The sequence below is a fragment of the Paraburkholderia sp. FW306-2-2C-D06C genome, from assembly GCF_058781505.1.
Genome location: NZ_JBYSWU010000002.1, coordinates 195,319 through 252,989, shown reverse-complemented (window position 1 = coordinate 252,989; position 57,671 = coordinate 195,319). Strand labels below are relative to the sequence as shown.

General features: G+C 64.3%; 48 protein-coding genes (1 of these 48 running past the window's edge). 32 read left to right on the top strand and 16 right to left on the bottom strand.

Annotation, left to right across the window (positions count from 1 at the left end; genetic code table 11):
- A protein-coding gene (locus AC3WLT_RS02795) for a DEAD/DEAH box helicase (RefSeq protein ID WP_492590398.1) crosses the window boundary here: on the bottom strand, window positions 1–373 show its 5' portion. 1,241 nt of this gene lie to the left of the window's left edge; the window shows 373 of its 1,614 coding nt (coding positions 1–373); its start codon is at window positions 371–373; its stop codon lies off the left edge, out of view.
- A 417-nt stretch (window positions 374–790) separates the two neighbouring features.
- Window positions 791–1,060, bottom strand: a complete 270-nt coding sequence (locus tag AC3WLT_RS02790) for an acyl-CoA-binding protein (RefSeq protein ID WP_492590397.1) — start codon at window positions 1,058–1,060, stop codon at window positions 791–793.
- A 311-nt stretch (window positions 1,061–1,371) separates the two neighbouring features.
- Here AC3WLT_RS02790 and tsaB point away from each other — a divergent pair, with 311 nt between their 5' ends.
- Genes tsaB through AC3WLT_RS02770 form a run of 4 tightly spaced genes read left to right on the top strand, consistent with a single transcriptional unit; the run spans window position 1,372 to window position 4,823 of the window.
- Window positions 1,372–2,169, top strand: a complete 798-nt coding sequence (tsaB, locus tag AC3WLT_RS02785) for a tRNA (adenosine(37)-N6)-threonylcarbamoyltransferase complex dimerization subunit type 1 TsaB (protein WP_492590396.1) — start codon at window positions 1,372–1,374, stop codon at window positions 2,167–2,169.
- A complete protein-coding gene (rimI, locus tag AC3WLT_RS02780; RefSeq protein ID WP_492590395.1) occupies window positions 2,166–2,660 on the top strand; it encodes a ribosomal protein S18-alanine N-acetyltransferase in 495 nt (164 codons plus the stop codon). Before tsaB ends, rimI begins: the two co-directional genes overlap by 4 nt.
- Window positions 2,647–3,813, top strand: coding sequence for a uracil-DNA glycosylase (locus AC3WLT_RS02775; protein ID WP_492590394.1), 1,167 nt, complete (start codon window positions 2,647–2,649; stop codon window positions 3,811–3,813). The genes rimI and AC3WLT_RS02775 overlap by 14 nt, the downstream gene beginning before the upstream one ends.
- A complete protein-coding gene (locus tag AC3WLT_RS02770) occupies window positions 3,813–4,823 on the top strand; it encodes a DUF1853 family protein (RefSeq protein ID WP_492590393.1) in 1,011 nt (336 codons plus the stop codon). Before AC3WLT_RS02775 ends, AC3WLT_RS02770 begins: the two co-directional genes overlap by 1 nt.
- A gap of 117 nt (window positions 4,824–4,940) precedes the next feature.
- Here the strand turns inward: AC3WLT_RS02770 and thiD are convergent, their stop codons facing one another.
- Window positions 4,941–5,747 (bottom strand): bifunctional hydroxymethylpyrimidine kinase/phosphomethylpyrimidine kinase, encoded by an 807-nt coding sequence (thiD, locus tag AC3WLT_RS02765; protein ID WP_492590392.1) that lies wholly within the window; start codon window positions 5,745–5,747, stop codon window positions 4,941–4,943.
- A 55-nt stretch (window positions 5,748–5,802) separates the two neighbouring features.
- Window positions 5,803–7,110 carry a lysophospholipid transporter LplT gene (lplT, locus tag AC3WLT_RS02760; protein WP_492590391.1) on the bottom strand — a complete coding sequence of 436 codons (1,308 nt, stop codon included), beginning with the start codon at window positions 7,108–7,110 and terminating at the stop codon, window positions 5,803–5,805.
- A gap of 218 nt (window positions 7,111–7,328) precedes the next feature.
- On the opposite strand from lplT, the gene alr reads away from it, so the two are divergent.
- The 3 genes from alr to AC3WLT_RS02745 all read left to right on the top strand — a co-directional run bounded on the left by alr (window position 7,329) and on the right by AC3WLT_RS02745 (window position 10,293).
- Window positions 7,329–8,399, top strand: a complete 1,071-nt coding sequence (gene alr, locus AC3WLT_RS02755) for an alanine racemase (RefSeq protein WP_492590390.1) — start codon at window positions 7,329–7,331, stop codon at window positions 8,397–8,399.
- A gap of 96 nt (window positions 8,400–8,495) precedes the next feature.
- Complete coding sequence (gene radA / locus AC3WLT_RS02750) at window positions 8,496–9,872, top strand: DNA repair protein RadA (RefSeq protein ID WP_492590389.1); 1,377 nt, start codon at window positions 8,496–8,498, stop codon at window positions 9,870–9,872.
- A 142-nt stretch (window positions 9,873–10,014) separates the two neighbouring features.
- Window positions 10,015–10,293 carry a DUF2866 domain-containing protein gene (locus AC3WLT_RS02745; RefSeq protein WP_492590388.1) on the top strand — a complete coding sequence of 93 codons (279 nt, stop codon included), beginning with the start codon at window positions 10,015–10,017 and terminating at the stop codon, window positions 10,291–10,293.
- Window positions 10,294–10,317: 24 nt separating this feature from the next.
- Here the strand turns inward: AC3WLT_RS02745 and AC3WLT_RS02740 are convergent, their stop codons facing one another.
- Both AC3WLT_RS02740 and AC3WLT_RS02735 read right to left on the bottom strand, forming a co-directional pair.
- Window positions 10,318–11,391 (bottom strand): CaiB/BaiF CoA transferase family protein, encoded by a 1,074-nt coding sequence (locus AC3WLT_RS02740; protein ID WP_492590421.1) that lies wholly within the window; start codon window positions 11,389–11,391, stop codon window positions 10,318–10,320.
- Window positions 11,392–11,489: 98 nt separating this feature from the next.
- Window positions 11,490–13,424: an ATP-binding cassette domain-containing protein gene (locus tag AC3WLT_RS02735; protein ID WP_492590387.1), complete on the bottom strand. Its 1,935-nt coding sequence runs from the start codon at window positions 13,422–13,424 to the stop codon at window positions 11,490–11,492.
- A gap of 135 nt (window positions 13,425–13,559) precedes the next feature.
- Here AC3WLT_RS02735 and AC3WLT_RS02730 point away from each other — a divergent pair, with 135 nt between their 5' ends.
- Entirely contained in the window at window positions 13,560–14,039 is a 480-nt protein-coding gene (locus tag AC3WLT_RS02730; RefSeq protein WP_492590386.1) for a glutathione peroxidase, read from the top strand.
- A gap of 28 nt (window positions 14,040–14,067) precedes the next feature.
- Here the strand turns inward: AC3WLT_RS02730 and cls are convergent, their stop codons facing one another.
- The 6 genes from cls to dapC all read right to left on the bottom strand — a co-directional run bounded on the left by cls (window position 14,068) and on the right by dapC (window position 20,421).
- Window positions 14,068–15,507 (bottom strand): cardiolipin synthase, encoded by a 1,440-nt coding sequence (gene cls / locus AC3WLT_RS02725; RefSeq protein ID WP_492590385.1) that lies wholly within the window; start codon window positions 15,505–15,507, stop codon window positions 14,068–14,070.
- A 219-nt stretch (window positions 15,508–15,726) separates the two neighbouring features.
- Complete coding sequence (prmB, locus tag AC3WLT_RS02720; protein WP_492590384.1) at window positions 15,727–16,611, bottom strand: 50S ribosomal protein L3 N(5)-glutamine methyltransferase; 885 nt, start codon at window positions 16,609–16,611, stop codon at window positions 15,727–15,729.
- A 16-nt stretch (window positions 16,612–16,627) separates the two neighbouring features.
- Window positions 16,628–17,767, bottom strand: a complete 1,140-nt coding sequence (dapE, locus tag AC3WLT_RS02715; protein ID WP_492590383.1) for a succinyl-diaminopimelate desuccinylase — start codon at window positions 17,765–17,767, stop codon at window positions 16,628–16,630.
- A 166-nt stretch (window positions 17,768–17,933) separates the two neighbouring features.
- Window positions 17,934–18,299, bottom strand: coding sequence for an ArsC family reductase (locus tag AC3WLT_RS02710; RefSeq protein WP_492590382.1), 366 nt, complete (start codon window positions 18,297–18,299; stop codon window positions 17,934–17,936).
- On the bottom strand, window positions 18,299–19,126 hold the full coding sequence (dapD, locus tag AC3WLT_RS02705) for a 2,3,4,5-tetrahydropyridine-2,6-dicarboxylate N-succinyltransferase (protein WP_054041009.1): 828 nt from the start codon (window positions 19,124–19,126) through the stop codon (window positions 18,299–18,301). Before dapD ends, AC3WLT_RS02710 begins: the two co-directional genes overlap by 1 nt.
- A gap of 77 nt (window positions 19,127–19,203) precedes the next feature.
- Window positions 19,204–20,421, bottom strand: a complete 1,218-nt coding sequence (dapC, locus tag AC3WLT_RS02700; RefSeq protein ID WP_492590381.1) for a succinyldiaminopimelate transaminase — start codon at window positions 20,419–20,421, stop codon at window positions 19,204–19,206.
- A gap of 472 nt (window positions 20,422–20,893) precedes the next feature.
- Between dapC and AC3WLT_RS02695 the strand changes: the two genes are divergently transcribed.
- The 5 genes from AC3WLT_RS02695 (at window position 20,894) to def (ending at window position 29,771) form a co-directional block, all read left to right on the top strand.
- Window positions 20,894–21,940, top strand: coding sequence for a DMT family transporter (locus AC3WLT_RS02695; RefSeq protein WP_492590380.1), 1,047 nt, complete (start codon window positions 20,894–20,896; stop codon window positions 21,938–21,940).
- Window positions 21,941–22,089: 149 nt separating this feature from the next.
- Entirely contained in the window at window positions 22,090–25,608 is a 3,519-nt protein-coding gene (gene smc / locus AC3WLT_RS02690; RefSeq protein WP_492590379.1) for a chromosome segregation protein SMC, read from the top strand.
- 110 nt (window positions 25,609–25,718) lie between these two features.
- Window positions 25,719–26,987 (top strand): cell division protein ZipA C-terminal FtsZ-binding domain-containing protein, encoded by a 1,269-nt coding sequence (locus tag AC3WLT_RS02685; RefSeq protein ID WP_492590378.1) that lies wholly within the window; start codon window positions 25,719–25,721, stop codon window positions 26,985–26,987.
- A 187-nt stretch (window positions 26,988–27,174) separates the two neighbouring features.
- Window positions 27,175–29,241, top strand: coding sequence for an NAD-dependent DNA ligase LigA (gene ligA, locus AC3WLT_RS02680; RefSeq protein ID WP_492590377.1), 2,067 nt, complete (start codon window positions 27,175–27,177; stop codon window positions 29,239–29,241).
- Window positions 29,238–29,771, top strand: a complete 534-nt coding sequence (gene def, locus AC3WLT_RS02675; RefSeq protein ID WP_492590376.1) for a peptide deformylase — start codon at window positions 29,238–29,240, stop codon at window positions 29,769–29,771. Before ligA ends, def begins: the two co-directional genes overlap by 4 nt.
- 115 nt (window positions 29,772–29,886) lie before the next feature.
- On the opposite strand, the gene AC3WLT_RS02670 is transcribed toward def, so the two are convergent.
- Genes AC3WLT_RS02670 through map form a run of 3 tightly spaced genes read right to left on the bottom strand, consistent with a single transcriptional unit; the run spans window position 29,887 to window position 35,416 of the window.
- A complete protein-coding gene (locus tag AC3WLT_RS02670) occupies window positions 29,887–31,989 on the bottom strand; it encodes a pseudouridine synthase (RefSeq protein WP_492590375.1) in 2,103 nt (700 codons plus the stop codon).
- 6 nt (window positions 31,990–31,995) lie between these two features.
- A complete protein-coding gene (locus AC3WLT_RS02665) occupies window positions 31,996–34,575 on the bottom strand; it encodes a [protein-PII] uridylyltransferase (protein ID WP_492590374.1) in 2,580 nt (859 codons plus the stop codon).
- Window positions 34,576–34,606: 31 nt separating this feature from the next.
- Window positions 34,607–35,416 (bottom strand): type I methionyl aminopeptidase, encoded by an 810-nt coding sequence (gene map / locus AC3WLT_RS02660; protein WP_492590373.1) that lies wholly within the window; start codon window positions 35,414–35,416, stop codon window positions 34,607–34,609.
- A gap of 541 nt (window positions 35,417–35,957) precedes the next feature.
- On the opposite strand from map, the gene rpsB reads away from it, so the two are divergent.
- From rpsB to AC3WLT_RS02580, 16 genes are all read left to right on the top strand, one after another.
- On the top strand, window positions 35,958–36,710 hold the full coding sequence (gene rpsB, locus AC3WLT_RS02655; RefSeq protein ID WP_492590372.1) for a 30S ribosomal protein S2: 753 nt from the start codon (window positions 35,958–35,960) through the stop codon (window positions 36,708–36,710).
- 194 nt (window positions 36,711–36,904) lie between these two features.
- On the top strand, window positions 36,905–37,786 hold the full coding sequence (gene tsf, locus AC3WLT_RS02650; RefSeq protein WP_492590371.1) for a translation elongation factor Ts: 882 nt from the start codon (window positions 36,905–36,907) through the stop codon (window positions 37,784–37,786).
- Between the two features lie 221 nt (window positions 37,787–38,007).
- A complete protein-coding gene (gene pyrH / locus AC3WLT_RS02645; protein ID WP_492590370.1) occupies window positions 38,008–38,721 on the top strand; it encodes a UMP kinase in 714 nt (237 codons plus the stop codon).
- A 100-nt stretch (window positions 38,722–38,821) separates the two neighbouring features.
- A complete protein-coding gene (gene frr / locus AC3WLT_RS02640; RefSeq protein WP_012433445.1) occupies window positions 38,822–39,382 on the top strand; it encodes a ribosome recycling factor in 561 nt (186 codons plus the stop codon).
- Between the two features lie 169 nt (window positions 39,383–39,551).
- Window positions 39,552–40,334, top strand: a complete 783-nt coding sequence (gene uppS / locus AC3WLT_RS02635) for a polyprenyl diphosphate synthase (protein ID WP_492590369.1) — start codon at window positions 39,552–39,554, stop codon at window positions 40,332–40,334.
- Entirely contained in the window at window positions 40,328–41,149 is an 822-nt protein-coding gene (locus tag AC3WLT_RS02630) for a phosphatidate cytidylyltransferase (protein WP_492590368.1), read from the top strand. The genes uppS and AC3WLT_RS02630 overlap by 7 nt, the downstream gene beginning before the upstream one ends.
- Window positions 41,150–41,159: 10 nt before the next feature.
- A complete protein-coding gene (locus AC3WLT_RS02625; RefSeq protein WP_492590367.1) occupies window positions 41,160–42,365 on the top strand; it encodes a 1-deoxy-D-xylulose-5-phosphate reductoisomerase in 1,206 nt (401 codons plus the stop codon).
- Between the two features lie 7 nt (window positions 42,366–42,372).
- Window positions 42,373–43,782: an RIP metalloprotease RseP gene (rseP, locus tag AC3WLT_RS02620; RefSeq protein ID WP_492590366.1), complete on the top strand. Its 1,410-nt coding sequence runs from the start codon at window positions 42,373–42,375 to the stop codon at window positions 43,780–43,782.
- A gap of 67 nt (window positions 43,783–43,849) precedes the next feature.
- Window positions 43,850–46,153, top strand: a complete 2,304-nt coding sequence (gene bamA / locus AC3WLT_RS02615) for an outer membrane protein assembly factor BamA (protein ID WP_492590365.1) — start codon at window positions 43,850–43,852, stop codon at window positions 46,151–46,153.
- Window positions 46,154–46,224: 71 nt separating this feature from the next.
- Window positions 46,225–46,752, top strand: a complete 528-nt coding sequence (locus tag AC3WLT_RS02610; protein WP_410831303.1) for an OmpH/Skp family outer membrane protein — start codon at window positions 46,225–46,227, stop codon at window positions 46,750–46,752.
- A 73-nt stretch (window positions 46,753–46,825) separates the two neighbouring features.
- Complete coding sequence (lpxD, locus tag AC3WLT_RS02605; RefSeq protein WP_492590364.1) at window positions 46,826–47,929, top strand: UDP-3-O-(3-hydroxymyristoyl)glucosamine N-acyltransferase; 1,104 nt, start codon at window positions 46,826–46,828, stop codon at window positions 47,927–47,929.
- A gap of 184 nt (window positions 47,930–48,113) precedes the next feature.
- Window positions 48,114–48,578 carry a 3-hydroxyacyl-ACP dehydratase FabZ gene (fabZ, locus tag AC3WLT_RS02600; RefSeq protein WP_006048683.1) on the top strand — a complete coding sequence of 155 codons (465 nt, stop codon included), beginning with the start codon at window positions 48,114–48,116 and terminating at the stop codon, window positions 48,576–48,578.
- A gap of 93 nt (window positions 48,579–48,671) precedes the next feature.
- Window positions 48,672–49,460 carry an acyl-ACP--UDP-N-acetylglucosamine O-acyltransferase gene (lpxA, locus tag AC3WLT_RS02595; protein ID WP_492590363.1) on the top strand — a complete coding sequence of 263 codons (789 nt, stop codon included), beginning with the start codon at window positions 48,672–48,674 and terminating at the stop codon, window positions 49,458–49,460.
- 3 nt (window positions 49,461–49,463) lie between these two features.
- On the top strand, window positions 49,464–50,633 hold the full coding sequence (gene lpxB, locus AC3WLT_RS02590) for a lipid-A-disaccharide synthase (RefSeq protein ID WP_492590362.1): 1,170 nt from the start codon (window positions 49,464–49,466) through the stop codon (window positions 50,631–50,633).
- Window positions 50,630–51,391, top strand: coding sequence for a ribonuclease HII (gene rnhB, locus AC3WLT_RS02585; protein WP_492590361.1), 762 nt, complete (start codon window positions 50,630–50,632; stop codon window positions 51,389–51,391). The genes lpxB and rnhB overlap by 4 nt, the downstream gene beginning before the upstream one ends.
- A 59-nt stretch (window positions 51,392–51,450) precedes the next feature.
- A complete protein-coding gene (locus AC3WLT_RS02580; RefSeq protein ID WP_492590360.1) occupies window positions 51,451–52,236 on the top strand; it encodes a TrmH family RNA methyltransferase in 786 nt (261 codons plus the stop codon).
- 71 nt (window positions 52,237–52,307) lie between these two features.
- Here the strand turns inward: AC3WLT_RS02580 and ppsR are convergent, their stop codons facing one another.
- A complete protein-coding gene (gene ppsR, locus AC3WLT_RS02575) occupies window positions 52,308–53,123 on the bottom strand; it encodes a posphoenolpyruvate synthetase regulatory kinase/phosphorylase PpsR (protein ID WP_492590359.1) in 816 nt (271 codons plus the stop codon).
- Window positions 53,124–53,633: 510 nt separating this feature from the next.
- On the opposite strand from ppsR, the gene ppsA reads away from it, so the two are divergent.
- The 3 genes from ppsA to AC3WLT_RS02560 all read left to right on the top strand — a co-directional run bounded on the left by ppsA (window position 53,634) and on the right by AC3WLT_RS02560 (window position 57,667).
- Window positions 53,634–56,039 (top strand): phosphoenolpyruvate synthase, encoded by a 2,406-nt coding sequence (gene ppsA / locus AC3WLT_RS02570; RefSeq protein ID WP_492590358.1) that lies wholly within the window; start codon window positions 53,634–53,636, stop codon window positions 56,037–56,039.
- 155 nt (window positions 56,040–56,194) lie between these two features.
- Window positions 56,195–56,638, top strand: a complete 444-nt coding sequence (locus AC3WLT_RS02565) for an NfeD family protein (protein WP_492590357.1) — start codon at window positions 56,195–56,197, stop codon at window positions 56,636–56,638.
- A 96-nt stretch (window positions 56,639–56,734) separates the two neighbouring features.
- Window positions 56,735–57,667, top strand: a complete 933-nt coding sequence (locus AC3WLT_RS02560) for an SPFH domain-containing protein (protein ID WP_492590356.1) — start codon at window positions 56,735–56,737, stop codon at window positions 57,665–57,667.
- Window positions 57,668–57,671 lie beyond the last annotated feature (4 nt).

The window sequence follows — 57,671 nt, the reverse complement described above, 5'->3', positions numbered from 1 at the left end:
GGCCTCCGTCAGCCGGACGCGGCTCACGCGGCTGGCTGGCTTGCACTTTTTGCAGTTGCGAGAAACGCTCGATGGCGGGCAGCATGAACGCGGCGGTCTTGCCCGAACCGGTCGGGCTCGAGACCAGCAGATCGCGGCCGGCGATGCCGGCGGGGATGGCGCGTTGCTGAACCGGGGTCGGCGTTTGGTAACCAGCGGCGGTCAGCGCGGAGACGACATCCGCGGACAGACCGAGCGACGCGAACGACGGGCCGGCGGGCGCTGCGACAACGGCTTCCGGCGCGGCAGCGGCTGCTGCGGGTGCGTCGGCGAGACCGAGGGCTTGGTCGGCGATGGCGTTCAACGGGCTGCTGGGGGTATTGCTCGAAGTCATGAGAATCCTTGAAACGATCCTGGAGGATGCAGGGAATTAAAACGTCGGCGCCAATCGGCATACCCAAGTCGTCGGATTCAGCGAGCAAAGAAGCAGCGAGCAAATCGAAAAACGGGGGCAGCTCGCGACAATGAAGGCGAGCTTTTCGTTAGAAGCTGTATCGGATGCGACAAGCCAACACGGCGTGCCGCCAGCCTGGGACATGATCGCCCGTAGGGGGCTAGGCAGGAGGGGACAGGTTCTAAACTGGATTGGAGCTAAACGCTACGAGGCGCTGCGCCGCAAAGGCCGCTAGAGGAAAGCCGGGCAAAGCAGTGAAGCGCAGGCAGCATTGTATAGATATTTGTTGCACTGCGCCACTATTAGGACATTTCCTGGCGAAAAAGTTTTGACTGCCGATACCCTGGCGAGTCTGGGTCAGGCTGATGCGCCGCTTTTGAGGGATTCGACCAGGTCGATGTATTGCTGCTTCGCGGCGTCCGGTACGGTGCCCTTCAGGGCGGCCCATGCGTCGTATTTGTATTTGCCGACGATGTCGGTGAAGCCGGGTTTGTCGCCGTGAACGTCGCCGTCGGTGGCCTGCTTGAAAAGGGCGTAGAGACGCAGCAGGGTCAGGTTGCCTGGGCGCTCCGGCAATTGCCTGGCGTCTTCCTGGGCCTGGATGAATTGGGTGTTGATGTCCGTCATTGTGATTTTGCCCTCCGGGCGGGGGTGGGTTTGGCTGGTTTTCGCTGGGTTTCAGGCTTGGCCGGTGATCATAACAATTGGTTGCCGCCGCGGGGCTGAGGGGTTATTCCAAACGGTTTCGGGTTTTTGTTCGGGTTTTTGTTTTTGCCATGCGGCGTTATGGTCGGTAGGCCAAAGGCAAGCAGAACAAGGAACGTCCAACGCCGCGGACGGACAGACCAACGGCGGACCAACGGCGGACCAACGGCGCCTCGTCGGCAGAAAAAACCAAAACCCCATGCCCCCGTGCGGTGCCGATTACAATACGCCTCATGACTCAAACAGTGCTTCTTGCCCTCGATACATCGACCGAATTCTGCTCGGTAGCGCTTCTCGCCGCCGACGAATCATCGGTCCACACCGCTCCTGAACCCCGTATCTGGGTCCGTCACGAGCAAACCGGCGCGGTTTCCAGCACGCGCCTGCTGCCGGCGATTCGCGAACTCTTCGACGAGGCCGGTTTGAAACTGGCCGATTGCAATGCCATCGCCTTCGGCTCCGGGCCCGGTTCGTTCACGGGGCTTCGCACGGCAACCGGTGTCGCCCAGGGCCTCGCGTTCGGCCTGAACCTGCCGGTCGTGCCGGTCGGCACCTTGCTCGCGTGCGCGGAAAGCGCCCGTCTGCACGATCCATCGGCGCTTCGCGTGCTCGCCGCGCTCGACGCCCGCATGGACGAAATCTATTGGGCCGACTACGCGTGGGACGAGGCTCAAGGCGAGTGGCGCACGCTCCAGCCGGCTTCGCTCGATACCCCCGAGCGCCTCGTCTTGCCCGGCGTGCCGTTTACGCTGGCAGGCAACGCCGCTGCAGCCTTCGGCGCGCGCCTGCCCGCCGTCGCTGCGGCCCGGACGGTCGACGGCGAAGCGCTGCCGCATGCGTTGCCCATGGCTTACGCGGCGCTACGCGCATTCCGCGCTGGCCGCACGGTGCCCGCCGACCAGGCCGCGCCGGAATATGTGCGCGATAAAGTCGCCCAAACCACGGCGGAACGCGTCGCTGAAAAAGCCGCCAAGGCCGAACTGGCCGCGCAGGCGGCGCACGGCGCGCATCAGGGCGAGGGCCAGAGATGAGCGGGGTGTTGCTCGCGGACCGCTACATGTCGCCGATGACCGAAGGCGATCTGGACGAGGTTGCCGCAATCGAAAAGATCGCTTACGAATTTCCCTGGAGTCGCGGCAATTTCGGCGACTCGCTGCGCAATGGCTATTTCGGCGTTTGTCTGCGTCATGTGACGGGCACACTGATCGGCTATTGCGTATTGATGCCGGTCGTCGACGAAATGCATCTGCTCAATTTGTGCGTGACGCCCGCCGCGCAAGGCGCCGGTGCCGGGCTCGCGCTGTTGCGCGAAGCGGTGCGCATCACGCGCGCCGAAAAGCTCGACGGCCTGCTGCTCGAAGTGCGGCCGTCCAACCGTCGAGCGATCCGGCTTTACGAACGCTTCGGGTTTGCGTCGATCGGCCGGCGCAAAAACTATTATCCGGCGCGGCATCGCAGCCGGGAGGACGCCATCGTGATGCGTTATTCGTTTGCCAGGGAGGGCGCAGATGGCGCTGCATGAATCGGTACTGGAAGAGTTCGGACTCGCGCCGATGTGGGTGCGTCGCGGGATGGCGGTGGTCGCGTCCGCCGAGGCTGTCGAGCTTGCTTCAGGCACGCAGACCAGCCATGCGCAGCCGGGCGAGGCTGGCGCCGCGGACACCGGCGCGCGTCGCGAAGAGCCGCTGGCTGCGGACCCGGGAGTAACGGCGCCGTCAACGTCGCCGGCCGCCCGTGAGCAGCGCGACGATCGGCAACCAACCTCGCAGGAAGCAACGGCGCGTTCGCACGATGAGCAGCGCCCGGCGATGCGCGCAAGCGAGGCGCCGCAGTCCGGCCAAACACAGCCTGGCAGTGGGCAATCACCGTCGATGCGCGCGAGCGAACCGCGGCAGCCAGCACCCGCGCGCGAGCCGGACGAGCACCGTTCGCCTGCGCAACGTGGCGAGCCGGCACGGCAAACGCCGCCATCCTCGTTCGGCGAAGCACCACCCGACGACGATTTCGCGTGGTTTGACGATCTGCCGGCCGATGAGCCTGGCCACGCGAGCGCCGAACCGCGCCACGAGACGCCGGAAGCATTGCCGATCCATCTGCTCGACTGGGACGCGTTGAGCGATCGCGTCGCCGGCTGCGAACGCTGTCGTCTGTGCGAGAAACGCACGAATACGGTGTTCGGCGTGGGCGATCGCAACGCCGACTGGATGCTGATCGGCGAAGCGCCCGGCGAGAACGAAGATCGCCTGGGCGAGCCGTTCGTCGGCCAGGCCGGCAAGCTGCTCGACAACATGCTGCGTGCGCTGACCCTCGCGCGCGACACCAACGTCTATATCGCCAACGTGATCAAGTGTCGGCCGCCCGGCAACCGCAATCCCGAGCCCGATGAAGTCGCGCGTTGCGAGCCTTATCTGCAACGCCAGGTCGAACTGGTCAAGCCGAAGCTGATCGTCGCGCTCGGCCGCTTCGCCGCGCAGAGTCTGCTGAAGACCGACGCGAGCATTTCGTCGCTGCGCGGCCGCGTGCACGAATACGAAGGGGTGCCGGTCATCGTCACGTATCACCCGGCATATCTGCTGCGCAGCTTGTCCGACAAGGCGAAAGCCTGGGCCGACCTGTGCCTCGCGCGCGATACGTGGCGCCAGGCGGGCGGCGCGGCTTCGAACGAAGCGAAGTGATGGCGGCCACCGGGCCGATAGCGCCGATAGCGTCGGCAGCCGCCGCTGCGCCCGGCACACCTGCCGCGCTACTCGAGACGCTTCTCGACACCTTGCGCATCCCGGCGGTGCGCGATCTGGCGTGGCTGTTGCTGAGCACCGATTTGTTGCGGGCGCAACCACCGGTGGGGGCGCTGGCCACGCCGTTCGACACGTCGCAGGAAGCCCGTGCGACGATCGACTGGTTGCGCACGCTCGACGCCGATCCGGCCGAATTGCAGCGCGACCTCGCCGCGACGCGCATCACGCGCCTTGGCCGCTACGCCGAACGTCTGCTCGCGTGGTTTCTGCGGCATGGGCCCGCTGCGCGGCTGGTTGCGGCCGGCGTGCCGCTGCGGCGCGCCGGCGTTACGCTCGGTGAATGCGATTTTCTGGTGCAGACGCAACAGGGCGCGCGACTGCACTGGGAATTGGCGGTGAAGTGCTATCTGCATGCCGGCGACGGTCGCGGGCAGCTGGCGGATTACGTCGGCCCGAATCTGAGGGATCGTTTCGACCTGAAGCTCGCGCATTTGCTGAATCATCAGCTGCCGTTGAGCGCACGCGAAGAATTCGCGTCGCTCGGCTATGGGGGGCGGTGGACGCCGCAGATGTTCGTCAAAGGCTGGCTGTTTTACCGGCATGGCGAGTCGCCGGCAGATCCGGCCGCGCTCGATCCTTCACACGGACGCGGCTGGTGGGTGACGCGTAGCGATTGGCCGGCTTTTGCCGCCGCGCATGCACAGGCGTGGCGCGCGCTGCCGCGTCTGGAGTGGCTCGCGCCGAGGCGGCATGAGCCTGCGGCGGTGGAGCAGGCGGAGATCGCTTTCGTCGATGCGCGAACACTCGCTGCGCAAATTTCACATCAACATGGACCGGCGATGGTCGCGGCGTTCGCCCATGACGGCGCGGGCAGCTGGCTTGAACGCTCGCGCGGGTTCATCGTCCCCGACGACTGGCCGCAACAGGCGCAGGCCTACGCGCGGCAGTAACAGGCCGTGAACGGCAGGTAAGACCCTGGCGCCAATTCGCAGCGCCGGCTCATGGCCTCACCACCTCAAGCCTTACCACCACAAGCCTCACCACCACAAGCCTCACCACCACAAGCCTCACCACCACCGATAAAAATGATGCACCGGCCCGACGCCGCTGCCGACCTCGAGCCGGTCGCTCGCTTGCAACGCGCCGGTCAGATACAGCTTCGCATCGGCGACCGCGCTCGCCAGATCGTCGCGTTGCGGAATCAGCGCGGCAATCGCCGACGACAGCGTGCAGCCCGTCCCATGCGTGTTCTTCACCGGCACGCGCGGGCCGCCCAGACGCAGCGTGCCGCTGTCCTGCACGAGCCAGTCGGGACTATCCGCCGCGCTGAGATGACCGCCTTTCATCAGCACCGCGCGCGCGCCGAGCGCACGCAGCGCTTCGCCTTGCGCGACCATGCCGGCTTCATCCGTTGCGGTCTCTACGCCGAGCAAGGCAGCAGCTTCCGGCAGATTCGGCGTCAGCAGATCGGCGAGCGGCAGCAACTCCTCACGCACCGCAGCGACCGCATCCGGCAGCAGCAACGCGTGATTGCTCTTCGAAATCATCACTGTGTCGAGCACGATGTGCTTCGGCTTGTGCCGGCGCAACGCGTCGGCCACCGCGCGCGCGATCGCCGCGTTCGCGAGCATGCCGATCTTCACGGCGTCGATACGGATGTCGTCGAACACCGCATCGAGCTGCGCGGTGACGAAGGCCGGTTCCGGCGTGTGAATCGCCGTGACGCCGCGCGTGTTCTGCGCGGTCAGTGCGGTGATCACACACGCGCCATAGGCGCCGAGCGCCGAGAATGTCTTCAGATCGGCCTGAATGCCGGCGCCGCCGCCGGAATCGGAACCGGCGATCGTCAGCACATTGGGAATCGGTTGAGTCATGGCAAGGCGGGAATAAGAGAACGCGCGCGGGATGCCGCTTGCAGGCCGCCGTGGGTCAGTGCTTGACCTCGCCGATCAGCGCGACCGAATCGAACGCGCGCTGATTCGCCTGGTGGCGCCGCATCACGAGCCACATCATCAGGCAGACGAACGTGCCGAACAGCATGATCACCACCGTGACCGGCACGTCGAGCCACACCAGTACCGCGTACAGGCACAGCATCACGAGCACGGAGAGATTCTCGTTGAAATTCTGCACGGCGATCGAGTGGCCCGCCGACAGCAGCACGTGGCCGCGATGCTGGAGCAGCGCATTCATCGGTACGACAAAAAAGCCGGACAACCCGCCGACGACCATCAGGAAGATATACGCGACGATCAGATAGCCCGGCACGTGCATGCGGCCGAAGTAGAGGCCCCAATGCGCGGGGAACAGGTCGCGCGTGTAGAACGCCATCAGCATCACGGCGATGCCCATCATGATGCCGACCGGCAGCACCGAGAGCGACTTCTTCAGCGGCACGCGCGAGGCCGCGAAGATCGCGCCGGCCGCCACGCCCACGGCGACCACCGCCTGCAGGATCGCGGCTTCTGACAGCGACATGTTGAGCGACACCTCGGCCCACTTCAGTACGATGAATTGCAGCGTCGCGCCGGCGCCCCAGAACAGCGTGGTGACGGCGAGCGAAATCTGGCCGAGCTTGTCGCGCCACAGCACGAGGAAACAATCGGCGAAATCGGTGACGAGCTTGATCGGGCCGCGTTCCTGCTTCGGATAGCGCGCGCCCGTGTCGGGAATGCGCAGATTGAACAGCGCGGCGATCACGTAGATCCCCATGATCACCAGCATCGCCGCTTCGGCGGGCGTGTTGACGGCGGGAATGTGGTGCCTGAGGATCGGCGCTGCAATGTGCGGACTGATCAGGGCGCCGCCGAGCACGGTGCCGAGAATGATCGAACCGACCGTGGTGCCTTCGATCCAGCCATTCGCGGCGACCAGCCGCTCAGGCGGCAGCAGTTCGGTGAGAATCCCATATTTGGCGGGCGAGTAGGCCGCCGCGCCAAAGCCGACGATGCCATAGGCGAGTAGCGGATGCGCGCCGACCAGCATCGTGACGCAGCCGACCACCTTGATGGTATTGGTGATGAACATCACGCGTCCTTTCGGACGCGAGTCGGCGAAAGCGCCCACGAAGGCGGCCAGAACGACGTACGACAGCACAAAGAACAACTTGAGCAGCGGCGTCATCCAGTTTGGTGCGTGAAGATCTTTCAGCAGTGCGATAGCAGCGATCAGAAGCGCATTGTCGGCCAGCGACGAAAAAAATTGCGCGGCCATGATGGTGTAAAAACCTTTTTTCATCTGATGCGATGCTGTCCTCGCTGCGGTCTGTCCGCCCCGGCCGTGGGAGAGGCGTCCGGGCTTATGCTGTTCGAAATGGGTTGTGCGCACGGCTTTATATCATGAAAATAGCTGGTTTCGGACTAGCAAAATCCTTGACCGCACCGCCCAGCGGGCTGCCGAGCGTTGAAAACGCCCTGTAAGCTGCTGATTCGCAAGCGTCTTTACGAAAATTTCCCATGCCGCGCCCCCTCTCAGCCACGATCCATACCGCCGCACTCGCCAACAATCTCGCCGTCGCCCGTCGCTACGCACCCAAATCCAAGATTTGGGCCGTCGTCAAGGCAAACGCTTACGGACACGGCCTCGCACGCGCTTTCCCAGGACTGCGCGCAACCGACGGCTTTGGCTTGCTGGACCTCGAAGAAGCCGTGAAGTTGCGTGAATTGGGATGGGCCGGGCCAATTTTGTTGCTCGAGGGCTTTTTCCGTCCGACCGATATCGACGTGATCGACCGCTACAGCCTGACCACGGCGCTGCACTCGGACGAACAGTTGCGGATGCTGGAAATGGCGCGTCTGTCGAAGCCCGTCAACATTCAACTGAAGATGAACAGCGGCATGAACCGCCTCGGTTACGTGCCGGAAAAATTCCGTGCCGCGTGGGAGCGCGCGCGTGCCTGTCAGGGTGTCGGCCAGATCACGTTGATGACCCATTTCTCGGATGCCGACAGCGAACGCGGCATCGCCTATCAGTTGGAAGCGTTCGAACGCGGCGCGCAAGGCATCGCGGGTGCGCGCAGCCTCGCGAATTCGGCGGCGACGCTGTGGCATCCCGCCGCGCACTTCGACTGGGTGCGCCCGGGCATCATTCTGTACGGCGCATCGCCGTCCGGCGTGAACGCCGCGATCGCAGACACCGGTCTGCAACCGGCCATGACGCTCGCCTCCGAACTGATCGCCGTGCAGACCCTCGCCGAAAGCCAGACGGTCGGCTACGGTTCGTCGTTCAAGGCGCGCGGGCCGATGCGCATCGGCGTGGTCGCCTGCGGTTACGCGGACGGCTATCCGCGGAGCGCGCCGGAAGGTACGCCGGTAATCGTCGACGGGGTCCTGACGCGGCTCGTCGGGCGCGTTTCGATGGACATGCTGACCGTCGACCTGACGCCGATCCCGACTGCCAACGTCGGCTCGCGCGTCGAATTGTGGGGCACGTCGCTGCCGATCGACGAAGTCGCGCAAGCCTGCGGCACGATTGGCTACGAGCTGATGTGCGCGGTGGCGCCGCGCGTGCCGGTGCGCGCCGAGTAGGCACGAACGTAAGCACGGAAGTAAGCACGGAAGCGATCGGCGGGCTCACGGACTTATCGGCCGGATATCCAATAGAACAGCAACAGGCAAGGGCGCGTGGCTAAACAGAAGACGTTGTACATCTGCAGTGAATGCGGCGGGCAATCGCCGAAGTGGGCCGGGCAGTGCCCTTCATGCAACGCGTGGAACACGCTGGTCGAATCAGTGGCGGAAGCGCCCTCCACGCATCGCTTCCAGTCGCTCGCGAAAAGCGCGCCGGTGCGGCGTCTCGCCGATATCGACGCGACCGACGTGCCGCGTTTTTCAACCGGCGTCAGCGAGTTCGACCGCGTGTTGGGCGGCGGTCTGGTGCCGGGCGGGGTGGTGCTGATCGGCGGCGACCCGGGCATCGGCAAATCGACGCTGTTGCTGCAATCGCTTGCGGAAATCGCCGCGGATAAACGGGCGCTCTATATCAGCGGCGAGGAATCGGCTGCGCAGATCGCGCTGCGCGCGCAGCGGCTTTCGCTGCTCGAGCCCGGTTCGAAGGCCAGCGAACTGCAGTTGCTCGCGGAAATCCAGCTCGAAAAGATCCAGGCGACCGTCGCCGGGCAGCGGCCCGACGTCGCCGTGATCGACTCGATCCAGACGGTTTATTCCGACGCGCTGACCTCCGCGCCCGGTTCGGTCGCGCAGGTGCGCGAGTGCGCGGCGCAATTGACGCGGATCGCCAAGCAGTCGGGCACCACCATCATCATGGTCGGCCACGTGACCAAGGAAGGCGCGCTCGCCGGGCCGCGCGTGCTGGAGCACATCGTCGATACGGTGCTGTACTTCGAGGGCGACACGCATTCGTCGTTCCGGCTGGTGCGCGCGATCAAGAACCGCTTCGGTGCGGTCAACGAACTCGGTGTGTTCGCGATGACCGAGCGCGGCCTGCGCGGCGTCGCCAATCCTTCCGCGCTGTTTCTGTCGCAGCATGAACAATCCGTGCCGGGTTCGTGCGTGCTGGTCACGCAGGAAGGCACGCGGCCGCTGCTGGTCGAAGTGCAGGCGCTGGTGGACGCGGCGAACGCGCCGAATCCGCGGCGGCTCGCCGTCGGCCTGGAACAGAACCGGCTCGCGATGCTGCTGGCGGTGCTGCACCGGCATGCCGGCATCGCCTGCTTCGATCAGGACGTGTTCCTGAACGCGGTGGGCGGCGTGAAGATTGCCGAACCCGCCGCCGACCTGGCCGTGCTGCTCGCGATTCATTCGTCGATGCGTAACAAACCGTTGCCGAAGGGGCTGGTCGTGTTCGGCGAAGTGGGCCTCGCCGGCGAAATCCGGCCTTCGCCGCGCGGCCAGGAGCGTCTGAAGGAAGCGGCCAAGCTCGGTTTCTCGACCGCGCTGATTCCGAAGGCCAATGCGCCGAAGCAGCCGATCGACGGCTTACAGGTCATTGCGGTCGAAAGGATCGAGCAAGCCATCGACCGGGTCCGCACGCTCGAATAAACGGGCCTGTCACGGCTGCAGGCGCGCTCCGCCGCGTAATGCCCGGTAAATATCTCCATATTGGCTGTAACCTACCCGACATTCCTTTTTCCTAAGCTGCGGGGTATTGCTTCCCTTCTGATGCCGAAAAAAGGATTGCGCCTTGAAACAGCCACATGAAACCGTAGCCGAGCGGCCAATGCAGGTGCGCGGCTGCCGCGTCTCCGCGCCCATTCGCCAGCCTTGGGGCGGCGCTTGCCGGATTGTCGAGTGGATCGACACGACGGGGCAGATTTCGCGGCGGGTGGTGGCCGAACATGTCACGGCGGCGGAAGTGCGGGCCACCATCAACCGTCACGTTGAAGGCCGTAAGCATCTGCTGTACGACGACGAAAAAACGCCGCGCCAGACTTTGCCGCGGCAAGCGGCGGCGAAACGCTGACGTGCCGGGCGGCGGCCGCTTGCCTCAACCGGCGTAACGGTCCTCGTCGTCTTCAGCCTCGGTTTCGTTTTCACCTGCGCGCGCGGCCGCGCGGGCCTGCGGATTGAAGAGCGGGTGCCGCGCGGCTTCTGCCGGGGTCAGCACCGGTGACACGCAACAGTCGAGCGGCTCCAGCAGCAGCACCCATTCCTCCAGCGGACGCTTGCCGATCACATCGGCCAGTTCCTGCGTCAGCGCGGCCGCGTCAGGCCCGCCGATTGCCTGACCCAGACTCCAGTGGCGCGTCGCCCATTCGGGCCGGTCCAGCGCCATGCACAGCGTTTCCCAGAATTTGAGTTCGAGCGCGCCGACCGCGAGCCAGCGGTTGTCGAGCGTGCGGTACAGGTTGTAGCAGGGCACGCCGCCGTTCAGCAGGCCTTCGCCGGCGACCGGAGCGGTGCCTTCATTGGCGAGCGAGACTTGCGCGACGACGTTGTGCGCGTGCGTGACATGGGTCATCGATACGTCGACGAAGCGGCCTTCGCCGCCGCGCGACACGTGCCATAACGCGGCGAGAATCCGCGTCACGGCGCTCAAGGCGCCGCCGAGCAGGTCGGCAATCTGGAAGTTCGGCAGGATCGGCGCGCCGTCGCGGCCGGCCAGTTGATCGAGTACGCCCGCGTAGCCGATGTAGTTCAGATCGTGGCCGGCATGGTCGACAAACGGACCGCTCGCGCCGTAGCCGCTAATTGCGCAGTAAACCAGTTTGGGATTCGCCGCGCGCAGTGTTTCGTAGCCGAGGCCGAGGCGCTCCATCACACCGGGCCTGAAGCTTTCGATCAGCACGTCCGTTTCGGCCGCGAGCGCGCGTAACACGCTGCGTCCCGCTTCCGACTTCAGGTCGAGCCGCGTTTCGCGCTTGCCGCGATTGACGAGCCGGTAAAACGCGCCGGGCCGGCCGGCCACGCGGTCGCTCGACGACTGCATCATTGTACGGGTGGGGTCTCCCGCGCCGGGCGCTTCGATCTTCAGCACGTCGGCGCCGAGTTCGGCAAGCCGCAATGCGGCGACCGGGCCCGGCAACAGGCGCGTCAGATCGAGCACGCGCAGGCCTTGCAGCGCGGGCGGCGCTGATGCGGACCCTGATATGGATGACGTCGCAGATGACAAAGCCAACCTCTCGTCGATGCCGGCGCGGACCTGGAAACTGCGTACCGCTAGCCGATTTGTTCGAGTTCCTCATGAGCGTCGAGCCATTCGGCTTCGAGCGCTTCGAGGCGCGCGTTCACATCTGCCTGACGGCGGATCGCCTCCGTCAGTTTGCTTTTCTGCTCGGGCTCGTAACTCGCCGGATCGACGACGAATGCATCGAGCGTCGCCTTTTCCGCGTTGAGCGAGTCCATTTCCTTTTCAATTTTCGTGATGCGGCTTTGCAGCGGCTTTTTCAGGTGCGCCAGCTTTTGCCGCGTTTCGGCTTCGAGTCGGCGCTGCTCCTTGCGGTTGACCCCATTGTCCGCGCTATCCGCACCGTTCGAGGCCGCGCCCGCTTTCAGCGCCGCACGCTGTTCAGCCGCGTGTTGCAGCAGCCAGTCGCGGTAGTCGTCGAGATCGCCGTCGAACTCGTGCAGGCGGTGTTTCGCGACCAGCATGAACTGATCGGTCGTGGCGCGCAGCAGATGCCGGTCGTGCGACACCAGAATCAGCGTGCCCTCGAACTGCGCGAGCGCCATGGTCAGCGCGTGACGCGTTTCGAGGTCCAGGTGGTTGGTCGGTTCGTCGAGCAGCAGCAGATTCGGCTTTTGCCAGATGATCAGCGCCAACGCGAGGCGAGCCTTTTCGCCGCCCGAGAAGGGCGCGATTTTCGAGGTCGCCATCTCGCCGGAGAAGTTGAAGCTGCCGAGGAAGTCGCGCAGTTCCTGTTCGCGCGTATCCGGCGCGAGCCGCGCCAGATGCTGCAACGGCGTGTCGTCCGGGCGCAGCGTTTCCAGCTGATGCTGCGCGAAGTAGCCGATCCGCAGACCCTTGCCTTCGCGCACCTGTCCGCCGAGCGCCTCGAGCGTCCCGGCCAGCGTCTTGATCAGCGTCGATTTGCCTTGGCCGTTCGCGCCGAGCAGGCCGATGCGCTGTCCATTCTGGATCGACAGCATCACGTTCCCGACAATCGGAATCTCGACGCCGTCATTGCGATAGCCGCAGCGTACGTCTTCCATCACCATCATCGGATTCGGCGCGGAATCGGGCGCGCGGAATTCGAACGTGAACGGCGAGGCCGCATGCGCCGGCGCGATCAGTTCCATCTTTTCGAGCGCCTTCACACGGCTTTGCGCCTGACGCGCCTTGGTGGCCTGCGCCTTGAAGCGGTTGATGTAGCTCTGTAAATGCTCGACGGTGCGCTGCTGTTTCTCGTACGCGCTCTGCTGCAACGCGATCTGTTGCGCGCGCAGGATTTCGAACTGCGAGTAGTTGCCGCCGTAACGCCTGATCTGCTGCTGCTCCAGGTGAAGCGTCACGTTGCAGACCGAATCGAGAAACTCGCGGTCGTGCGAGATCACGATCAGCGTGCCCGGATAACGGTTCAGCCAGTCTTCGAGCCAGACGATCGCGTCCAGATCGAGGTGGTTGGTCGGTTCGTCGAGCAGCAGCAAGTCGGAGCGGCACATCAGCGCCTGCGCGAGATTCAGCCGCATGCGCCAGCCGCCCGAGAAGCTGCTGACCGGCTCGCGCGTCTGCTCGAGCGTGAAACCGAGGCCGAGCAACAGCGCTTCGGCGCGAGCGGGCGCGGTGTAGCCGTCGGCGTCGGCGAACGCGGCGTGCGCTTCGCCTTCAGCGGCGCCGTCATGCGCGGCCGACGCCGCGGCAATGCGCGCTTCGATCGCGCGCAACGCGGCGTCGCCGTCGAGCGTGTAGGCGAGGGCAGTCTTGTCGGCAGCGGGCGTTTCCTGCGCGACGTGGGCGATCTGCCAGGTCGGCGGGATCGAGAAATCGCCGCCGTCCGCGTGCAGTTCGCCGAGCAGCACGGCAAACAGCGTCGACTTGCCCGCGCCGTTCGCCCCCACCAGGCCGGCCTTTTCGCCGGGGTTGAGGGTGAACGTGGTGTTGTCGAAGAGCGGCTTGGTACCGCGCGCGAGGCTGAACTGATTAAAGCGGATCACGAAGAGGCCGGCTGAAGAAAACCGCTATTTTAGACTGCCGGGGCTGACACCGGGCGCTCAGCCGGGATCGGCCATTCGGCCGACTGTACTGGCGAAGCTTTTGGCATAGACTGACGGCTTTCACGGGGAGAGCACATGACATCGATTTATTCGTTTTCGGCACACACCCTTGGCGGCGAGGAAGTGAGCCTCGAGCAGTATCAAGGCAAGGTTTTGCTGATCGTCAACACGGCGAGCGAATGCGGGTTCACGCCGCAGTACGCGGGCCTGCAAAAGCTCTATGACACCTACGCGGCGCGCGGCCTGACGGTGCTCGGTTTTCCGTGCAACCAGTTCGGCAAGCAGGAGCCGGGCGACGCCGCGCAGATCGGCGGTTTCTGCGAGAAGAACTACGGCGTGACTTTCCCGATGTTCGACAAGATCGACGTGAACGGCGCGAATGCGCATCCGTTGTTCCGCTACCTGACGGGCGAAGCGCCGGGCTTGCTGGGGCTCGAGGCGATCAAGTGGAATTTCACCAAGTTCCTGATCGGCCGCGACGGCGATGTGGTCAAACGCTACGCGCCGCTGACCAAGCCCGAGGCGATTACCGAAGACATCGAGAAGCTGCTGTAACCCGCCGCGCAGTCGGGCAGCGCGGCGGCTACAGGATCGGCGAGAACAACCGCGCGACGTGCATCAGCACGCGCCGCAACGCGCTCGCTTGCTGGTAATCGTTGCGGTCGATTTCGAGCGACTGGGCGAAATCCTTCAGTAGCATCGCTTCGACTTCTTTGGCAAAACCGCGGTCTACCGTCATCACCATGATCTCGAAGTTCAGGCGGAACGAGCGGTTGTCGAGATTGGCGCTGCCGATTGCGGCGGCCACGCCGTCGATCAACACGACTTTCTGATGCAGGAAGCCCGGCTGGTAGCGGAAGATCCGGATGCCTGCGCGCACCGAGTCGTATGCATAGAGTTTCGACGCTTCGAACACGACGAGATGGTCGCGCCGGCTCGGAATCAGGATGCGCACGTCCACGCCGCGCAGGGCCGCAAGCCGCAACGCCGCGAACACCGCCTCGTCGGGCACGAGGTATGGCGTGGTGATCCAGATCCGCTCGCGCGCCGCGCTGATCGCTTCGACGAAGAAGAGCGAACAGGTCTCCTGCTTGTCGGCCGGACCGCTCGGCATCACGAGGCAATGCATGCCTGCGCCGGCCGGTTCGAACGGCGGGACGTCGAACGCCGGCAACTGCTGGGTCGCCCAATGCCAGTCTTCGGTAAACACGAACTGGATGCTGGCAACCGCCGGGCCGCGCACTTCGATATGCGTATCGCGCCATGGCGAAAGCGGCGGCTTGCCGCCCAGATACTCGACGCCGACATTGTGTCCGCCGACAAACGCGCGCTCGCCGTCGACCGAGACGATCTTGCGGTGATTGCGGAAGTTCAGTTGCAAACGGTTGACGAAGCGGCGATTGGTGGCGAACGGATGCGTCTCGACGCCGGCTGCGCGCAGTGCCGCTACGTAACGGTGGGGCAGATCGAAGCTGCCGATGCTGTCATACAGAAAGTAGACGCGCACGCCTTGCTGCGCTTTCGCGATCAGCGCGTCCTTGAACATCTCGCCGAGCGCGTCGTCGCGCACGATGAAGAATTGCACGATCACGTAGTGGCGCGCGCCTTCGATCGCTTCGAAGATCGCCTCGAAGGTCGCTTCGCCGTTCACCAGCGTGCGTACCGAATTGCCCGACAGGAACGGCATGCCGCCGAGACGCGTCAACGAATGCACGAAGCTTGCGCCGAGTTCCTCCGTGGGCAGGCCCGCTGAAGAGTCTTGCGTGTCCCATTCCAGCGGATGTGAGCGTGTGCGCAGCAGTTCGTTCTCGACGCGGCGGGCGTCCGCGTAGCCCTCAAACTTGCTGCGGCCAAGGAACAGGTACGGCACCAGCGTCAGATAGGGCATCGCGACCAGCGACACTGCCCACGCGATCGCGCCTTGCGACGTGCGGGTGTTGAGAATCGCATGGCACGCGGCGATCCCGCCGAGGATGTGGGCGAGGACGACCAGCGGGCCGATGTGAAGCAGGTCGAATTGCATAGGCGGCTGATGGGTTTCGGGGTGCTGCCGGGCGGCTTGAAGCCGCCGTGGGCAGCCGACCGCGCCCATCTTACCGAACGCGCACGCGTTGGGGGTGCGTTACGGACAAACGTCTGCTTGATTTACCGCAGTGCGGCAAAACAGCGGGAAGGGAGGCGCGTTGCGCGCGACGGACGTTGAGATGCCGCCGCGCGCATCGCCGGCTGAAGCGATGAAGCGTCAGACCGGCAGATCCGCGGCCTGGATCAGGAACACGTTGTCGTCGCCGGCGCTGGTCGACAGCCAGACGAGGTCGAGGCCGCCGAACGCCGCCTCGACGTTCGCGCGCTCGTTGCCGATTTCGACCACCAGCACGCCGTTTTCGGTCAGCCAGTTGCGCGCTTCGCCGATGATCCGGCGCACGATGTCCATGCCGTCCGCGCCGCCTGCCAGCGCCATGTCCGGCTCGTGCTTGTACTCGGCGGGCAAGGTCTGCATCGACGCCGCGTTCACATACGGCGGATTGCTGATGATCACGTCGTAGCGGCGCTCGGCGAGCGGTGCGTACAGATCGCCTTCGAACAGCGCGATCCGGTCATCGAGGTGGTAGTCCGTCACGTTGCGCGTCGCGACTTCGAGCGCGGGCGCCGACAGATCGACGGCGTCGATATCCGCATTCGGGAACGCGTGCGCCGCGAGAATCGCGAGACAGCCGGAGCCGGTGCACAGTTCGAGCACCGCGCCGACCTGCTCGGGATCTTCCACGTACGGTTGCAGGCCGTCCTGCAGCAGTTCGCCGATGAACGAGCGCGGCACGATCACGCGTTCGTCCACGTGGAAGCGAAAGCCGTGCATCCACGCTTCCTGCGTGATGTACGCGGCCGGCACGCGTTCGCCGGCGCGGCGCTCGATCACGTTGAGCACGGCGTCGATTTCGTCCGCGCTCAAACGCGCGTCGAGAAACGGCTCCAGCAGATCGAGCGGCAGATGCAGCGTGTGCAGGACCAGATAAGCGGCTTCGTCGTAAGCGTTGGCCGAGCCGTGGCCGAACGACAGCCCGGCCTGATTGAAGCGCGACACCGCGAAACGCAGCAGGTCGCGGACGGTGGAAAACGGGAGCGTCATCGCAAATAGTCCTTGGTCAGGCGATCAGTTGTTCGAGCACGCGGCGATACACGTTCTTCAGCGGCTCGATGTGAGCGACTTCGATATGCTCGTCGATCTTGTGGATGCTGGCGTTCAGCGGGCCGAATTCGACCACCTGGTCGCAGATGCGCGCAATGAAGCGGCCGTCCGAGGTGCCGCCGGTGGTGGACAGTTCGGTCGCAATGCCGGTCTCGTCCTCGATCGCCTTGGCGAGCGCGTTCGACAGATCGCCGCGCGGCGTGAGGAACGGCAGGCCGCTCACGGCCCACTGCAGGTCGTACTCGAGGTTGTGCCTGTCGAGGATCGCGTGCACGCGTGCCTGCAAACCTTCGACCGTGCTCGCCGTCGAAAAGCGGAAGTTGAACAGCATGTCGGCGTGGCCCGGGATCACGTTGCTCGCGCCGGTGCCGCTGTGAATGTTCGACACTTGCCAGGTGGTCGGCGGGAAGTATTCGTTGCCGTCGTCCCAGCGTTCGGCGACCAGCTCGGCCAGCGCGGGCGCGAGCAGGTGCACCGGATTTTTCGCCAGATGCGGATACGCAATATGGCCCTGCACGCCCTTGACGATCAGCTTGCCCGACATCGAGCCGCGCCGGCCGTTCTTCACGGTGTCGCCGAACTGTGTGCTCGAGGTCGGCTCGCCGACGATGCAATAGTCGAGGCGCTCGCCGCGCGCTTGCAGCGCGTCGACGACCTTGACGGTGCCGTCGGTGGCGGGGCCTTCTTCGTCGCTCGTGATCAGGAATGCGATCGAGCCGCGGTGCGCGGGGTGCGCCGCGACGAACTCTTCGCTTGCCACCACGAAGCCGGCGATCGACGTCTTCATGTCCGCCGCGCCGCGCCCGTACAGTTTGCCGTCGCGATGGGTCGGCTCGAACGGCGCCGAATTCCATTGTTCGAGCGGGCCGGTCGGCACGACGTCCGTGTGGCCGGCGAACACGAGCAGCTTGCCGCGGGTGCCGTCGACGCCGCGTTTGACGGCCCACAGGTTGGTCACGCCGTTCGATTCGATGGTCTCGTGCTCGAAGCCGAGCGCGGACAGGCGCTCGATCAGGAGGCGCTGGCAATGCTGGTCGTCGGGCGTGACGGACGCGCGCGCGATCAGTTGTTCGGTAAGGGCGAGGGTGCCGGACATGGATTCAGTACAAGCCACTTTGAAATGAAAAAATGCCGGCTGGCGGTTGAGCACCGCAGCCGGCAACAGCTTTTGAGCAACGCGGCGAGGCCGCGCTTATCTGCGCTTTATCTGCGCGCGTTACCTGCGCTTTACTTCCTTGTCGCGTTCGAAATCGCCCTGCCGATCAGGCGAACAGCGTGGCGTATTCGTCCGCGGAAAAACCGAGCGACTTGACGCGGCCGTTGACGACCAGCACCGGCCGCTTGATCACCGACGGCTTGTGGATCATCAACGCGATCGCGCCCGGCTGCGTGTCCGCCGCCGACTTCATGTCGTCCGACAGCCCGCGCCACGTGGTGCCGCGACGGTTCAGCAACGCGTCGAGCTTGACGTCTTTCAGCCAGTCCTGCACGAGCGGCTCGGTCACGCCGGCCTTCTTGAAGTCGTGAAACTCGAACTCGACGCCGTGCTCTTCCAGCCACACGCGGGCCTTCTTCACGGTGTCGCAGTTCGGGATGCCGTAGACGACGGTTTTGGTGCCGCGCGCCATCAATCGCCTCGCAGCAGCTCGTTCAGGCCGACCTTCGCACGCGTTTTGGCGTCGACCTTCTTGACGATCACGGCGCAGTAGAGGCTATGCGAGCCGTCCTTCGACGGCAGGTTGCCCGCCACCACCACCGAGCCCGCCGGAATGCGGCCGTACGTGACTTCGCCGGTTTCGCGGTCGTAAATCTTGGTGCTCTGGCCGAGGTACACGCCCATCGAGATCACCGAGTTCTCTTCGACGATCACGCCTTCCACGACTTCCGAACGCGCGCCGATGAAGCAGTTGTCTTCGATGATGACCGGATTGGCCTGCAGCGGCTCCAGCACGCCGCCGATGCCCACGCCGCCCGACAGGTGGACGTTCTTGCCGATCTGCGCGCACGAACCGACGGTCGCCCACGTGTCGACCATCGTGCCTTCGTCGACATATGCGCCGATGTTGGTGTACGACGGCATCAGCACGACGTTCTTCGCGATGAACGAGCCGCGGCGCGCGATGGCGGGCGGCACGACGCGGAAGCCGCCGGCGGCGAAGTCTTCAGCGGTGTAGTTGGCGAACTTCGACGGCACTTTGTCGTAGAACTGTGAGTAACCGCCGGCTGGTTGCACCACGTTGTCTTCCAGACGGAACGACAGCAGCACGGCTTTCTTCAGCCATTGATTGACGACCCAGTCGCCGTCCTTCTTTTCTGCGACGCGCAGCGCGCCCTTGTCCAGTTGCTCGATCGCGTGCGCGACGGCTTCGCGCACTTCGGCCGGGGCGGCTTTCGGCGACAGGTCGGCGCGGTTTTCCCAGGCGGTGTCAATGATCTGCTGAAGTTGTTGCGACATATGCGTGCTTTATCGAAGAGTTGAAGTCTGAAGATGGGGACGCGGTGCGGGGCTGGTTACGGAACTCAACCCGGAACTCAACCCGCCAACGCGCGGCAAAAATCGACGATTCGCTGTGCGCCTTGCGTGCATTCGTCGACATCGGCGACAAGCGCCATGCGCACGAAATTGCGGCCGGGATTCACGCCGTGCGCGGTGCGCGCGAGGAACGAGCCCGGCAGAACCGTCACATTATAGTCGGCGTAAAGGCGCTGGGCGAACTCGGTGTCCGTGAGGCCCGTGCGCGACACGTCGGCCCACAGGTAGAACGCGGCGTCCGGCAGGCGTACGTCGAGCACCTTCGCGAGCATCGGCGTCACAGTGGAAAACTTCTGCACATACTTCGTGCGGTTCTCGCGCACGTGCGCCTCGTCGTTCCAGGCAGCGATGCTGGCACTCTGGAACACGGTCGACAAGGCCGCGCCGTGGTATGTCCGGTATAGCAGGAAATCCTTGAGGATCGCCGCGTCGCCGGCCACGAAACCCGAGCGCATGCCGGGCACGTTCGAGCGCTTGGACAGGCTCGACAGCATCACGAGGCGCTCGAAGCCGCGACCGAGCTTGTGCGCCGCTTCCAGGCCGCCGAGCGGCGGGTTGGCCTCGTCGAAGTAGATTTCCGAGTAGCACTCGTCCGACGCGATCACGAAGCCGTAGCGGTCCGACAGCGCGAACAGCTCGCGCCAGTCGTCCAGCGTCAGCACCGCGCCGGTCGGATTGCCCGGCGAGCACACGTACAGCAGCTGCGTGCGGGCCCAGATGTCGGCCGGCACCGCCGAATAGTCGCAGGCGAAATTGCGCGCCGGGTCGCTATTGACGAAGTACGGCTGGGCGCCCGCCAGGATCGCAGCGCCTTCGTAGATTTGGTAGAACGGGTTCGGACAGAGTACGATCGCAGGCTCGCCCGACGCCTTCCGTTTTGGGGCGATCACCGTTTGTGCCAGCGCAAAAAGCGCTTCGCGCGAGCCCGACACCGGCAGCACCTGGGTGGCCGGATCGACCGGCGCCAGGTGGTAGCGCTGCGTGGCCCATTTTGCAATCGACTCGCGCAGCGGCAACGAACCGATGGTCGCCGGATACGCCGACAAACCGCCGAGCGAGGCGACCACGGCGTCGCGAATCAGCGCCGGCGTGGGATGTTTCGGCTCGCCGATGCCGAAGCTGATGTGCGCGAGGCCGGCCGGCGGCGTGATGTCCTTGAAAAGCGCGCGCAGCTTTTCGAACGGATAGGGCTGAAGGGAGTCGAGTAGCGGGTTCACTGGGCGGATCGGGCCTGATCGAGGATGGGCGCAGAGGGAATGCAGGGTACGCGCTGGCGCCAAATGCATGAATCGCATGAAACACGCGAAACGGCCGGCAGCGGCGACGAACGGATGATTATAGCCGGGCGCGCCAGGCGTGGGGCGCCCCCGGGCGGCGCCCGCCGTTGGACGCACAGCAGCCGTGCGGCGCGCCTCGCGCGCAGGAAGCGGCGCACCCCGGCGCAACCCGCCAGGCAGCGCAGGCAATGCGCAGCAGCGGGAACGACGCGAACCGCGGACGGTTCGCGTGAAAGGAAGCAGGAGCAGCAATGTACGTCACAACAATCGAGACACGTTTCGCGACACGTTTCGCGACACGTTTCGGACCGAGGTCCGGACGAATCTGGCGCGAACGCGCCGCCGCCGGCGGCACAACCGGCAAAAGCCGCAATAGCGCTGACGGCCGCTACAGCAGCGGGAGCGCCGCGCCATGACCAACTGGCTTCGCAATGGCTGGCCGACGCTCGCGATCATGCTGGGCGCGTCGGTCTGGGGCATGATCTGGTATCCGCTGCGCATGCTGTCGGCACTTGGCGTAACCGGCACGGCGGCGAGCGCGCTGACGAGCGGCGCCGGTTGTCTGTTCGTGCTGCTGGTACGCCGCAGTGCACTGAAGACGGTGCGCTGGCACTGGCTGCTGCCGGCCCTGGCGCTGACAGCGGGCATCACCAATCTCGGCTTCGTGTGGGGTTCGATCCACGGGCAGGTGATGCGCGTGCTGCTGCTGTTCTATCTCACCCCTGCGTGGACCGCGCTGTTCGCGCATTTCATCCTGCACGAACGGCTGACGTGGTCGGGCGCGGGTCTTGCCGCGCTGTCGCTGGCGGGCGCGATGGCGATGCTGTGGTCGCCGCAACTGGGCATCCCGGTGCCCGGCAATCTCGCCGAATGGGCGGGCCTCGCCGGCGGCATGGGCTTCGCGATGAGCAACGTGCTGATCCTGAAGACGAGCCGCGTGCTGCCCGGGATGAAGCCCGAAATGCGTACTGCGACAATTTTCGGCGGCGCGGCGATTTTCAGCGCGTGTGCGTCGCTGTTCGAAGCGATGCCGGCGCCGCCCGCCGGCGCGCAGCTCGGCACCGCCGCGCTACTGGTGCTCGGCCTCGGTTTCCTGCTGGCGTCGAACAATATGCTGGTGCAGTACGGTCTTGCGCGCGTGCCGGCCAACCGGGCCTCGATCATCATGCTGTTCGAGATCGTGATCACGGCCTTGTCCGCGTGGCTCTTTGCCGGCGAGACGCCCGGTCCGCGCGAATGGGCGGGCGGCGCGTGCATCGTGCTGGCCTCCGCCTTGTCCAGCTGGGTGCATCGAACCGGAGCCGGGCCGGCTGATCAGACCAATCGGGAGGCCGGCCCGGGTACTGACCGCGACGCCGACCACAACGCCGACCACAACACCGACCACAACGCCGACCGCAACACCGACCGCAACACCGACCGTAAGGACGGTAAGAACCGTCCACGCGCGATGGTATGATTGCCCCTCATTGGCTGACGCGCGCTTGACCGCGTGCGATTGGCGCCCGTTTCGCGGGGGCTTCACGGGCCGTTTCGCCGCATCGGCAAACGGCTTGCGCGGCTTTCGCGAGCCACCTTTATTTTCCCTTTTCAATCAGCGATATTGCCGTGCGTCTGACCTCGATCAAACTCGCTGGCTTCAAGTCATTCGTCGATCCCACGCATTTCCAGGTTCCGGGCCAATTAGTCGGAGTGGTCGGTCCCAATGGGTGCGGCAAGTCCAACATCATCGATGCCGTGCGCTGGGTGCTCGGCGAATCGCGCGCCTCCGAGCTGCGCGGCGAGTCGATGCAGGACGTGATCTTCAACGGCTCGACCGCGCGCAAGCCGGGTAGCCGCGCCAGCGTCGAACTCGTGTTCGACAACGCCGACGGCCGCGCCGCAGGGCAGTGGGGCCAGTATGGCGAAATCGCCGTCAAGCGCGTGCTGACGCGCGACGGCACCTCGAGCTACTACATCAACAACCTGCCGGCGCGCCGCCGCGACATCCAGGACATCTTCCTCGGCACCGGTCTCGGGCCGCGCGCTTACGCGATCATCGGGCAGGGCATGATCGCGCGCCTGATCGAGGCGAAGCCGGAAGAGCTGCGCGTGTTTCTCGAAGAAGCTGCGGGCGTGTCGAAATACAAGGAGCGCCGCCGCGAGACCGAGAACCGTCTGCACGACACGCGCGAGAACCTGACGCGGGTCGAGGACATCGTCCGCGAACTGGGGACGAACCTCGAAAAGCTGGAAGCGCAGGCGGTGGTCGCCACGCGCTACAAGGAATTGCAGACCGACGGCGAAGAGAAGCAGCGTCTGTTGTGGCTGTTGCGCAAGAACGAAGCCGGCAGCGAGCAGGAACGCCAGCAGCGCGCGATCGAACAGGCGCAGATCGACCTCGAAGCACAAACTGCGAAGCTGCGCGAAGTCGAAGCGCAGCTCGAAACGCTGCGCGTCGCGCATTACTCGGCGAGCGACGCGATGCAAGGCGCGCAAGGCGCGCTGTACGAGGCGAATGCCGAAGTCAGCCGCCTCGAGGCCGAAATCAGGTTCATCGTCGAATCGCGCAACCGCGTGCAGGCGCAGATCGCGGCGCTGACCGCGCAGCGCGAGCAGTGGCTGTCGCAGGCCGAAAAGGCGCAAGGCGATCTCGAAGACGCTGAGGAACAACTCGCCGTCGCCGAAGAAAAAGCCGCGCTGGCCGAAGACGAAGCCGCCGCGAAGCACGACGCGTTGCCGGCGCTCGAAGCGCGCTGGCGCGATGCGCAGACCGAGTTGAACGCCGAGCGCGGCGGTATCGCGCAGACCGAACAGGCGTTGAAGCTCGAAGCCGCGCATCAGCGCAATGCCGACCAGCAATTGCAGCAGTTGCAGCAGCGTCACGAGCGGCTGAAGTCGGAAGCGGGCGGTCTCGATGCCCCCGACGAAGCGCAGCTCGAAGACCTGCGCATGCAGCTCGCCGAGCACGAAGAAATCCTCCATGACGCCCAGGCCCGTTTGGCCGACGCGCAGGAAACGCTGCCGCGCCTCGACGGCGAACGGCGGGCCGCGCAGGAGCGCGTGCAGTCGGAAAGCGCGCAGATTCATCAGCTCGACGCGCGCCTTGCCGCGCTCAAGCAGCTGCAGGAAAACGTCCAGACCGAAGGCAAGATCCAGCCGTGGCTCGAGAAGCACGAGCTGAACGGCCTGCCGCGTCTGTGGAAGAAGCTGCATGTCGAAGCCGGTTGGGAAACCGCGCTCGAGGCGGTGCTGCGCGAGCGGCTCGCCGCGCTGGAAGTGTCGAATCTCGACTGGGTCAAGGCGTTCGCCACCGATGCGCCGCCCGCCAAGCTCGCTTTCTACGCGCCGCCTTTGGCCGGTCAGCCGGCCGCTACGCCGCCCGCATTGCGCCCGCTGCTGTCGCTGGTTCGCATCGACGACGCCGGTTTGCGCGCGGTGCTGAACGACTGGCTCGGCCTCGCGTTCGTCGCCGACGATCTGGCGCAAGCGCTCGCGATGCGCTCGCAGCTGCCGGAAGGCGGCTCGTTCGTCGTCAAGGCCGGACATGTGGTGACGCGCGTCGGCGTGCAACTGTATGCCGCCGATTCCGAACAGGCCGGCATGCTGGCCCGTCAGCAGGAAATCGAAAACCTGACGCGTCAGGTGCGCGCCCAGGCCTTGCTCGCCGACGAGGCAAAGACCGCCGCGATCCGCGCCGAAGCCGCTCACACGCAAGCCGCGCAAGCACTGACCGATGTGCGCCAGCAGTCGGAGCGCGCGACGCAACGTGTCCACGCGTTGCAGATGGACGTGCTCAAGCTCACGCAAGCGCACGAGCGCTACACGCAGCGCAGCACGCAGATCCGCGAAGAACTCGAAGAAATCACCGCGCAGATCGAAGAGCAACGCGCGATGCGCACCGAGTCGGAAGCGAACTTTGAGCGCCACGACGCGGAACTCGCCGAATTGCAGGCGCGTTTTGAAGATCACCAGATGGCCTTCGAAGCGCTCGACGAAGAACTGACCGCTGCGCGTGCGCAATCGCGCGATCTCGACCGTGCCGCCACCGACGCGCGCTTCGCCGCGCGCAACATGGCGAACCGCATCGACGAATTGAAGCGCAGCATCCAGGTCGCACATGAGCAGAGCGAACGTGTGGCCGCATCGCTGGAAGACGCGCGCGCCGAGCTGGAGACGATCAACGAGCAGACCGCGCACACCGGCTTGCAGGACGCGCTCGACATCCGCGCGGTCAAGGAAGAAGCGTTGCACGCCGCGCGCCTCGAACTCGACGACCTGACTGCCAAGCTGCGCGCAGCCGACGAGACCCGTCTGACTGCCGAGCGCGCGTTGCAGCCGCTGCGCGACCGCATCAATGAGTTGCAGCTGAAGGAACAGGCCGCGCGCCTGAACGGCGAGCAGTTCATCGAGCAACTGGCCACGGCCGGGGTCGATGAAGCCGAGCTGCAGGCCAAGCTCACGCCGGACATGAAGCCGTCGTACCTGCAAGGCGAGGTCACGCGGATCAACAACGCGATCACTGCGCTCGGCCCGGTCAACATGGCCGCGCTCGACGAGTTGAAGGCGGCGAGCGAGCGCAAGATGTTCCTCGATTCGCAATCGGCCGACCTGACCGACGCGATCGAAACGCTCGAAGACGCGATCCGCAAGATCGACGGCGAAACGCGCACGCTGCTGCAAGGCACCTTCGACGAAGTGAACCGTCATTTCGGCGAACTGTTCCCGCGCCTGTTCGGCGGCGGCCAGGCCAGGCTGATCATGACCGGCGACGAAATTCTCGACGCCGGCGTGCAGGTGATGGCGCAACCGCCGGGCAAGAAGAATTCGACGATCCACTTGTTGTCGGGCGGCGAAAAAGCGCTGACCGCCACCGCGCTGGTGTTCGCGATGTTCCAGCTGAATCCCGCGCCGTTCTGTCTGCTCGACGAAGTGGACGCGCCGCTCGACGACGCCAACACGGAACGCTTCGCGAACCTGGTGCGCGCGATGTCGCACAAAACCCAGTTCCTGTTCATTTCGCACAACAAGATCGCGATGGAAATGGCGCAGCAGCTGATCGGCGTGACCATGCAGGAGCAGGGCGTATCGCGGATCGTGGCGGTGGACATGGAAACGGCCGCCGGTTTCGCCCAGAATATCGTTTAAGTTAAGAAAAGCCGCGCGGGCGTCCGCGTTCACCGCAGCGGCTGCCGGCCGCGCGGCACGTGGGGCGGGCGCATAGCCGCGCAGACAGAAGAATTGCTGATGGAGCATGCATGGACGAGTTGACACTCGGTTTGATCGGCGCGGGTGCCGTGGTGGTCGGGGGCGTGGTCGTGTACAACGCCTGGCAGGGCGCGAAAGTGCGCCGCAAGATGCCGCGGCCGATGCCGGCCGACGCTGCCGAAACGCTGGCGCGGGACGATCAGCAGGAACAGAGCCCGTTCATCGAGCCGGCCCGGCCGACCACGCGCCGCGAGCCGGTGGTGGGTTCCGATGCGGTTGTGGAAACGGCGGCGCGCGTCGAACCGACTTTCGGTGCAGCGGCCGCACCGCTCGATACGCCGGCCGATATTCAGGCGGAGACGACTACGCCGAACGGCTATCCCGAAGCCGAAGGCGTGGCGGCTGCGGAAGGCGGTCACGCGGCTAAGGGCGGCAAGGCTGCCAAAGCCGGCGAGCCGGTCGAACCGATCCTGCCGGCCGCCACGACGATTTCGTCGGCGCCGCCCGCTATCGTCGATCGCCGCATCGACTGTATCGTGCCGATTCGCCTGAACGGTCCGGTGGCCGGCGACAAGGTGATTCCGCTCGCGCAGCGCCTGCGCCGCGCCGGCAGCAAGCCGGTGCATATCGAAGGCCAGCTTGAAGGCGGGGCATGGGAACTGCTGCAAAACGGCGCGCGCTACGAAGAGTTGCGCGCGGCCGCGCAGTTGGCCAATCGCAGCGGAGCGCTCAATGAGCTGGAGTTCTCGGAGTTCGTGACCGGCGTGCAGCAGTTTGCCGATGCGCTCGACGCGTCGCCGGAATTCCCCGACATGCTCGAAACGGTCGCGATGGCGCGCGAACTGGACGGCTTTGCCGCGCAGTGCGACGCACAACTGTCGATCAACGTGCTCTCCGACGGCGCGCCGTGGTCGGCCAACTACGTGCAGGCGATCGCCTCGCAAGACGGCCTGCTGCTGTCGCGCGACGGCACGCGTTTCGTCAAGCTCGATGCGAAGCAGAGCCCGGTGTTCATGCTGCAATTCGGCGACACCAACTTCCTGCGCGACGACCTCACCTACAAGGGCGGCCAGATGATCACGCTGGTGCTCGACGTGCCGGTGGCCGATGAAGACATCCTGCCGTTCCGACTGATGTGCGACTACGCGAAATCGCTGGCCGAGCGCATCGGCGGGCGGGTGGTCGACGACGGCCGGCGGCCGTTGCCGGAAACCGCGTTGCTGGCGATTGAAAAGCAGTTGATGACGCTTTACGCGAAACTCGAACAGGCGGGCATTCCGGCCGGTTCGCCCGCGACGCGCCGCCTCTTCAGCCAGTAACGTTCCAGTTTTTTCATGTTGTATTCGACGGCCGCACGATGTGCGGCCGTTGTCATTGGGGGCAGGGCTTCAGGCGGCGCCTCGCATGGCCGGCGAACGCTCGAAACTGGTCGTTCGGCCGATGTGAAGGGGCACGCTTTCCTGCGATAATCCAATGTCTGAATTTCACAAAGAACCTTCCGACAGCATGGCCCGAACCCCCGTCTCCAATCCAGCAACCAGCGCTCCGGCAGAGCGGGCCGCGTGGCTGCGCGCGGAACTCGAACGCGCCAACTACGCGTACTACGTGCTCGACCAGCCTGACTTGCCGGACGCGGAATACGACAAGCTCTTCAAGGCGCTGCAACAGATCGAGACGGACCATCCAGATCTGATCGTGCCGGATTCGCCCACCCAGCGTGTGGGCGGCGAGGCGGCGAGCGGCTTCGAGCCGGTCGTGCACGATCAGCCGATGCTATCGCTGAACAACGGCTTCGCGGACGAAGACATCATTGCGTTCGACAAACGCGTCGGCGATGCACTCGGCAAGAATGCGAGCGAGCCGCCGGTGCCGGTCGATTACGCTACCGAGCTGAAGTTCGACGGCCTCGCCATCTCGCTGCGTTACGTCGACGGCAATTTCGTGCAGGCGTCCACGCGCGGCGACGGCGCCACCGGCGAGAACGTCACCGAAAACGTCCGCACGATCCGTTCCATTCCGCTAAAGCTCAAAGGCAAACGCGTGCCGCGCGTGCTCGACGTGCGCGGCGAAGTGCTGATGTTCAAGCGCGACTTCGAGCGCCTGAACGAACGTCAGCGGGCCGCGGAGCAAAAGGAATTTGCCAACCCGCGCAATGCCGCGGCCGGCAGTTTGCGGCAACTCGATTCGAAGATCACCGCACAGCGGCCGCTGTCGTTTTTCGCGTATGGCATCGGCGTGCTCGAAGGCATCGAGATGCCGGCCACGCATAGCGGACTGCTCGACTGGTACAAGGAACTCGGCTTGCCGGTCAATGGCGAGCGAGCAGTGGTGCAAGGCGCCGACGGCCTGCTGGGATTTTTTCATGCGGTGGGCGAGAAGCGCGATAGCTTGCCGTACGACATCGACGGCGTGGTCTACAAGGTCAACCGGCGCGATGAGCAGGACGCGCTCGGCTTCGTGTCGCGCGCGCCGCGTTTCGCGTTGGCGCACAAATTCCCCGCGCAGGAAGCGCTCACCAAACTCGTCGCGATCGACGTGCAGGTCGGCCGCACCGGCGCGATCACGCCGGTCGCGCGGCTGGAGCCGGTCTTCGTCGGCGGCGCGACGGTGACGAACGCGACCCTGCACAATGAAGACGAAGTGCGCCGCAAAGACATCCGTATCGGCGATACGGTGATTGTGCGGCGTGCCGGCGACGTGATTCCGGAGGTGGTGAGCGCGCTGCTCGACCGGCGTCCAGACGACGCCCGCGAGTTCGTCATGCCCACGCACTGCCCGGTGTGCGGCTCGAGCATCGAACGGTTGCCGGACGAGGCGATTGCGCGCTGCACGGGCGGCCTGTTCTGTCCCGCGCAACGCAAGCAGGCGCTGTGGCACTTCGCGCAGCGTCGCGCGCTGGATATCGACGGGCTCGGCGAAAAGATCATCGACCAGCTGGTCGAGCAGAATCTGGTGCGCACGCCTGCCGCTCTGTTCAACCTCGGCTTTGCGACGCTCGCCGAGCTCGACCGTTTCGCCGAGAAATCCGCGCAGAATCTGCTCGACTCGCTCGAAAAAGCCAAGCACACCACGCTGGCGCGTTTTATCTACGCGCTCGGCATCCGCCACGTCGGCGAATCGACGGCGAAAGACCTGGCCAAACATTTCGGCTCGCTGGATCCGATCATGGACGCGTCGGTCGAGGCCTTGCTGGAGGTAAACGATGTCGGGCCGGTGGTCGCCGAGTCGATTCATCAGTTTTTCGCCGAAGAGCACAATCGCACGGTGATCGAGCAACTGCGCGCGCCCGGCAAGGTCACATGGCCGGAAGGGCCGCCCGCACCGAAGGCGCCGCAAGGCATACTGGCTGGCAAGTCAGTCGTGCTGACGGGCACCTTGCCGACGCTCGCCCGCGAAGAGGCGAAAGAAATGCTCGAAGCGGCCGGCGCCAAAGTGGCCGGTTCGGTGTCGAAGAAAACCGATTACGTGGTGGCCGGCGCCGAAGCAGGCAGCAAGCTTGCAAAGGCGGAGGAACTCGGCATCCCCGTACTCGACGAAGATGGTATGCGCAAGCTCCTGGAGGGGCAGTTATGATCCGAGAAATTCTCAAGATGGGCGATCCGCGCCTTCTGCGTATTGCTGATCCGGTCGATCACTTCGACACGCCCGAACTGCATGAACTCGTGAAAGACATGTTCGAGACCATGCACGACGCGAACGGCGCGGGGCTCGCCGCGCCGCAGGTCGGCGTCAATCTGCAGGTGGTGATCTTCGGCTTCGGGCACAGCGAGCGCTATCCGGACGCGCCGCCGGTGCCGGAGACGGTGCTGATCAATCCGACTATCACGCCCGTTTCGCTGGATATGGAAGAGGGCTGGGAAGGCTGTCTGTCGGTGCCGGGACTGCGAGGTGCGGTCAGCCGGTTTTCGATGATCCGGTATCACGGCTTCGATCAGTATGGCAAGCCGATCGATCGCGTCGCCGAAGGCTTCCACGCGCGCGTCGTGCAACATGAGTGCGATCACCTGATCGGCAAACTGTATCCGATGCGGATTACCGATTTCTCGCAGTTCGGCTTCACGGAAGTTCTGTTTCCGGATCTGGACCCGAATAGCGACGATTGATGCCGCTTTTTATCCGGCGGCGGTCGGATCATCGAGCTGCCGGGAAACAAAAAACCCACGCTTTTGCGTGGGTTTTTTGTTGGGTGAGCCTCAAGCCGGCCTTACGCGCCTGGGGTCAGAACGACTCGTCCTGCGACAGGTAGCGCCATTGACCCGGCGGCAGCGCGCCCAGCATCACGCGGCCCATCCGCACGCGCTTCAGGCCGACCACTTCGAGGCCGACCAGCTCGCACATGCGGCGGATCTGGCGCTTCTTGCCTTCGCGCAGCACGAAACGCAACTGCTCGCCGTTTTGCCAGCTGACCTGCGCAGGCTTCAGCGGCACGTCGTCGAGCGAGAGGCCGTGGCGAAGCAGCGCGAGGCTTTCCGGCGGGAAATGGCTTTCGACGTCGGTGGTGTGCTCGCCGTACGACACGCGCACCAGATACTCCTTGTCGATCGCCGAATGGCCGCCTATCAACTGCTTGGCGATGCGGCCGTCCTGCGTCAGCACCAGCAGGCCCGTCGAATCGATGTCCAGACGTCCAGCCGGCGCGAGTTGGCGCAGATGCGCAACGGAGAAGCGAATGTCCGAGCGGTCGCCTTCCCAGCGGTTTTCCGGCGTAACCAGCGTGATGGCCGGCTGATAGCCGTCTTCCGCCTGGCCCGACACGAAACCCACGGTCTTGTGGATCAGGACCGTCACCTGGCTCGCCTGCGCGGCCTCGGCGGCGGGGTCGATCTCGATTCGCTGATCCGGACGAACCTTGGTGCCGAGCGTGTCAATCCGCTCGCCGTCGACCAGCACCCAGCCTTTTTCGATCCATTCGTCGGCTTCGCGGCGCGAACACAGGCCGAGTTCGGACATCAGCTTCGACAAGCGCAAGGTGCCTGGCGCGTCTTCGTAATCACGGCGCGGCGTGCGCGGCGAGGCGTCGGCGTCCCGTTCAATTTTGGCTGAGGACGGGCCGCGCGGCTTGTCGGCGCGTGCTGGGCGGTCTTTGTCGCCGAAGCGGCGTGCGGCGGCTGGCAGTGCTTTGTCGAAGCCGCGGGCAGGGCGGTCGCTACGTTCCGTGCGCTCCCCGCGTTCGGCTCGCGGCGGCCGATCGCCGAATTCGCGTTTTGCGGGCGCTCGCTCGCCACGCCCACCACGGTCGTCGCGTGGCGCGCGGGCGGGTCGGTCCGCGCGGTCGCCGTAACCGCTTTTGACGGGTTTCGCGAATGTGCGCTCACCCCGATCGGACGAGCCGCGCTCGCCTTCATAACGGCGCGGTGCGCTGTCGCTGCGCGACGGCCGCTCGCCGGTGCGGCGCTCTTGCGGGGCGCCGCGGTCGCTGCCGAAGCGCGGCCGATCGGACGCATCGCGCTCACGGCGCAGTCCGCCTTCCGACGGACGGCCGGCACCAGGGCGGGCACCACTGAATGAGCGACGCTCGCCATCGTCGCGACGCGGCACACGGCTGCCTTCGAAACTGCGCGGCGCACGCTCACTGCGATCCGCACTGCCTTCGAAGCGGCGGGGGGCGCGCTCGGACCGCTCGCCGTCGGGACGACGCGGCGCGCGCTCACCGCGATCCGATCCGCCTTCGAAGCGTCGCGGCGCCCGTTCGCTACGATCGCCGCTGCCTTCAAAGCGGCGTGGGGCGCGCTCGCTGCGCTCGCCTTCTGCACGGCGTGGGGCTCGTTCGCTACGATCGCCGCCGCCTTCAAAGCGTCGCGGCGCACGCTCGGTGCGTTCGCCTTCTGCACGGCGTGGAGCTCGTTCGCTACGATCGCCGCTGCCTTCAAAGCGTCGCGGCGCACGCTCGCTGCGTTCGCCTTCTGCACGGCGTGGGGCTCGTTCACTACGTTCAGCGCCGCCGTCAAATCGCCTCGGCGCCCGTTCGCCACGCTCAACATCGGCCCGGCGCGGCGCACCGCCCGCACCCTCACGCCGCGGCGGGCGATCCGATGTCGCCCGGCGCGCCGCGCCGCCAGTACCAGCCGCGTCCCGCTCACGCGAAAACGACCCTTCGGCCCGCGCCGGACGCGCGCCGGCGCCCGCTGGCTTGCCTGCTGGCCGCTTGCCGCCGCCCGCCGCTGTGCCTTCACCACGCGCCCCACTAAAACCCGTCGCGGACGCCGACGGCTTCGGTCCCACCGGGTGCGTCGGCTTACGCGCCGATGCGCTTCCGGTACGGACAGGGGCGCGTTCGGACGAAGCCGGCCGCGGGTGCTTGGCTGTTAATTTGACTCGCATGAAATCTCACACTGCGATCGCGCGCAGCAGTTCGGTCTCGACCTGAATTTGCAGGCGGTTGTCCGACAGACCGTGTCCATCCAGCAGGAACACGTCTTCGACGCGTTCGCCGAGCGTATTGATCCGCGCCGAAGAGACGCCGACCCGATGCTCGGCCAGCACGCGCGCGATCGAATAAAGAAGGCCTGGCCGGTCGTTGGCCGACACGGACAGGATGTAGTATTGGCCGCGCTCGTCGGCCCGAAGATCGACGCGCGGCGTAACAGGGAAGGTCCGCGACAGCCTCGACAGACGGCCTTTCGACGGTCCCGGCAGCAGTGTGCCGTCGCCCGTCAGGCGTGCGGTCAGTTCCTGTTCGACCAGATTGGCAATATCGCGATAATGCACGTCTTCTTCGGTATGCGCGACGAGGAAATTATCGAGCGCGTACCCGTGACGGGTCGTGCTGACCCGCGCATCGAGCACCGACAGGCCGTTGCGGTCGAAATACGCGCAAATGGCGGCGAACAGGTCGGGCTGGTCCTTCACGTAAACCAGCACCTGGAGCGCCTCGCCGATCGGCGCCGGCCGGGCGCGCACGATCGGGGTCGGCGTTTCGACGTGGCGGTACAGCACGCGTGTCTGCCACGCGATATCCGCTGCGTCGTGGCGCAGGAAGTAGCCGATATCCAGCTTGTCCCATAGCGCCTTTTGTGCGCTTTCCGGCACGGTTTCGAGGCGCAGCAGCGCAAGCGCCTCTTCCTGACGCGACTTCAGTTCGGAATGCGCGTCAGGCCGTGCGCCGCCGAGCACTGCCAGCGTCGAGCGATACAGGTCTTCGAGCAGCTTGGCTTTCCACGTATTCCAGACTTTCGGGCTGGTGCCGCGAATGTCGGCGACGGTCAGCAGGTAAAGCGCCGTCAGACGCCGTTCATTGCCGACCAGTTCGGCAAACCGCTTGATCACCTCAGGGTCGCTCGTGTCCTGCTTCTGCGCGACCTGGCTCATGGTCAGATGCTGCTGGACCAGCCAGACGACCAGTTCGCCGTCGTCGCCCTCGATGCCGTGGCTGCGGCAAAAGCGCCGCGCGTCGGCCATGCCGAGCATCGAATGGTCGCCGCCGCGGCCCTTGGCGATATCGTGAAACAGCGCCGCCACGTACAGCACCCACGGCTGATCGAAATTGGCGATCAACTGGCTGCAGAACGGATATTCGTGCGCGTGCTCGGCCACCGCGAAACGGCGCAGGTTGCGCAGCACCATCAGGATGTGCTGATCGACCGTGTAGACGTGATACAGGTCATGTTGCATCTGCCCGACAATGCGCCGGAAATTCAGCAGATAGCGCCCAAGCACGCTGGTCTGGTTCATCAGCCGCAGCGCGTGCGTGATGCCGGCCGGCTGCTTCAGGATGCTCATGAAGAGGCGCCGGTTTGCCGGGTCGCGCCGCCAGTGCTGATCCATCACGTCGCGGGCGTTGTAGATCGCTCGCAGCGTGCGCGCCGACAATCCTTTTACGCCCGGCGTCTGCTCGTACAGCAGGAAGGCTTCGAGAATCGCGTTCGGTTCGCGTTCGAACACGTCGTCGCTGGCGATTTCAAGCATGCCTTGCTTCTCGACGAAGCGGTCGGACAGCACGCGCGTAATGCCGCTCGTGCTGGGGAAGAGTTGCGCTTCGATGTTCTGGATCAGGATCGTCGCGAGCTGCGTGACGGCCTTGGCCGACCAGTAATAGCGGCGCATCAGCTGTTCGCTGGCGCGCTTGGTGGCGGTCGGCTTGTAGCCGAAGCTCTCGGCCACGGGCGTTTGCAGATCGAATACCAGAATGTCCTGACGGCGGCCTGCAATCACGTGCAAGCGGGCGCGCAGCGCTTTCAGGAAGCCTTCGTTGCGGCGCAGTTCGCGCGCTTCGCGCTCGGTAATCAGGCCGCGTGCCTCGAGTTCGCGCCAGCTGCTGCCGAAGCCGGCCGCCTGGGTGATCCACAGAATCAGTTGCAGATCGCGCAGGCCGCCCGGGCTTTCCTTGATGTTCGGCTCGAGCGCATACGGCGTGTCCTGGAACTTGGCGTGCCGCTGGCGCATTTCCAGCACTTTCGCCTGGAAAAATGCGCGCGGGTCGAGCGCTTCGCGGTAACGCCGCGCGAAGTCGTCGAATAGTGGGGCGCTGCCGGTGATGCGCCGCGCTTCGAGCAGCGAAGTGCGCACGGTAACGTCGTTGGCGGCTTCTTCCAGACACTGCGACACGCTGCGCACGCTGCTGCCGAGTTCCAGCCCCAGATCCCACGCGAGGCTGATGAAGCGTTCGATGCGCGCTTCCAGATGGGCAATCGGCGCGTCCGGCAGCAAGACCAGGATATCGATGTCCGAATGCGGCGCGAGTTCGCCTCGTCCATAGCCGCCCACGGCCAGCAGCGCCAGCTCGGACGGCAGTTCGCAGGTGTTCCAGGCGGCGCGCAGCGACTCGTCGGTGGCGCGCGCGAGGGCGGCCATCAGCGCATCGACGTTGGTGGCCGTCTTGAAGCGTTCCAGCAACTGGGCTTTGGCCACTTTGTAGTCCGCCTTGAGCGACGTGGCATGGGATTGGGCGACGACTGGAACACTACTCATTGGCAGGCGGGCGAGTGGGGGCGGAAAGCGGTCAGGCAGTGGCGGCCACGACTGGCGGGCGCGCTGGCGTGCCGGCGGAGACGGTCAGCACGTCGTAGCCGGTTTCCGTGACGAGCACGGTGTGCTCCCACTGCGCCGACAGGCTGCGGTCCTTGGTCTTGACGGTCCACTGGTCCGGCATGGTGCGGATCTCGCGACGGCCGGCGTTGATCATCGGCTCGATCGTGAAAATCATGCCCGCCTGCAATTCGAGCCCGGTGCCCGGGCGGCCGTAGTGCAGAATCTGCGGATCTTCGTGGAACACCGTGCCGATGCCGTGGCCGCAGTATTCGCGCACCACGCTGTAGCCCTGCGCTTCGGCATGCTTCTGGATCGCGTAGCCGATGTCGCCCAGATGCGCGCCAGGGCGCACCTGATCGATGCCGAGCCACATGCATTCGTAAGTGGTCTGCACGAGGCGTTTGGCCAGGATCGACCCTTCGCCGACGATGAACATCCGACTCGTGTCGCCGAAATAGCCTTCCTTGATCACGGTGACGTCGATATTCAGCGCGTCGCCGTTCTTCAGCGTCTTGTCGCCCGGAATGCCGTGGCAGATTACGTCGTTGACCGAGATGCAGGTGGCTTTCGGATAGGGCGGATAGCCGGGCGGCTGGTAATTCAGCGGCGCCGGAACCGTGCCCTGTACCTTGAGCATGTATTCGTGGCACAGCCGGTCGAGTTCGCCGGTGGTGATGCCGGCCGTGACGAGCGGCGTGATGTAGTCGAGCACCTCGCTTGCGAGCTTGCAGGCGACGCGCATTTGCGCGATATCGTGTTCGTTTTTGAGCGTAATAGCCATGGGTCGGGCCTGAAATGCGATTTATCTAGGGATTATCGCACCATATTCCGGCCGCCGCAGGCTTTTGCGATAGGGCCGGCGCGCTTTGCGGCCATGTCCCTGGCGTGTTTCGGGCACCTTGAGCGCGGCTGCAAGGCTGGTTTTTGCGGGTGCGGATCGAAACTGGCCTTCGGTCGCGCCGCTGCCGGTCGCGCGCTGCGGAAGGCCGGTCGCAAAAAGGCAGGTGCAACCCGGCCGCGGCAAACAGGAGCTACCGCGCGGGTTGAGTCGGTCGATAGTCGCGTGCTATAATCTCTGGCTAAGTCGATCCTTGTTCTCATTTGTGCTGTATAGCTGCGGCGTACGTGGCGAGAGAGGAAGGGGAGGCCGCTGCTCATGGCGATAGTTGCCTGCGCCATGAGTGAGGCAGTACCAGGCAGCAGACTCAAGGCAGCAAGACTCGCAAGCCGGCGCACCCAGGGTGTCCGTCGCGTTCAGCCGGAGAAGGCAGGCGCGGCCGATACGGCAGCCGGCTTAAGACCCAACCCTCGCGGAGAATTTCATGGCAGTTACCATGCGTCAAATGCTGGAAGCCGGTGTCCACTTCGGTCACCAAACGCGCTTCTGGAACCCGAAGATGGCTCCTTTCATTTTCGGTCATCGCAACAAGATTCACATCATCAACCTCGAAAAGACGCTGCCGATGTACAACGACGCGCTGAAGTACGCGCGTCAACTGGCGGCGAACCGCGGCACGATTCTGTTCGTCGGCACGAAGCGTCAATCGCGCGACACGATCGCTGAAGAGGCACAACGCGCTGGCATGCCGTATGTCAACGCACGCTGGCTCGGCGGCATGCTGACCAACTTCAAGACGCTGAAGGTTTCGATCAAGCGCCTGAAGGACATGGAAGCAGCGCTGGAAGCAGGCGAAACCGAACGCATGAGCAAGAAAGAAGCGCTGCTGTTCGAACGCGAAATGCTCAAGCTGCAAAAGTCGATCGGCGGCGTGAAGGACATGGGCGGCATTCCGGACGCGATCTTCGTGGTCGACGTCGGCTACCACAAGATTGCCGTCACCGAAGCGAACAAGCTCGGCGTGCCGGTCATCGCCGTGGTCGATACGAACCACTCGCCGGAAGGCGTGGACTACGTGATCCCGGGTAACGACGACGCCAGCAAGGCTGTCGCTCTGTACACGGCTGGCGTGGCTGACGCTATCCTGGAAGGCCGTGCGAACGCGGTCAACGAGGTGGTGCAAGCTGCCCGTGGCGGTGAAGGCGACGAGTTCGTCGAGGTCAACGGGGAAGCGTAAAGCTACCCCGTGTCCGGCAAAAAAAGGGGGCTTTCTACAGGCCCCCTTTTTTTAAGCCGCGACATTGTGGTGGGGCGTCGCAAACGATGCCCGAAACGTTGTTTGTAAAAAATACGCACAACGCTGAAACGAATTCTTGCCGCCGGTATCGAAGTCCGGGCGGCGTGTGACAGACGGAACTCAAGGAGCAAATGATGGCGGCAATTACCGCAAGCATGGTTGCAGAACTGCGCGCGAAGACCGACGCGCCGATGATGGAATGCAAGAAGGCGCTGACGGAAGCCGAAGGCGACATGGCGCGTGCTGAAGAGCTGCTGCGCGTGAAGCTGGGCAACAAGGCCAGCAAGGCAGCGTCGCGCGTGACGGCTGAAGGCGTGGTTGCATCGTTCATCGGCGGCAACGCTGGTTCGCTGGTCGAACTGAACTGCGAAACCGACTTCGTTTCGAAGAACGACGACTTCCTGGCTTTCTCGAAGCAGATCGCTGAGCTGGTCGCTACGCAAAACCCGGCTGACGTCGCCGCTCTGTCGGCGCTGCCGCTGGAAGGCTCGACGGTCGACGCAGTGCGTCTGGCGCTGGTCGGCAAGATCGGCGAAAACCTGTCGATCCGCCGTTTCGTGCGTTTCGAAACCTCGAACAAGCTGGCAGCGTACCTGCACGGCACGCGTATCGGCGTGCTGGTCGAGTACACCGGCGCGGACGAGCAGGTCGGCAAGGACGTCGCAATGCACATTGCGGCAATGAAGCCGGTCTCGCTGTCGTCGGAAGACGTGCCGGCGGATCTGATCGCTAAGGAACGCAGCATCGCTGAACAGAAGGCTGCCGAATCGGGCAAGCCGGCTGAAATCGTCGCCAAGATGGTCGACGGCAGCGTGCAGAAGTACCTGAAGGAAGTATCGCTGCTGAACCAGACGTTCGTTAAGAACGACAAGCAGACGATCGAACAGATGCTGAAGGCCGGCAACTCGAGCGTGCAGAAGTTCGCGTTGTTCGTGGTCGGCGAAGGCATCGAGAAGAAGCAGGACGACTTCGCAGCCGAAGTGGCCGCTCAAGTCGCTGCTGCAAAGCAGCAATAAGTCTCGCGTAAGTTTTACCGCAGTACCGTTGGACCCGCGGCGGAGCAAGACTTTGCCGCGGTCGGCAGCGCCGCAAGGCTGCGCGCGGGTTGACCCTCGCCGCGCAGCCGCCGCAGGCGAACCTTGGGGTTCGTGAATTTGGCGGCGCTTGCCCGAATCAGCATTTCACCCCTACATTAGTCCCTTGTTGTTGCCCTGTTCTGCGCGATCTGGATATCTCTATGCCCACTGCCTATAAACGCGTCCTGCTCAAACTCTCCGGCGAAGCTCTGATGGGCGACGATGCCTTCGGCATCAATCGCGCGACCATCGAACGAATGGTGGCGGACGTGGCCGAAGTGGTTCGGCTCGGTACGCAGTTGGCCGTGGTGATCGGCGGCGGCAATATTTTCCGCGGCGTCGCGGGCGGCGCGGCCGGCATGGACCGCGCCACGGCCGACTACATGGGTATGTTGGCCACGATGATGAACGCGTTGGCGCTGCAGGACGCAATGCGCCACGCCGGTATCGAAGCGCGCGTGCAATCCGCGCTGCGCATGGACCAGGTGGTTGAGCCGTACATCCGCCCGCGTGCGATTCGCCAGCTCGAAGAAGGCAAAGTCGTGATTTTCGCGGCCGGTACCGGCAACCCGTTCTTTACGACGGACACGGCCGCTGCGCTGCGCGGCGCGGAAGTCGGCGCGGAAGTCGTGCTGAAAGCCACCAAGGTGGACGGCGTCTATTCGGCCGACCCCAAGAAAGACCCGAGCGCGACCCGTTACACCACGATCAGCTTCGACGAAGCGATCGGCCGCAATCTGCAGGTGATGGACGCTACGGCGTTCGCGCTGTGCCGCGACCAGAAGCTGCCGATCCGCGTGTTTTCGATCGTCAAGCCGGGCGCGCTCAAGCGCATCGTACTAGGCGAGGACGAGGGCACCCTCGTCCACGTGTAAACTCTCGTTCACATAACGTGGGCTTTGACGCGAGCCCAGGCCGCCGTCTTTCGCGCGCGCTGGCCGGCTCGCTCCGTTTTGAAGGTTCGGAGGTTTAAAAATGTCTGTGGCTGATATCAGGAAGGGCGCTGAACAAAAGATGCAGCGCTCGATCGACGCGTTCAAGAACGATTTGTCGAAGATCCGTACGGGCCGTGCGCACACGGGCCTGCTCGATCACATCCAGTGCGACTACTACGGTTCGCCGGTGCCGATTTCGCAGGTTGCGAACCTGACGCTGATCGACGCACGCACGATCGGCGTGCAGCCGTGGGAAAAGAAGATGGTCCAGGTCGTCGAAAAGGCGATCCGTGAATCGGACCTCGGTCTGAATCCGGCCACCCAGGGCGACGTGATCCGCGTGCCGATGCCCGCGTTGACCGAAGAACGCCGCCGCGAACTGACCAAAGTGGTCAAGAGCGAAGCGGAAACGGCCAAGGTGGCAGTGCGCAACCTGCGCCGCGATGCAAACGAGCAACTCAAAAAGCTCGTGAAAGACAAAGAAATTTCAGAAGACGACGAGCGTCGTGCAGGTGACGACGTCCAGAAGCTGACGGACAAGTTCGTCGCTGAAATCGACAAACTCGTGGTGACCAAAGAAGCCGAGATCATGACGGTCTGAGGCCGGTTGGCTCTCAAGAAAACGCCGGGCCGCCCCAAGTTTTCCGCCCCGCAGGAAGTCCCCTTGGGGGATTGCCCCCTCGGGGGCTTGGCGCGAAGTGCCAAGTTTGGGGGCACTCAGTATTTTCAGGGTTTCCACTTCTTTTTTTGCAGTCACTGTCCCGACGGCCATGACCTATACCAGCTCAACCGTGCGCGTGCCTGATGTCGCAGCGGTGCCGCGACATATCGCGATCATCATGGACGGCAACGGCCGTTGGGCGACCCAGCGGCGCCTGCCGCGCGTGGCCGGCCATACGCGCGGCGTCGACGCGGTGCGCTCGGCCGTCGAGGCTTGCGCACGCCAGGGCGTCGAATATCTGACGCTGTTCGCTTTCAGTTCGGAAAACTGGCGCCGTCCGACCGACGAAGTGTCGTTCCTGATGCGCCTGTTCGTCACGGCGCTCGAGCGCGAAATCGGCAAGCTGCACGCGAACGGCATCCGTCTGCGGGTTGTCGGCGATCTGTCGAAGTTCGACACGCGCATCCGCGATCTGATCAAGCGCGCAGAGACCAAAACCGCGCGCAATACCCGTCTCACGCTGACCATCGCCGCCAATTACGGCGGCCGCTGGGACATCATGCAGGCTACCCGCAAGCTGGCCGAGCAATCGGCGCTGGTGGGGCAGGCGGTCGATATCAACGAGGAATCGTTCGCCGAACACCTGTCGATGGCCTATGCGCCCGAGCCGGATCTCTTCATCCGCACCGGCGGCGAGCGCCGCGTCAGCAACTTCCTGCTGTGGCAACTCGCGTACACCGAGTTCTACTTCACCGACACCTTCTGGCCGGATTTCGACGCCGACGCCCTCGGCCACGCCATCGCTTCGTACGCGGAGCGTGAGCGCCGCTTCGGCCGCACCAGCGCTCAACTCGAGCCGCAATCGCAGAACGTCGATTCGCTTCCATGCTAAAAACCCGTGTCATCACGGCGATCATCCTGCTGGCGGTATTCCTGCCGGTCACGTTGTTCGCGCCGGTGGGCGCGTTCGGCGCGCTGATCGCATTCGTCGTCGTGTTCGCTGCGTGGGAATGGGCCCGTCTGCTGAAGCTCGGCGGCGCGGGGCCCGTCATTTATGCGCTGATCGCCGCTGTGGCGCTGGTCGCGAGCACGCGCCCCGGCACCGGCGTCGAAGAGTCGCGGCCGCTGTTTCAGGCGGCTGCCATCTTCTGGGTGATCGCAGGGCCGTTCGTGCTGTTGCGCAAGCCGACGCTCGCGCAGGGCGCGTGGCGTGCATTTCTATTCCTTGCCGGCATTGTGATATTCGTCGCGTGCTGGCATGCTCTCGTCGCCGCGCGCATGAAGGGTGTGCCGTTTGTGCTGTCGTTGCTGCTATTGGTATGGCTGGCTGATATCGGCGCATACTTCTCAGGTAAAGCCTTCGGAAAACATAAGCTCGCGTCTGCCATCAGCCCGGGTAAAACCTGGGAGGGCGCGATCGGCGGCTGGCTGGTGGTGATGATCGTCGCGGCGGCGGCGGTCTTTTTGCACGCGTTCGAGCCGACCCTGTATTCTGCGCTGCTGGCGCAATTGGGCGCCGTGCGCACGCTGCTCGCACTGACCGTGCTGGTGGCATTCAGCGTGGTGGGCGACCTGTTCGAATCGATGTTGAAACGCCAGGCCGGAGTCAAGGATTCAAGCGGCCTGTTGCCAGGGCACGGTGGCGTGCTCGACCGCATCGACGCATTGTTGCCGGTGCTGCCGCTTGCCATGCTGCTCGTCGGCTAGAGAAAGAGATATGCAAAAACGTCTAACATTGCTCGGTTCCACGGGCTCGATTGGAGATAGCACGCTCAACGTCGTCGCGCGACATCCCGAGCGCTTTTCGGTTTACGCGCTCTCCGCGCATCGCAACGGCGACAAGCTCGTCGAACAATGCCTGCGCTTTCAGCCCGAAGTCGCCGTAGTCGGCGACGCCGATACGGCCGCGCGTGTCGCGGCGAAGCTGCGCGAAGCCGGCTGCAAGACCGAAGTCACGTTCGGGCCGCAAGCGCTTGTCGACGTGTCGAAGAGCGACGGATGCGATACGGTGGTGGCGGCGATCGTCGGCGCCGCGGGCCTTGCGCCGAGCCTTGCCGCGGCGCGCGCCGGCAAGCGCATTCTGCTCGCCAACAAGGAAGCGCTGGTGATGTCCGGCGCGATCTTCATGGACGCGGTGCGCGACAACGGCGCGGTGCTGCTGCCGGTGGACAGCGAACACAACGCGATTTTCCAATGCCTGCCGCGCGAAGCCGCGGCGCATGGCGGTGTGTCGAAGATCATTCTGACGGCCTCGGGCGGCCCGTTCCGCGCCCGCGAACCGGCCACGCTCGTCGACGTCACGCCGGAAGAGGCCTGCAAGCATCCGAACTGGGTCATGGGTCGCAAAATTTCCGTGGACTCGGCCACGATGATGAACAAGGGCCTCGAAGTGATTGAGGCGCACTGGCTGTTCGGCCTGTCGGGCGAACGTATCGACGTGCTGATTCATCCGCAGAGCGTGATCCACTCGCTGGTGTCGTACGCCGACGGCTCGGTGCTCGCACAACTCGGCAACCCGGACATGCGCACGCCGATCGCGCACGCGCTGGCGTTTCCGGATCGGGTCGATTCGGGCGTCGCGCAACTGGATCTGGCGGAGGTCGCGTCGCTGTCGTTCGAAAAGCCGGACTACACGCGCTTTCCGTGTCTCGCGCTCGCCATGAAGGCGCTGGCCGAAGGCGGGGTCGCGAGCGCGGCCTTGAATGCCGCAAACGAAATCGCTGTTGAAGCGTTCCTGTCGCGCCAGGTCGGCTTCATGGCGATTGCCCAGGTGGTCGACGCGGTGCTCAACGCGTTGCCGAACCGCAGCGCGCATGCGCTCGAAGACGTGATCGAAGCTGACGCCGCCGCGCGTCGCGCCGCTGCCGAATTCATCGCGCGTCTGCCGGACGGCGCTCGTCGCACGGAACGCGCCGTCCAGTGAGGCGCTTATGAATCTGCTGATCGAACTGCTTGCCTTCGCGGTCGCGATTGGCGTACTCGTGGTCGTTCACGAATACGGCCATTACAGCGTTGCGCGCCTGTGCGGCGTGCGCGTACTGCGCTTTTCGATCGGTTTCGGCAAGCCGCTGTTCCAATGGGTGAGCCCGAAGACGGGTACCGAATGGACTGTTGCCGCGTTGCCGCTCGGCGGCTATGTGAAGATGCTCGACGAGCGCGAGACGGGCGCGCCGATTGCCGCTGAAGCGTTGCCGTATGCGTTCAACCGGCAGTCGGTGTGGCGCCGTATCGCGATTGTCACGGCCGGGCCCGTAGCCAATTTCCTGCTGGCTATCGTGCTGTTCGCGCTCGTGTTCGCGACCGGCGTGACGGAACCCGCGGCCGTGGTCGCGGCACCCGCGCCGAATACGCCGGCGGCTTTGGCCGGTTTCGACGGCGGCGAAACCATCGTCGCGGTGCGCGCCGAGAATGCCGGTGAATCGGAGCCGGTGCGTTCATGGTCGGACCTGCGCTGGAAACTGTTGGGCGCGGCCTTCGATCACAGGCGTGTCGTGCTGAGCGCAAAGGATGCTCACGGCACCTCGGATTTCCAGCTCGATCTGCGCGGCATCACCGAGAAAGAGGTCGACGACGACTTTATGTCGCATCTCGGCTTCGAGCCGAGCGGTGGCAAGCTGACGGTCGCGGGTGTGCAGCCCGGCAGCGCGGCGCAAAAGGCAGGCCTTGTAGCCGGTGACCGCTTGCACGCGGTCGACGGCATGCCCACCGACAATGCCACGGCATTCATCGCGTATGTGAAATCGCACGCCGGCAAGCCGCTCACGCTGCAAGTGGAGCGCGGCGGGCAAGGTGCACAGGGTACGCAAGCTACGCAGGCCGCAGGCAAGCTCGAAGACATCCGCATCGTGCCGCAGTCGCAGCGCGACGATGCGACGGGTCAGCAGATCGGCCGCATCGGTGCGGAACTGGCGACCCAGGTGCCGTCGATCGACGTGCGTTATGGGCCGATCGAGAGTCTGCAACTGGGCGCGCGCCGCACCTGGGATCTCGCGGTGTACTCGGTGCGCATGTTCGGCCGGATGATCGTCGGCGAGGCTTCGCTGAAGAATCTGTCCGGTCCGGTGACGATCGCCGATTACGCAGGAAAGAGCGCACGTCTGGGTCCTTCTGCATTCCTGTCGTTCCTGGCCCTTGTCAGTATTAGTCTCGGTGTACTGAACCTGTTACCAATTCCGGTATTGGACGGGGGTCATCTGTTATATTATTTGGTTGAAGCTGTGACCGGCAAAGTTGTCTCCGATCGCTGGCAACTCGTTTTTCAGAGGGCGGGGCTCGCCTGCATCGTCGCGTTATCGGCGATCGCGCTGTTCAACGATCTGGCTCGTTTAATCCATTTTTAAAGTGTCCGGCGGCGCTCACGATGGCGACCGCCTGACCTGATGCAGCTATACACACTGGGGAAGCACGTTGTTTAAACCTCATCGCTTTGTTCCAAAGACGGTTATAGCCGCGGCGTTCGCCGCGCATGGGCTGGTTGCTCACGCAACGACGCCCTTCGTGGTGCAAGACATCCGGATCGAGGGATTGCAACGCGTCGAACCTGGTACCGTGTTCGCGTACCTGCCGATCAAGCAAGGCGACACCTTTAGCGACGACAAGGCTTCCGAAGCCATTCGCGCGTTGTACGCCACCGGCTTCTTCAACGACGTCAAGATCGCGACCGAAGGCAACGTAGTCATCGTGCAGGTGCTGGAGCGTCCGGCGATCGGCACGATCGATTTCGCCGGCATCCATGAATTCGACAAGGAAAACCTGACCAAGGCGCTGCGCGCGGTCGGTTTGTCGCAGGGCCGGTACTACGACAAGGCGCTGGTCGACAAGGCCGAGCAGGAACTGAAGCGCCAGTATCTGACGCGCGGCTACTACGCCGCCGAAGTCACCACCACGATCACGCCGATCGACCGCAACCGCGTGTCGGTACTGTTCTCGGTGGCCGAAGGCCCGAGCGCGAAGATCCGCCAGATCAACTTCATCGGCAACAAGGCGTTCAGCACCGGTACGCTGCGCGACGAAATGCAGCTGTCCACGCCGAACTGGTTCTCGTGGTACACGAAGAACGACCTGTACGCGAAAGACAAGCTCACCGGCGACCTCGAGAACGTCCGCTCGTATTACCTGAATCGCGGCTACCTCGAGTTCAACATCGAATCGACCCAGGTGTCGATCACGCCGGACAAGAAGGACATGTATCTGACGGTCACGCTGCATGAAGGCGAGCCGTACACGATTTCGAACATCAAGCTGGCGGGCAATCTGCTCGACCGCGAGGCGGAGCTGTCCAAGCTCATCAAGATCAAACCAGGTGACCGCTTCTCGGCTGAAAAGCTGCAAGCCACCACCAAGGCGATCGTCGACAAGCTCGGCGAATACGGCTATGCGTTCGCTACCGTCAACGCACAGCCGCAGATCGATCAGGCCAACCACAAGGTCGACCTGACGCTGCAAGTGGATCCGAGCCGCCGCGTGTACGTGCGCCGCATCAACGTGGTGGGCAACACACGCACCCGCGACGAAGTGGTGCGTCGCGAAATGCGCCAGCTCGAAAGCTCGTGGTTCGACTCGAACCGTCTCGCGCTGTCGAAAGACCGGATCAACCGTCTCGGCTACTTCACCGACGTGGACGTGACCACCACGCCTGTGGAAGGCACGCCGGACCAGGTCGACGTGGACGTCAAGGTGGCCGAAAAGCCGACTGGCGCAATCACGCTGGGTGCAGGCTTCTCGTCGACCGACAAGGTGGTGCTGTCCGCGGGCGTGTCGCAGGACAACGTGTTCGGTTCGGGCACGAGTCTCGCGGTGAACGTGAATACCGCCAAGACGTACCGTACGCTGACGGTCACGCAAGTGGACCCGTACTTCACGGTCGACGGCATCAAGCGGATTACCGACGTCTACTACCGTACGTACCAGCCGCTGTACTACTCGACGGATTCGAGCTTCAAGATCGTCACGATCGGCGGCGACCTGAAGTTCGGCATTCCGTTCTCCGAAGTCGACACGGTCTACTTCGGCGCGGGCCTCGAGCAGAACCAGCTGGATATCGACGCGAACACGCCGCAAAGCTACACCGATTACGTGAACCAGTTCGGCCGCCGCTCAACCAACGTGCCGATCACGGTGGGCTGGTCGCGCGACGCGCGTGACAGCGCGCTGGTGCCGAGCCGCGGTTACTTCACGCAGGCGAACGCCGAATACGGCACGCCGATCGGCGGCACGCAGTACTACAAGGCCGACATCAACGCGCAGTACTATTACTCGTTTGCGCGCGGCTTCGTGCTGGGCTTCAACTTCCAGGGCGGTTACGGTAACGGCCTCGGCGGCAAGCCTTACCCGATTTTCAAGAACTACTACGCGGGCGGTATCGGTTCGGTGCGTGGCTACGAGCCGAGCTCGCTGGGTCCGCGCGATGCCAAGACGAACGACCCGATCGGCGGGTCGAAGCTGCTGGTGGGTAACGTCGAACTGACGTTCCCGCTGCCGGGCACGGGCTACGACCGCACGCTGCGCGTCTTCACGTTCCTCGACGGCGGTAACGTCTGGGGGACGGAGGGCAAAAGCATCGGCGCGAACGGCCTGCGTTACGGCTATGGTGTCGGCCTGGCGTGGATCTCGCCGATCGGCCCGCTCAAGCTCAGCCTGGGCTTCCCGCTTACGAAGCACACCGGCGACCAGTATCAGAAATTCCAGTTCCAGATTGGGACGGCATTCTGATCCGGCGGCGGGCGACCCCGGCGACGGGCGGCTCCCGACGGTGGGCCCGGCCAAACTACAGTATCGAGAGGATGACTTTGCGAACCGGTATGTTTTCGAAACGTGTGGCGTGCGCACTGGCGCTGGCAATGACCTTGGGTGTGGGCGTGGCGCACGCGCAGGAAGCCAGGATCGCCGCGGTGAATTCGGACCGCATCCTGCGCGAATCGGCTGCCGCGAAGGCCGCGCAGGTCAAGCTCGAGGCCGAGTTCGCCAAGCGTGACAAGGACCTGGCCGACATGGCGCAGAAGCTGAAGTCGATGTCCGATTCGCTCGACAAGAACGGCGCGTCGATGTCGGCGGCTGATCGCGCACAGAAGCAGCGCGATCTGTCGCAGCTGGATACCGACTTCCAGCGCAAGCAACGCGAGTTCCGCGAAGACCTGAACCAGCGCCGCAACGAAGAGCTGGCGGCGGTGCTCGATCGCGCCAACAAGGTGATCAAGCAGATCGCCGAGGCGCAGCACTACGACCTGATCGTTCAGGAAGCGGTGTACGTGAGCCCGCGCATCGATATTACCGATCAGGTCCTCAAGGCGCTCGCGGCGTCGGGCAACTGAACGTGCCGGGCGGCCCGTAGAACCGGGCCGCGGAACTGACAAGCTGGACTGAACTGCAGGAGACAGGATAGGCATGGCATTTACGCTCGAGGACATCGTCCAGCGGTTCGGCGGTGAAGTAGTCGGAGACGGTTCGCAGCGCGTCAGCAGTCTGGCGCCGCTCGACCAGGCAGGCCCGAACCAGTTGGCGTTCCTCGCCAATCCGAAGTATTTGTCGCAGGTCGAGACGACCCGTGCGGGTGCGGTGTTGATCAACGCCGACGACCTCGTCAAGCTCGGCTCCCGCGACGCCCGTAACTTCATCGTCACGCCGAATCCGTACGCTTACTTCGCGCGCGTCGCGCAAACCTTCATCGACATGGCTGCGCCCAAGCCGGTGCCCGGCGTGCATCCGAGTGCGACGATCGATCCGTCGGCGCAGATTGCCGCGAGCGCGGTGGTCGGTCCGCATGTCACGGTGGAAGCGGGCGCGGTGATCGGCGAGAATGCGCGGCTGGACGCCAATGTGTTCATCGGCCGCGGCACGCAGATCGGCGCGAGTTCGCACCTGTATCCGAATGTCGCGGTGTACCACGGCTGCAAGCTCGGCGAGCGCGTGATCGTGCATGCGGGCGCGGTGATCGGTTCGGACGGTTTCGGCTTCGCGCCTGATTTCGTCGGCGACGGCGACGCGCGTACTGGCAGCTGGGTGAAGATTCCGCAGGTCGGCGGCGTGTCGATTGCGGAGGACGTCGAAATCGGCGCGAACACCACGATCGACCGTGGCGCAATGGCCGACACGATCATCGAAGCGTGCGTGAAGATCGACAACCTCGTGCAGATCGGCCACAACTGCAAGGTCGGTGCCTACACCGTGATCGCCGGTTGCGCGGGGATCGCCGGAAGCACGACCATTGGCCGCCATTGCATGATCGGGGGCGCGGTCGGCATCGCCGGGCACGTCACGCTGGCCGATTATGTGATCGTCACGGCGAAGTCGGGCGTCTCGAAGTCGCTGTTGAAGCCCGGCCTGTACACCAGCGCTTTTCCGGCCGTGAACCATGCGGACTGGAACAAGAGCGCCGCTTTGCTGCGTAACATCGACAAACTGCGCGACCGTATCAAGGCGCTTGAAGCGGGTGCCGCGGCCGACGGATCGGTCAAGGCAGCCGGTGGTGCCGCGGGCGACAAAGCCTGAGATATTAGGGGCAGCCTGCCGGCACCGCGTAAAATAGCGGGCAAGCATCAAGAAGCAAGTCGGTTGCCGTGACCGGGTGGCATGGCCTCCGGGTCACGGCAACCGTCGGCAGCACGCGTTACCAACCCACCTGCACCAGCATCCGCAGTCATCATCGCGCAGTCAATGCGCGAGCAGAAACACCATGAGCACCGAAAAAATCAATCTCGACATTCATAAGATTCTCACGCTGCTGCCTCATCGTTATCCGATCCTGCTGGTCGATCGGGTGCTCGAACTCGAACCGCACAAGAGCATCAAAGCGTTGAAGAACGTGTCGATCAATGAACCGTATTTCCAGGGTCACTTTCCGACCCGCCCGGTGATGCCCGGCGTGCTGATTCTCGAGGCGCTCGCGCAAACGGCGGCGCTGCTGACGTTTTCGGAAGAGCCGAGCGATCCGTCGAACACGCTGTACCTGTTCGTGGGCATCGACAATGCACGCTTCAAGCGCGTGGTCGAACCGGGCGATCAGCTGATCCTGAACTGCACGTTCGAGCGTCACATGCGCGGCATCTGGAAGTTCAAGGCGCGCGCCGAGGTGGATGGCGTTGTGGCGGCGGAAGCCGACCTGATGTGCGCGGTGCGGCACACGGACAAGGACGCTTAAGTCGTCGGGAATTCAGCGTCGGGCAGTCAGCGGCTGGTCGCAAGCCCTGCCCAGCCCATCCAGACAACGCAACAGAATCAGAAGCGAGGACGCATGAGCAGGATTCATCCTACTGCGATCGTCGAACCGGGCGCACAACTCGACGAATCCGTCGAAATCGGACCGTATGCCGTGATCGGCGCGCACGTGACGATCGGCGCACGGACCACGGTCGGTTCGCACAGCGTGATCGAAGGTCACACGACGATCGGCGAAGACAACCGGATCGGCCACTACGCATCGGTCGGCGGCCGTCCGCAGGACATGAAGTACAAGGACGAGCCGACCCGGCTCGTGATCGGCAACCGCAACACGATCCGTGAATTCACCACGATCCACACCGGTACGGTGCAGGACGCGGGTGTCACCACGCTCGGCGATGACAACTGGATCATGGCCTACGTGCACATCGGTCACGACTGCCACGTCGGCAGCAACGTCATTCTGTCGAGCAACGCGCAGATGGCCGGTCACGTGACGATCGGCGACCACGCGATCGTCGGCGGCATGTCCGGCGTGCATCAGTTCGTGCGCATCGGCGCGCATTCGATGCTGGGCGGCGCGTCGGCGCTGGTGCAGGACATTCCGCCGTTCGTCATCGCGGCAGGTAACAAGGCCGAGCCGCACGGCATCAATGTCGAAGGTCTGCGCCGCCGCGGCTTTTCGCCGGATGCGATCTCGGCGCTGCGCTCGGCGTACCGGCTGCTCTACAAGAACGGCCTGTCGCTGGAAGAAGCGAAGGTGCAGTTGCGCGAACTCGCGTCCGCGGGCGGCGATGGCGATGAGCCGGTGCAAACGCTGCTCGCGTTCGTCGAAGCGTCGCAGCGCGGCATCATCCGCTAACCGATGGTATTGCAACCGAGTCCGCTGCGCGTCGCCATGGTGGCCGGCGAGCCATCCGGCGATCTGCTGGCGGCGTCGCTGCTCGACGGCCTTGCCAGCCGTCTGCCCGCCGGCACCCAGTACTACGGGATCGGCGGCCCGCGCATGATCGCTACGGGGTTCGACGCGCACTGGCCGATGGAAAAGCTGACGGTGCGCGGCTACGTCGAAGCGCTGCGGCATATCCCCGAGATTCTCGGCATCCGCAACGAGCTGAAGCGCCAGTTGCTCGCTGAGCCTCCATCGGTGTTCGTCGGCGTGGATGCGCCCGATTTCAACTTCGGCCTCGAACATCCGCTGCGGGATGCGGGCATTCCGACGGTTCACTTCGTCTGCCCGTCGATCTGGGCGTGGCGCGGCGGCCGGATCAAGAAGATCGCCAAAGCGGTCGACCACATGCTGTGCGTGTTCCCGTTCGAAACGGCGCTGCTGGAGAAGGCGGGCGTCGCGGCGTCGTACGTGGGGCATCCGCTGGCTGACGAAATCCCGTTCGAGCCCGACACGCTGGGCGCGCGCCGCACGCTCGGTCTGCCGGAAAGCGGTCCGGTCATTGCGGTGCTGCCGGGCAGCCGGCGTTCGGAAATCGATCTGATCGGTCCGACGTTCTTCGCCGCGATGGAGATGATGCAGCACCAGGAGCCAGGCTTGCGTTTCGTGATGCCGGCGGCCACGCCCGCATTGCGCGAAATGCTGCGGCCGCTGGTCGATGCGCACCCGGGTCTCGCGCTGACGATTACCGACGGCCAGTCGCAGCTGGCGATGACCGCGGCGGACGCGATCCTCGTCAAGAGCGGCACGGTAACGCTCGAAGCCGCGCTGCTGAAAAAACCGATGGTGATCTCGTACAAGGTGCCCTGGCTGACCGGTCAGATCATGCGCCGGCAAGGCTATCTGCCGTACGTCGGCTTGCCGAACATTCTGGCCGGGCGTTTCGTGGTGCCGGAAATTCTCCAGCATTTCGCCACGCCCCAGGCGCTCGCCGAGGCCACGCTGAAACAGTTGCGCGACGAAGCCAACCGGCGCACGCTGACGGAAATCTTCACGGAGATGCATCACGTGCTGAAGCAGAACACCGCGCAGCGTGCGGCGGAAGTCGTGGCGAACGTCATCGCAACACGGAAGGCGCGGCCGTGACGACTGCACGCGCACCACGCCGCAAGACCGCAGGCGTCGCCGGAGCGGCGGCCCAGCAGGCGGGCCTGAACTTCGAAGCGCCGGATGACATCGTCTGCGGCGTCGACGAAGCAGGGCGCGGGCCGCTGGCCGGCCCGGTGGTCGCGGCGGCGGTCATTTTTGACCCGTCGAAACCGATGATTCGCGGCCTCGACGATTCGAAAGCGCTCACCGCCAAAAAGCGCGACGAACTGTACGACAAAATTGTCGACCGGGCGCTCGCGTATTGCATCGCGTCCGCCACCGTCGAAGAAATCGATACGCTGAATATCCTGCACGCCACGATGCTGGCGATGAAGCGCGCGGTCGAAGGCTTGTCGGTGGTGCCGACGCTCGCGAAAATCGACGGCAATCGTTGCCCGGCGCTGAGCATTCGCAGCGAGGCGATCATCGGCGGCGACGCGCTGGTCAAATCCATTTCGGCGGCGTCGATCCTCGCGAAAGTCACGCGCGACCGGATGCTGCTGCAACTGCATGAGGCCTATCCCGTCTACGGCTTCGACGCGCACGCCGGCTACGGCACGCCGCAGCATCTCGCGGCGCTGCGCGAGCATGGGCCATGCGAGCATCATCGGCGCTCGTTTGCGCCGGTGCGCGAAGCGCATTTGCGATTCGGCACGGGCGTGCCGCTGTCGTCGGGCGACGTGATCGTCGTGCCGGACACGATCACCGACGCCATGCTCGACGACGACGCCTTCGGCGAACGTACTGGCGCCTGAGCGCCGTGTAGCCTCGCGCGTCGCCAACTCTTTCCTCATTCTCACTGTCTGCGCTGCCTGTGAAAGCCATCACCTCGCGGGACAATCCGCTCTATAAGCGCCTCAAGGCATTGGCCGGCTCGACGCATCAGCAGCGTCGCAGCGGTCATGCGCTGCTTGAAGGCTTCCATCTCGCGAGCACCTATCTCGACGTCGCCGGGCAGCCGGAAATGTGCATCGTCACGGAGGGCGCGCTGCGTCACGACGAGGCGCAGGACATCGTGTCACGCATCGACGAGCATCGGATCGTTACGCTGCCGGATGCTTTGTTCGGTCAGTTGTCGAACGTAGTGCACGGCGTCGGGATTGTGCTGCTGGTCGAAAAGCTCGACACGCCGTTGCCGGAACAGGTCGCGCAGACCTGCCTCGTACTCGATGGCGTGCAGGATGCCGGCAACGTTGGCTCGATTCTGCGCAGCGCGGCTGCTGCCGGTATTCAACAGGTGTTCTGCGCGCCGGGCACGGCGTACGCGTGGTCGTCGAAGGTGTTGCGCTCGGGGATGGGCGCGCATTTTCTGCTGCAGATTCACGAGGACGTCGAAGCGCAGGCGCTGATCGAACGCCTCGCGGTGCCCATCGTCATTACGGATTCGCACGGCGCCGAGGCGCTTTACGATTGCGATCTGCGCGGACCGTTGGCGTGGGTGTTCGGTAACGAAGGGGCGGGCGTGTCGCAGACGTGGCGCGATGCGGTCACGTTGCGGGTGACGATTCCGCAGCCGGGTGGCATGGAATCGTTGAACGTGGCGGCGGCCGCCGCGGTCTGCGTATTCGAGCAGTGCCGCCAGCAGCGCCGCCGCGCGTGAGCGCATGACATAAAACGCGCGCGGCCACTCGCGGCCACGCGCGTTCCTTCTTCAGGCCGCGCTCAACGTGCTCAATAAACCGGCCGGTCCAGCTTGATCTCCTGCAAGATCGTCGTCGCGATCTCTTCGATCGACTTATGCGTCGACGACAGCCACTTGACGCCTTCGCGCCGCATCATCGTCTCCGCTTCATTGATCTCGTAACGGCAATTTTCCGGTGCGGCGTACTTGCTGCCCGGCCGGCGCTCGTTACGAATCTCCGACAGCCGCTGCGGATCGATCGACAAACCAAACATCTTCTGCCGATGCGCCAATAGCGGCGTGGGCAGCTTGCCGCGTTCGAAATCTTCCGGAATCAGCGGGTAATTGGCCGCTTTCACACCATACTGCATCGCCAGATACAGGCTCGTCGGCGTTTTGCCGCTGCGGGATACGCCCACCAGAATCACGTCGGCGTCGGCGAGATTACGGTTCGATTGACCGTCGTCGTGCGCGAGCGAAAAATTGATCGCCTCGATGCGGTTCTTGTATTCCTCGGTGTCCGCATTCTGGTGACCGCGGCCCATCGCATGGCTCGACTTCAGCTCCAGTTCCTGTTCGAGCGGCTCGACGAAGGTCTGGAACATATCGAGCACGAGCGCGTTCGAACCTTTGACGATCTGGTTCGACGCGCTGTCCACCAGCGTGGTGAACACGATCGGACGGCGGCCGTCCTGCTGGATTGCTTCGTTGATCTTTTCGAGCGTGGCGTAGGCTTTGTCGATCGAGTCGACGAAGGGCACCCGAACCAGGCGGAATTTCTGGTCGAACTGGGAGAGGATCGAATGCGCGAAGGTTTCGGCAGTGATCCCGGTCCCGTCAGAGACGATGAATACGGTGGGCGGCATCAGTGGAGCTGGGGAACATGAGCGGGAAAGAGCGCTCGAATGAAACATCGCTGCGTGGACTTCGCTGCACGGCGGTTAACCGGGGATTGCAGCGGCGTCGACGGAGCGCGCCGTGGGCACCGCAACTGCGCCCGGATGCGGCTTGGGCCTCGCTAGGAGCCCGCCGGCCGGTCCGGGGCGCGATTCGAGGCGCAATTCTCGTCCGACTGTCACATTTTGAGAGTCGGCACGGTAGAATAGCGGCAACCTGTTGGATAAGCAATTGCAGGCGATTGGCGTCTAACTTACCGCGAACGGTCGTTCAACGCCTCGCTATCAGCTGGTAACCTGCGGCGAATGGGGTGGATCGATCGGTAAATTCGTCCAACCGCTTTCTTCGTCGTGGATCAGGCTTTTCAGGCGATTGTTTCTCCAACAGGTTGTGCAAGACGCGAGGTCACGCTTCCTATGAGCGCTCGCGTTCAAGCCCACTTGCACAGCCGTGAATTTCTTTCACACTTAGGGGCTTGTATGACTAACGCAGTTACCGTCGCAAAGGATGAGGCGTATGTAGTTCCGTTCGAGCAGTTGCGGATGACCGATGTGGAAATTGTCGGCGGCAAGAACGCGTCGCTTGGCGAGATGATCAGCCAGCTCGCCGAAGCCGGCGTGCGTGTGCCGACCGGTTTCGCCACCACGGCGCTGGCCTTCCGTGACTTCCTGCATCACAACAATCTGACTGAACGCATCGCCCAACGTCTCGAAACGCTCGACGTCGACGACGTGAAGGCGCTCGCCGAAGCGGGCAAGGAGATCCGTCAATGGATCGTCGATGCGCCGTTGCAGCCGCGTCTCGAAGCGGATATCCGCGCAGGCTTCGACACCCTGCAAAACAGCTCGCCTGAAGAGCTGTCGTTTGCCGTGCGTTCGTCGGCAACGGCGGAAGACTTGCCGGACGCATCGTTCGCGGGTCAGCAGGAAAGCTACCTCAACGTGGTCGGCATCGACGACGTGCTCGATCGCATGAAGCACGTGTTCGCGTCGCTGTATAACGACCGCGCTATCTCCTATCGCGTCCACAAGGGCTTCACCCACGCGGAAGTCGCGTTGTCTGCCGGCGTGCAGCGCATGGTGCGCTCGGACGTCGGTGCGGCCGGCGTGATGTTCACGCTGGATACCGAATCGGGCTTCAAGGACGCCGTGTTCATCACGTCGAGCTACGGCCTGGGCGAAACGGTCGTGCAGGGCGCGGTGAATCCGGATGAGTTCTACGTCTACAAGACCACGCTCGCGCAAGGCAAGTACCCGATCATTCGCCGCTCGATCGGCTCGAAGCTGATCAAGATGGAATTCACCAAGGCCGGCGAGCAGGGCCGCGTGAAGACCGTGGACGTGCCGCATGAGCAGCGCAACCGCTTCTCGATCACCGACGAAGACGTGATCGAGCTGGCGAAGTACGCCATCATCATCGAAAAGCACTACGAGCGTCCGATGGACATCGAGTGGGGCAAGGACGGCCGCGACGGCAAGATCTTCATCCTCCAGGCGCGTCCGGAAACGGTGAAGAGCCAGGCCGCGGGCAAGGCCGAGCAGCGCTTCAAGCTGAAAGGCCAATCGAACGTGCTGGCAACCGGCCGTGCCATCGGCCAGAAGATCGGCGCGGGTCCGGTGCGCGTGATTCACGATCCGTCGGAAATGGACCGTGTGCAGCCGGGCGACGTGCTGGTCGCCGACATGACCGACCCGAACTGGGAGCCGGTGATGAAGCGCGCTTCGGCAATCGTCACGAACCGTGGCGGCCGGACCTGCCACGCGGCGATCATCGCGCGTGAACTGGGCGTGCCGGCGGTGGTGGGCTGCGGCGACGCGACCGACGTGCTGAAGGAAGGCGCGCTCGTCACCGTGTCGTGCGCGGAAGGCGACGAAGGCAAGATCTACGACGGTCTGCTCGAAACCGAAATCACCGAAGTGCAGCGCGGCGAACTGCCGCCGATTCCGGTGAAGATCATGATGAACGTGGGCAACCCGCAACTGGCCTTCGATTTCTCGCAACTACCGAACGCAGGCGTGGGTCTGGCGCGTCTCGAGTTCATCATCAACAACAACATCGGTGTGCACCCGAAGGCGATTCTCGAGTACCCGAACATCGATCAGGACCTGAAGAAGGCCGTGGAAAGCGTGGCGCGCGGCCATGCATCGCCGCGCGCGTTTTACGTCGACAAGCTGACCGAAGGCATCGCGACGATCGCGGCGGCGTTCTATCCGAAGCCCGTGATCGTGCGTCTGTCGGACTTCAAGTCGAACGAGTACAAGAAGCTGATCGGCGGCTCGCGCTACGAGCCGGACGAAGAAAACCCGATGCTGGGTTTCCGTGGCGCGTCGCGTTACATCGCCGAAGACTTCGCCGAAGCGTTCCAGATGGAATGCGTCGCGCTGAAGAAGGTGCGTGAAGAGATGGGCCTCGACAACGTCGAGATCATGGTGCCGTTCGTGCGTACGCTGAAGCAGGCGGAGCGCGTGGTCGGGCTGCTGGAGAAATTCGGCCTGAAGCGCGGCGAGAAGGGCCTGCGCCTGATCATGATGTGCGAAGTGCCGTCGAACGCGATTCTCGCCGAGGAATTCCTGCAATTCTTCGACGGATTTTCGATCGGTTCGAACGACCTGACGCAGCTCACGCTCGGCCTCGACCGTGACTCCGGCATGGAACTGCTGGCCGTCGACTTCGACGAGCGCGATCCGGCCGTCAAGTTCATGTTGAAGCGCGCAATCGACACGTGTCTGCGGCTGAACAAGTACGTCGGTATCTGCGGCCAGGGCCCGTCGGATCACCCGGACTTCGCGCAGTGGCTGACCGATGAAGGCATCAAGTCGATCTCGCTGAACCCGGACACGATCATCGAGACGTGGCAACAACTGGCGAAGTCATCGGCGAAGTAAGCTGTCGAGCGGCCGTCGCTAAGCGGCTTGCATAACGAGCGGTGCGGTATGTCAACTTCGCGTCGAAAGCGTGCTGTACCGCTCGGTAAAATGCACCCGCTTCGTGCTATAAACACCCCGGTAGATCCGGGGTGTTTTGTTTTGTGGAGGTCGACGTGGCGCCAGGTGGATTGTTCTGGTGGATCGGGGCGGGCGTGCTTGTCGCGCTGGAGTTGATGAGTGGCACGTTCTATCTGTTGATGATCGCGTTGGGCTTTGTGGCAGCGGCTATTGCGCACATGGCGGGCGCGGCCGCCGATCTTCAATTGGCGGTCGCCGCCGTGGTGGCGCTGGCGGCCGTGGTGATCTTGCGGCGCTCGCGTTTTGGCCGCAGTCGGCGCAAGGAGGCGTCGAAGAACCCGGACGTCAATCTGGATATCGGTCAGACGCTGACCGTGCCGGTCTGGCATGAGCGCCGCGCGCGAGCCAATTATCGCGGTGCGGAATGGGACGTCGAACTGGCCGCCAGCGAGCCCGAAGACGCGCAGGTCTACGAAATTGTCGAACTGCGCGGCAGTTGCCTCGTCGTCGTAGCGCGCAAACGCGCGACGGCGGCCTGACTGTGCACACACATCAGGCGCACATCACGCACAAAACACGTACGCAATACGGACCGCGCACGCGCAACAATTCGAACTACAGACGGGAGGGCAGCAATGGATTCGACCATCGTCGGGGCGGTGCTTCTGATCATCGTGATCGTGCTGGCGGCGCAGACGCTCAAGATCGTGCCGCAGCAGCATGCGTGGGTGCTGGAGCGGCTTGGCCGCTATCACCGCACGTTGACGCCGGGCTTGAGTTTCGCGTTTCCGTTCGTCGACCGGATCGCTTATAAGCACATCCTCAAGGAAATCCCGCTCGAAGTGCCGAGCCAGGTCTGTATCACGCGCGACAACACGCAGTTGCAGGTGGACGGCGTACTGTATTTTCAGGTCACAGACCCGATGAAGGCGTCGTACGGGTCGAGCAATTTCGTGTTCGCGATCACGCAGTTGTCGCAGACCACGCTGCGTTCGGTGATCGGCAAGCTCGAACTCGACAAGACGTTCGAAGAGCGCGACTTCATCAACCACAGCATCGTGTCCGCGCTCGATGAGGCCGCCGCGAACTGGGGCGTGAAGGTGCTGCGCTACGAGATCAAGGACCTGACGCCGCCGAAGGAAATTCTCCACGCAATGCAGGCGCAGATCACCGCCGAGCGTGAAAAGCGCGCGCTGATCGCGGCGTCGGAAGGGCGCAAGCAGGAGCAGATCAACATCGCGTCAGGCGGCCGCGAGGCGGCGATCCAGAAGTCGGAGGGCGAGCGGCAGGCGGCCATCAACCAGGCGCAAGGGCAGGCGGCGGCGATTCTCGCGGTGGCGGAAGCCAACTCACAGGCGATTCAGAAGATTGCAGCGGCGATCCAGTCGCATGGTGGGATGGAGGCGGTGAATCTGAAGGTGGCCGAACAATATGTGAACGCGTTCGGCAATCTGGCGAAGCAGGGCACCACGCTGATCGTGCCGGGCAATCTTGCGGAGATGAGCTCGATGATCGCGTCGGCGTTGACGATCGTGAACAAAGGGAAGGGCGTATCGGACGTGCGCTGAGCGC

Coding starts and splice junctions, on each gene's coding strand:
- AC3WLT_RS02685 (WP_492590378.1), top strand. CDS start 25,719: ATGGACGAGTTGACACTCGGTTTGATCGGCGCGGGTGCCGTGGTGGTC.
- AC3WLT_RS02695 (WP_492590380.1), top strand. CDS start 20,894: ATGACCAACTGGCTTCGCAATGGCTGGCCGACGCTCGCGATCATGCTG.
- def (WP_492590376.1), top strand. CDS start 29,238: ATGATCCGAGAAATTCTCAAGATGGGCGATCCGCGCCTTCTGCGTATT.
- AC3WLT_RS02670 (WP_492590375.1), bottom strand. CDS start 31,989: ATGCGAGTCAAATTAACAGCCAAGCACCCGCGGCCGGCTTCGTCCGAA.
- dapE (WP_492590383.1), bottom strand. CDS start 17,767: ATGTCCGGCACCCTCGCCCTTACCGAACAACTGATCGCGCGCGCGTCC.
- AC3WLT_RS02610 (WP_410831303.1), top strand. CDS start 46,225: ATGACTTTGCGAACCGGTATGTTTTCGAAACGTGTGGCGTGCGCACTG.
- cls (WP_492590385.1), bottom strand. CDS start 15,507: ATGCAATTCGACCTGCTTCACATCGGCCCGCTGGTCGTCCTCGCCCAC.
- AC3WLT_RS02730 (WP_492590386.1), top strand. CDS start 13,560: ATGACATCGATTTATTCGTTTTCGGCACACACCCTTGGCGGCGAGGAA.
- lpxD (WP_492590364.1), top strand. CDS start 46,826: ATGGCATTTACGCTCGAGGACATCGTCCAGCGGTTCGGCGGTGAAGTA.
- map (WP_492590373.1), bottom strand. CDS start 35,416: ATGGCTATTACGCTCAAAAACGAACACGATATCGCGCAAATGCGCGTC.
- ppsR (WP_492590359.1), bottom strand. CDS start 53,123: ATGCCGCCCACCGTATTCATCGTCTCTGACGGGACCGGGATCACTGCC.
- rpsB (WP_492590372.1), top strand. CDS start 35,958: ATGGCAGTTACCATGCGTCAAATGCTGGAAGCCGGTGTCCACTTCGGT.
- AC3WLT_RS02665 (WP_492590374.1), bottom strand. CDS start 34,575: ATGAGTAGTGTTCCAGTCGTCGCCCAATCCCATGCCACGTCGCTCAAG.
- alr (WP_492590390.1), top strand. CDS start 7,329: ATGCCGCGCCCCCTCTCAGCCACGATCCATACCGCCGCACTCGCCAAC.
- AC3WLT_RS02790 (WP_492590397.1), bottom strand. CDS start 1,060: ATGACGGACATCAACACCCAATTCATCCAGGCCCAGGAAGACGCCAGG.
- tsf (WP_492590371.1), top strand. CDS start 36,905: ATGGCGGCAATTACCGCAAGCATGGTTGCAGAACTGCGCGCGAAGACC.
- prmB (WP_492590384.1), bottom strand. CDS start 16,611: ATGACGCTCCCGTTTTCCACCGTCCGCGACCTGCTGCGTTTCGCGGTG.
- thiD (WP_492590392.1), bottom strand. CDS start 5,747: ATGACTCAACCGATTCCCAATGTGCTGACGATCGCCGGTTCCGATTCC.
- lpxA (WP_492590363.1), top strand. CDS start 48,672: ATGAGCAGGATTCATCCTACTGCGATCGTCGAACCGGGCGCACAACTC.
- frr (WP_012433445.1), top strand. CDS start 38,822: ATGTCTGTGGCTGATATCAGGAAGGGCGCTGAACAAAAGATGCAGCGC.
- ppsA (WP_492590358.1), top strand. CDS start 53,634: ATGACTAACGCAGTTACCGTCGCAAAGGATGAGGCGTATGTAGTTCCG.
- tsaB (WP_492590396.1), top strand. CDS start 1,372: ATGACTCAAACAGTGCTTCTTGCCCTCGATACATCGACCGAATTCTGC.
- AC3WLT_RS02770 (WP_492590393.1), top strand. CDS start 3,813: ATGGCGGCCACCGGGCCGATAGCGCCGATAGCGTCGGCAGCCGCCGCT.
- ligA (WP_492590377.1), top strand. CDS start 27,175: ATGGCCCGAACCCCCGTCTCCAATCCAGCAACCAGCGCTCCGGCAGAG.
- AC3WLT_RS02630 (WP_492590368.1), top strand. CDS start 40,328: ATGCTAAAAACCCGTGTCATCACGGCGATCATCCTGCTGGCGGTATTC.
- AC3WLT_RS02710 (WP_492590382.1), bottom strand. CDS start 18,299: ATGGCGCGCGGCACCAAAACCGTCGTCTACGGCATCCCGAACTGCGAC.
- uppS (WP_492590369.1), top strand. CDS start 39,552: ATGACCTATACCAGCTCAACCGTGCGCGTGCCTGATGTCGCAGCGGTG.
- AC3WLT_RS02625 (WP_492590367.1), top strand. CDS start 41,160: ATGCAAAAACGTCTAACATTGCTCGGTTCCACGGGCTCGATTGGAGAT.
- lpxB (WP_492590362.1), top strand. CDS start 49,464: ATGGTATTGCAACCGAGTCCGCTGCGCGTCGCCATGGTGGCCGGCGAG.
- rseP (WP_492590366.1), top strand. CDS start 42,373: ATGAATCTGCTGATCGAACTGCTTGCCTTCGCGGTCGCGATTGGCGTA.
- lplT (WP_492590391.1), bottom strand. CDS start 7,110: ATGAAAAAAGGTTTTTACACCATCATGGCCGCGCAATTTTTTTCGTCG.
- pyrH (WP_492590370.1), top strand. CDS start 38,008: ATGCCCACTGCCTATAAACGCGTCCTGCTCAAACTCTCCGGCGAAGCT.
- AC3WLT_RS02775 (WP_492590394.1), top strand. CDS start 2,647: ATGGCGCTGCATGAATCGGTACTGGAAGAGTTCGGACTCGCGCCGATG.
- dapD (WP_054041009.1), bottom strand. CDS start 19,126: ATGTCGCAACAACTTCAGCAGATCATTGACACCGCCTGGGAAAACCGC.
- fabZ (WP_006048683.1), top strand. CDS start 48,114: ATGAGCACCGAAAAAATCAATCTCGACATTCATAAGATTCTCACGCTG.
- AC3WLT_RS02560 (WP_492590356.1), top strand. CDS start 56,735: ATGGATTCGACCATCGTCGGGGCGGTGCTTCTGATCATCGTGATCGTG.
- rimI (WP_492590395.1), top strand. CDS start 2,166: ATGAGCGGGGTGTTGCTCGCGGACCGCTACATGTCGCCGATGACCGAA.